General features: G+C 62.1%; 49 protein-coding genes, 2 tRNA genes and 3 rRNA genes. 14 read left to right on the forward strand and 40 right to left on the reverse strand.

The genetic code is table 11. The annotated features are described in order from the left end of the window. Positions 1–211: 211 nt before the first annotated feature. The 5 genes from rrf to AC097O_RS18335 form a co-directional block, all read right to left on the reverse strand. Positions 212–324 (reverse strand): 5S ribosomal RNA (gene rrf / locus AC097O_RS18315). A gap of 143 nt (positions 325–467) precedes the next feature. Continuing rightward, positions 468–3,349 (reverse strand): 23S ribosomal RNA (locus tag AC097O_RS18320). A 400-nt stretch (positions 3,350–3,749) separates the two neighbouring features. Next, positions 3,750–3,825 (reverse strand) — tRNA-Ala (locus AC097O_RS18325). Between the two features lie 27 nt (positions 3,826–3,852). Beyond that, positions 3,853–3,929 (reverse strand) — tRNA-Ile (locus AC097O_RS18330). 123 nt (positions 3,930–4,052) lie between these two features. Beyond that, a 16S ribosomal RNA gene (locus AC097O_RS18335) occupies positions 4,053–5,589 on the reverse strand. Together the 16S, 23S and 5S rRNA genes with 2 tRNA genes alongside form the textbook arrangement of a ribosomal RNA operon. A gap of 649 nt (positions 5,590–6,238) precedes the next feature. Between AC097O_RS18335 and AC097O_RS18340 the strand changes: the two genes are divergently transcribed. After that, positions 6,239–8,146: an ATP-binding cassette domain-containing protein gene (locus AC097O_RS18340; protein ID WP_479594325.1), complete on the forward strand. Its 1,908-nt coding sequence runs from the start codon at positions 6,239–6,241 to the stop codon at positions 8,144–8,146. 61 nt (positions 8,147–8,207) lie between these two features. Here AC097O_RS18340 and AC097O_RS18345 read toward each other — a convergent pair whose 3' ends face one another. The 7 genes from AC097O_RS18345 to AC097O_RS18375 form a co-directional block, all read right to left on the reverse strand. Then, on the reverse strand, positions 8,208–9,308 hold the full coding sequence (locus tag AC097O_RS18345) for a protein-glutamate methylesterase/protein-glutamine glutaminase (protein WP_479594326.1): 1,101 nt from the start codon (positions 9,306–9,308) through the stop codon (positions 8,208–8,210). Positions 9,309–9,320: 12 nt separating this feature from the next. Then, positions 9,321–10,031, reverse strand: a complete 711-nt coding sequence (cheD, locus tag AC097O_RS18350; protein WP_479594423.1) for a chemoreceptor glutamine deamidase CheD — start codon at positions 10,029–10,031, stop codon at positions 9,321–9,323. A 90-nt stretch (positions 10,032–10,121) separates the two neighbouring features. Continuing rightward, positions 10,122–10,976: a CheR family methyltransferase gene (locus AC097O_RS18355; RefSeq protein ID WP_479594327.1), complete on the reverse strand. Its 855-nt coding sequence runs from the start codon at positions 10,974–10,976 to the stop codon at positions 10,122–10,124. A gap of 13 nt (positions 10,977–10,989) precedes the next feature. Next, positions 10,990–11,472 carry a chemotaxis protein CheW gene (locus AC097O_RS18360; RefSeq protein WP_315190777.1) on the reverse strand — a complete coding sequence of 161 codons (483 nt, stop codon included), beginning with the start codon at positions 11,470–11,472 and terminating at the stop codon, positions 10,990–10,992. Between the two features lie 38 nt (positions 11,473–11,510). Further along, a complete protein-coding gene (locus tag AC097O_RS18365) occupies positions 11,511–13,640 on the reverse strand; it encodes a chemotaxis protein CheA (protein ID WP_479594328.1) in 2,130 nt (709 codons plus the stop codon). 27 nt (positions 13,641–13,667) lie between these two features. Next, positions 13,668–14,030, reverse strand: a complete 363-nt coding sequence (locus tag AC097O_RS18370; protein WP_315190784.1) for a response regulator — start codon at positions 14,028–14,030, stop codon at positions 13,668–13,670. Between the two features lie 53 nt (positions 14,031–14,083). Next, positions 14,084–14,530 carry a hypothetical protein gene (locus AC097O_RS18375; protein ID WP_315190786.1) on the reverse strand — a complete coding sequence of 149 codons (447 nt, stop codon included), beginning with the start codon at positions 14,528–14,530 and terminating at the stop codon, positions 14,084–14,086. Between the two features lie 182 nt (positions 14,531–14,712). Between AC097O_RS18375 and AC097O_RS18380 the strand changes: the two genes are divergently transcribed. Together AC097O_RS18380 and AC097O_RS18385 are read left to right on the forward strand one after the other, a co-directional pair. Continuing rightward, positions 14,713–15,819 carry a sensor histidine kinase gene (locus AC097O_RS18380; RefSeq protein ID WP_479594329.1) on the forward strand — a complete coding sequence of 369 codons (1,107 nt, stop codon included), beginning with the start codon at positions 14,713–14,715 and terminating at the stop codon, positions 15,817–15,819. Further along, positions 15,816–16,445, forward strand: a complete 630-nt coding sequence (locus AC097O_RS18385; RefSeq protein ID WP_315190791.1) for a response regulator — start codon at positions 15,816–15,818, stop codon at positions 16,443–16,445. Before AC097O_RS18380 ends, AC097O_RS18385 begins: the two co-directional genes overlap by 4 nt. Positions 16,446–16,518: 73 nt before the next feature. Here the strand turns inward: AC097O_RS18385 and fliR are convergent, their stop codons facing one another. The 13 genes from fliR to fliF form a co-directional block, all read right to left on the reverse strand. After that, positions 16,519–17,289, reverse strand: coding sequence for a flagellar biosynthetic protein FliR (fliR, locus tag AC097O_RS18390; RefSeq protein ID WP_479594330.1), 771 nt, complete (start codon positions 17,287–17,289; stop codon positions 16,519–16,521). 16 nt (positions 17,290–17,305) lie between these two features. Then, the gene (fliQ, locus tag AC097O_RS18395) at positions 17,306–17,575 is read right to left on the reverse strand and encodes a flagellar biosynthesis protein FliQ (protein ID WP_315190797.1); all 270 of its coding nucleotides are present in this window, start codon (positions 17,573–17,575) and stop codon (positions 17,306–17,308) included. Between the two features lie 12 nt (positions 17,576–17,587). Further along, positions 17,588–18,334, reverse strand: a complete 747-nt coding sequence (gene fliP, locus AC097O_RS18400; protein ID WP_315190799.1) for a flagellar type III secretion system pore protein FliP — start codon at positions 18,332–18,334, stop codon at positions 17,588–17,590. Next, positions 18,327–18,644 (reverse strand): FliO/MopB family protein, encoded by a 318-nt coding sequence (locus tag AC097O_RS18405; RefSeq protein WP_479594331.1) that lies wholly within the window; start codon positions 18,642–18,644, stop codon positions 18,327–18,329. The genes fliP and AC097O_RS18405 overlap by 8 nt, the downstream gene beginning before the upstream one ends. Positions 18,645–18,656: 12 nt before the next feature. Continuing rightward, on the reverse strand, positions 18,657–19,082 hold the full coding sequence (gene fliN / locus AC097O_RS18410) for a flagellar motor switch protein FliN (RefSeq protein WP_479594332.1): 426 nt from the start codon (positions 19,080–19,082) through the stop codon (positions 18,657–18,659). Continuing rightward, positions 19,069–20,076: a flagellar motor switch protein FliM gene (fliM, locus tag AC097O_RS18415; protein WP_315190808.1), complete on the reverse strand. Its 1,008-nt coding sequence runs from the start codon at positions 20,074–20,076 to the stop codon at positions 19,069–19,071. Before fliM ends, fliN begins: the two co-directional genes overlap by 14 nt. Positions 20,077–20,098: 22 nt before the next feature. Continuing rightward, positions 20,099–20,668 carry a flagellar basal body-associated FliL family protein gene (locus AC097O_RS18420; protein WP_479594333.1) on the reverse strand — a complete coding sequence of 190 codons (570 nt, stop codon included), beginning with the start codon at positions 20,666–20,668 and terminating at the stop codon, positions 20,099–20,101. Positions 20,669–20,808: 140 nt separating this feature from the next. Further along, positions 20,809–22,107: a flagellar hook-length control protein FliK gene (locus tag AC097O_RS18425; protein ID WP_479594334.1), complete on the reverse strand. Its 1,299-nt coding sequence runs from the start codon at positions 22,105–22,107 to the stop codon at positions 20,809–20,811. Then, positions 22,097–22,570 (reverse strand): flagellar export protein FliJ, encoded by a 474-nt coding sequence (gene fliJ, locus AC097O_RS18430; protein ID WP_479594335.1) that lies wholly within the window; start codon positions 22,568–22,570, stop codon positions 22,097–22,099. The genes AC097O_RS18425 and fliJ overlap by 11 nt, the downstream gene beginning before the upstream one ends. A 16-nt stretch (positions 22,571–22,586) precedes the next feature. Beyond that, positions 22,587–24,011: a flagellar protein export ATPase FliI gene (gene fliI, locus AC097O_RS18435; protein ID WP_479594336.1), complete on the reverse strand. Its 1,425-nt coding sequence runs from the start codon at positions 24,009–24,011 to the stop codon at positions 22,587–22,589. Continuing rightward, complete coding sequence (locus AC097O_RS18440) at positions 24,001–24,738, reverse strand: FliH/SctL family protein (protein ID WP_479594337.1); 738 nt, start codon at positions 24,736–24,738, stop codon at positions 24,001–24,003. The genes fliI and AC097O_RS18440 overlap by 11 nt, the downstream gene beginning before the upstream one ends. Continuing rightward, complete coding sequence (gene fliG, locus AC097O_RS18445) at positions 24,725–25,720, reverse strand: flagellar motor switch protein FliG (RefSeq protein ID WP_315190827.1); 996 nt, start codon at positions 25,718–25,720, stop codon at positions 24,725–24,727. Before fliG ends, AC097O_RS18440 begins: the two co-directional genes overlap by 14 nt. 9 nt (positions 25,721–25,729) lie before the next feature. Beyond that, positions 25,730–27,547, reverse strand: coding sequence for a flagellar basal-body MS-ring/collar protein FliF (fliF, locus tag AC097O_RS18450; RefSeq protein WP_479594338.1), 1,818 nt, complete (start codon positions 27,545–27,547; stop codon positions 25,730–25,732). Positions 27,548–27,776: 229 nt separating this feature from the next. On the opposite strand from fliF, the gene fliE reads away from it, so the two are divergent. Beyond that, positions 27,777–28,094, forward strand: a complete 318-nt coding sequence (gene fliE / locus AC097O_RS18455) for a flagellar hook-basal body complex protein FliE (RefSeq protein WP_315190833.1) — start codon at positions 27,777–27,779, stop codon at positions 28,092–28,094. Positions 28,095–28,390: 296 nt separating this feature from the next. Here fliE and AC097O_RS18460 read toward each other — a convergent pair whose 3' ends face one another. The 4 genes from AC097O_RS18460 to AC097O_RS18475 all read right to left on the reverse strand — a co-directional run bounded on the left by AC097O_RS18460 (position 28,391) and on the right by AC097O_RS18475 (position 32,091). Further along, positions 28,391–28,690, reverse strand: coding sequence for a flagellar protein FliT (locus tag AC097O_RS18460; protein ID WP_315190836.1), 300 nt, complete (start codon positions 28,688–28,690; stop codon positions 28,391–28,393). Between the two features lie 28 nt (positions 28,691–28,718). Then, positions 28,719–29,129 carry a flagellar export chaperone FliS gene (gene fliS / locus AC097O_RS18465; RefSeq protein ID WP_315190839.1) on the reverse strand — a complete coding sequence of 137 codons (411 nt, stop codon included), beginning with the start codon at positions 29,127–29,129 and terminating at the stop codon, positions 28,719–28,721. An 81-nt stretch (positions 29,130–29,210) separates the two neighbouring features. Continuing rightward, a complete protein-coding gene (fliD, locus tag AC097O_RS18470; RefSeq protein WP_479594339.1) occupies positions 29,211–30,689 on the reverse strand; it encodes a flagellar filament capping protein FliD in 1,479 nt (492 codons plus the stop codon). 181 nt (positions 30,690–30,870) lie between these two features. Beyond that, positions 30,871–32,091 carry a flagellin N-terminal helical domain-containing protein gene (locus AC097O_RS18475; protein WP_479594340.1) on the reverse strand — a complete coding sequence of 407 codons (1,221 nt, stop codon included), beginning with the start codon at positions 32,089–32,091 and terminating at the stop codon, positions 30,871–30,873. Between the two features lie 240 nt (positions 32,092–32,331). On the opposite strand from AC097O_RS18475, the gene AC097O_RS18480 reads away from it, so the two are divergent. After that, positions 32,332–33,555: a flagellin gene (locus AC097O_RS18480; RefSeq protein ID WP_479594341.1), complete on the forward strand. Its 1,224-nt coding sequence runs from the start codon at positions 32,332–32,334 to the stop codon at positions 33,553–33,555. A 101-nt stretch (positions 33,556–33,656) separates the two neighbouring features. Here the strand turns inward: AC097O_RS18480 and AC097O_RS18485 are convergent, their stop codons facing one another. The 8 genes from AC097O_RS18485 to AC097O_RS18520 all read right to left on the reverse strand — a co-directional run bounded on the left by AC097O_RS18485 (position 33,657) and on the right by AC097O_RS18520 (position 45,844). After that, positions 33,657–34,436 carry a cephalosporin hydroxylase family protein gene (locus AC097O_RS18485; RefSeq protein WP_479594342.1) on the reverse strand — a complete coding sequence of 260 codons (780 nt, stop codon included), beginning with the start codon at positions 34,434–34,436 and terminating at the stop codon, positions 33,657–33,659. A 50-nt stretch (positions 34,437–34,486) separates the two neighbouring features. Beyond that, positions 34,487–35,233, reverse strand: a complete 747-nt coding sequence (locus AC097O_RS18490; RefSeq protein ID WP_479594343.1) for a class I SAM-dependent methyltransferase — start codon at positions 35,231–35,233, stop codon at positions 34,487–34,489. Then, on the reverse strand, positions 35,230–36,120 hold the full coding sequence (locus tag AC097O_RS18495) for an NAD-dependent epimerase/dehydratase family protein (RefSeq protein WP_479594344.1): 891 nt from the start codon (positions 36,118–36,120) through the stop codon (positions 35,230–35,232). The genes AC097O_RS18490 and AC097O_RS18495 overlap by 4 nt, the downstream gene beginning before the upstream one ends. Further along, a complete protein-coding gene (locus AC097O_RS18500) occupies positions 36,117–37,346 on the reverse strand; it encodes a methyltransferase domain-containing protein (protein ID WP_479594345.1) in 1,230 nt (409 codons plus the stop codon). The genes AC097O_RS18495 and AC097O_RS18500 overlap by 4 nt, the downstream gene beginning before the upstream one ends. Further along, a complete protein-coding gene (locus AC097O_RS18505; RefSeq protein WP_479594346.1) occupies positions 37,343–37,891 on the reverse strand; it encodes a dTDP-4-dehydrorhamnose 3,5-epimerase family protein in 549 nt (182 codons plus the stop codon). Before AC097O_RS18505 ends, AC097O_RS18500 begins: the two co-directional genes overlap by 4 nt. 71 nt (positions 37,892–37,962) lie before the next feature. Further along, positions 37,963–39,027 carry a CDP-glucose 4,6-dehydratase gene (rfbG, locus tag AC097O_RS18510; RefSeq protein WP_479594347.1) on the reverse strand — a complete coding sequence of 355 codons (1,065 nt, stop codon included), beginning with the start codon at positions 39,025–39,027 and terminating at the stop codon, positions 37,963–37,965. Then, positions 39,012–39,791, reverse strand: a complete 780-nt coding sequence (rfbF, locus tag AC097O_RS18515) for a glucose-1-phosphate cytidylyltransferase (RefSeq protein WP_479594348.1) — start codon at positions 39,789–39,791, stop codon at positions 39,012–39,014. Before rfbF ends, rfbG begins: the two co-directional genes overlap by 16 nt. Further along, positions 39,788–45,844 carry a tetratricopeptide repeat protein gene (locus AC097O_RS18520; RefSeq protein WP_479594349.1) on the reverse strand — a complete coding sequence of 2,019 codons (6,057 nt, stop codon included), beginning with the start codon at positions 45,842–45,844 and terminating at the stop codon, positions 39,788–39,790. Before AC097O_RS18520 ends, rfbF begins: the two co-directional genes overlap by 4 nt. Before the next feature lie 203 nt (positions 45,845–46,047). Here AC097O_RS18520 and motA point away from each other — a divergent pair, with 203 nt between their 5' ends. The 9 genes from motA to AC097O_RS18565 all read left to right on the forward strand — a co-directional run bounded on the left by motA (position 46,048) and on the right by AC097O_RS18565 (position 55,259). Beyond that, positions 46,048–46,908 carry a flagellar motor stator protein MotA gene (motA, locus tag AC097O_RS18525; protein ID WP_315245474.1) on the forward strand — a complete coding sequence of 287 codons (861 nt, stop codon included), beginning with the start codon at positions 46,048–46,050 and terminating at the stop codon, positions 46,906–46,908. An 86-nt stretch (positions 46,909–46,994) separates the two neighbouring features. Next, a complete protein-coding gene (motB, locus tag AC097O_RS18530; protein WP_479594350.1) occupies positions 46,995–47,957 on the forward strand; it encodes a flagellar motor protein MotB in 963 nt (320 codons plus the stop codon). A gap of 60 nt (positions 47,958–48,017) precedes the next feature. Next, on the forward strand, positions 48,018–48,416 hold the full coding sequence (locus AC097O_RS18535; protein ID WP_348027440.1) for a response regulator: 399 nt from the start codon (positions 48,018–48,020) through the stop codon (positions 48,414–48,416). Further along, positions 48,413–49,033: a protein phosphatase CheZ gene (locus AC097O_RS18540; RefSeq protein WP_479594351.1), complete on the forward strand. Its 621-nt coding sequence runs from the start codon at positions 48,413–48,415 to the stop codon at positions 49,031–49,033. Before AC097O_RS18535 ends, AC097O_RS18540 begins: the two co-directional genes overlap by 4 nt. A gap of 81 nt (positions 49,034–49,114) precedes the next feature. Further along, positions 49,115–50,272 (forward strand): EscU/YscU/HrcU family type III secretion system export apparatus switch protein, encoded by a 1,158-nt coding sequence (locus AC097O_RS18545; RefSeq protein WP_479594352.1) that lies wholly within the window; start codon positions 49,115–49,117, stop codon positions 50,270–50,272. Continuing rightward, complete coding sequence (gene flhA, locus AC097O_RS18550; protein ID WP_479594353.1) at positions 50,269–52,350, forward strand: flagellar biosynthesis protein FlhA; 2,082 nt, start codon at positions 50,269–50,271, stop codon at positions 52,348–52,350. Before AC097O_RS18545 ends, flhA begins: the two co-directional genes overlap by 4 nt. Further along, complete coding sequence (flhF, locus tag AC097O_RS18555; protein ID WP_479594354.1) at positions 52,347–53,777, forward strand: flagellar biosynthesis protein FlhF; 1,431 nt, start codon at positions 52,347–52,349, stop codon at positions 53,775–53,777. The genes flhA and flhF overlap by 4 nt, the downstream gene beginning before the upstream one ends. After that, on the forward strand, positions 53,770–54,543 hold the full coding sequence (locus AC097O_RS18560; RefSeq protein WP_479594355.1) for a hypothetical protein: 774 nt from the start codon (positions 53,770–53,772) through the stop codon (positions 54,541–54,543). The genes flhF and AC097O_RS18560 overlap by 8 nt, the downstream gene beginning before the upstream one ends. After that, the gene (locus tag AC097O_RS18565) at positions 54,543–55,259 is read left to right on the forward strand and encodes an RNA polymerase sigma factor FliA (protein WP_479594356.1); all 717 of its coding nucleotides are present in this window, start codon (positions 54,543–54,545) and stop codon (positions 55,257–55,259) included. The genes AC097O_RS18560 and AC097O_RS18565 overlap by 1 nt, the downstream gene beginning before the upstream one ends. Positions 55,260–55,364: 105 nt before the next feature. On the opposite strand, the gene AC097O_RS18570 is transcribed toward AC097O_RS18565, so the two are convergent. From AC097O_RS18570 to flgA, 3 genes are all read right to left on the reverse strand, one after another. Continuing rightward, on the reverse strand, positions 55,365–55,757 hold the full coding sequence (locus AC097O_RS18570) for a hypothetical protein (protein ID WP_479594357.1): 393 nt from the start codon (positions 55,755–55,757) through the stop codon (positions 55,365–55,367). A gap of 40 nt (positions 55,758–55,797) precedes the next feature. Next, entirely contained in the window at positions 55,798–56,121 is a 324-nt protein-coding gene (flgM, locus tag AC097O_RS18575) for a flagellar biosynthesis anti-sigma factor FlgM (protein ID WP_479594358.1), read from the reverse strand. 95 nt (positions 56,122–56,216) lie between these two features. Further along, positions 56,217–56,903 (reverse strand): flagellar basal body P-ring formation chaperone FlgA, encoded by a 687-nt coding sequence (gene flgA, locus AC097O_RS18580; RefSeq protein ID WP_479594359.1) that lies wholly within the window; start codon positions 56,901–56,903, stop codon positions 56,217–56,219. Positions 56,904–56,961: the final 58 nt, after the last annotated feature.

Genomic DNA, 56,961 nt, shown 5'->3' on the forward strand with positions numbered 1-56,961 from the left:
ATTCAAACGCCCACGCTTATCGGCTGTATATTTTTAAGGATCAACATCGCAGCTTTTACACCACTTTGTCCAACTCGCTGTGATCAGCGAAGCCTTGTATTCTAGCATGCTTTTTGGCACACCTTAAAACGTTTTGCGTTTTCTTTAGCGCTTGATGCAAGTACTAAAGAAAACGCCCAGTCCGCTGGACTGGGCGTTTCTTGCTGTAATAGCCTGACGATGACCTACTTTCACACGGGAACCCGCACTATCATCGGCGCAGAGGCGTTTCACTGTCCTGTTCGGGATGGGAAGGAGTGGTACCACCTCGCTATGGTCATCAGGCATAACTTGTTGCCACCCTGACATGCGTCAGGGCAACGAATTCATAGAGATTTAATCAGCTCCGGCATCGCACCGGATATGTTTTTGAATGCGTCACTTGGCATAACTAGTCCTTGAATCCAATTGCTTGGAATCAAAGTTATAGGGTCAAGCCGCACGAGCAATTAGTATCGGTTAGCTTAACGCATTACTGCGCTTCCACACCCGACCTATCAACGTCCTGGTCTTGAACGACTCTTTAGGGGGCTCAAGGCCCCGGCAGATCTCATCTTGAAACGAGTTTCCCGCTTAGATGCTTTCAGCGGTTATCTCTTCCACACTTAGCTACTCGGCAATGCCACTGGCGTGACAACCGATACACCAGAGGTGTGTCCACTCCGGTCCTCTCGTACTAGGAGCAGGCTTCCTCAAATCTGCAGCGCCCACGGAAGATAGGGACCAAACTGTCTCACGACGTTTTAAACCCAGCTCACGTACCTCTTTAAATGGCGAACAGCCATACCCTTGGGACCGGCTACAGCCCCAGGATGAGATGAGCCGACATCGAGGTGCCAAACACCGCCGTCGATATGAACTCTTGGGCGGTATCAGCCTGTTATCCCCAGAGTACCTTTTATCCGTTGAGCGATGGCCCTTCCATACAGAACCACCGGATCACTATGTCCTGCTTTCGCATCTGCTCGACTTGTCAGTCTCGCAGTTAAGCACGCTTATGCCATTGCACTATCATCACGATGTCCGACCGTAACTAGCGTACCTTCGAACTCCTCCGTTACGCTTTGGGAGGAGACCGCCCCAGTCAAACTGCCTACCATGCACTGTCCCCGATCCAGATAATGGACCTAGGTTAGAACCTCAAACACACCAGGGTGGTATTTCAACGTTGGCTCCACAAGATCTAGCGACCCTGCTTCAAAGCCTCCCACCTATCCTACACAGATCTGTTCAAAGTCCAATACAAAGCTACAGTAAAGGTTCATGGGGTCTTTCCGTCTTTCCGCGGGGAGATTGCATCATCACAAACATTTCAACTTCGCTGAGTCTCAGGAGGAGACAGTGTGGCCATCGTTACGCCATTCGTGCAGGTCGGAACTTACCCGACAAGGAATTTCGCTACCTTAGGACCGTTATAGTTACGGCCGCCGTTTACTGGGACTTCAATCAAGAGCTTGCACCCCATCATTTAATCTTCCAGCACCGGGCAGGCGTCACACCCTATACGTCCACTTTCGTGTTTGCAGAGTGCTGTGTTTTTAATAAACAGTCGCAGCCACCGATTTTTTGCAACCCCGTTGGGCTCCATCCGCAAGGGACTTCACCTACTAGAGGCACACCTTCTTCCGAAGTTACGGTGTCAATTTGCCGAGTTCCTTCTCCTGAGTTCTCTCAAGCGCCTTAGAATACTCATCTCGCGCACCAGTGTCGGTTTGCGGTACGGTCGTGTGTAGCTGAAGCTTAGTGGCTTTTCCTGGAAGCAGGGTATCACTCACTTCGGCTGCAAGCAGCCTCGTTATCACCCCTCATCTAAGCCCGGCGGATTTACCTACCAGGCACGACTACAGGCTTGAACCAACATATCCAACAGTTGGCTGAGCTAACCTTCTCCGTCCCCACATCGCACTACACATCGGTACAGGAATATTGACCTGTTTCCCATCAACTACGCATCTCTGCCTCGCCTTAGGGGCCGACTCACTCTACGCCGATGAACGTTGCGTAGAAAACCTTGCGCTTACGGCGAGGGGGCTTTTCACCCCCTTTAACGCTACTCATGTCAGCATTCGCACTTCTGATACCTCCAGCAGGGTTTACACCGCCACCTTCACAGGCCTACAGAACGCTCTCCTACCACTTGCAATAAATTGCAAATCCGCAGCTTCGGTAACTGGCTTAGCCCCGTTACATCTTCCGCGCAGGACGACTCGATCAGTGAGCTATTACGCTTTCTTTAAATGATGGCTGCTTCTAAGCCAACATCCTGACTGTTTTAGCCTTCCCACTTCGTTTCCCACTTAGCCAATTTTAGGGACCTTAGCTGGCGGTCTGGGTTGTTTCCCTCTTGAGTCCGGACGTTAGCACCCGGTGCTCTGTCTCCCAAGCTGTACTCGTCGGTATTCGGAGTTTGCATTGGTTTGGTAAGTCGCCATGACCCCCTAGCCAAAACAGTGCTCTACCCCCGACGGTAATACTTGAGGCACTACCTAAATAGTTTTCGGAGAGAACCAGCTATTTCCAAGTTTGTTTAGCCTTTCACCCCTATCCACAGCTCATCCGCTAGTTTTGCAACACTAGTCGGTTCGGACCTCCAGTGCGTGTTACCGCACCTTCATCCTGGCCATGGATAGATCACTTGGTTTCGGGTCTACACCCAGCGACTGAATCGCCCTATTCGGACTCGGTTTCCCTACGCCTTCCCTATTCGGTTAAGCTTGCCACTGAATGTAAGTCGCTGACCCATTATACAAAAGGTACGCAGTCACCCCTTTCAAGGCTCCTACTTTTTGTAAGCATGCGGTTTCAGGATCTATTTCACTCCCCTCCCGGGGTTCTTTTCGCCTTTCCCTCACGGTACTAGTTCACTATCGGTCAATGATGAGTATTTAGCCTTGGAGGATGGTCCCCCCATATTCAGACAGGATTTCTCGTGTCCCGCCCTACTTGTCGTTAACTTAGTACCACGCGTCTGTTTTCACGTACGGGGCTATCACCCGCTATGGCTAGCTTTTCCAAGCTATTCCGTTAACAGTCGCGCTATCACTAACAGGCTTTTCCGATTTCGCTCGCCACTACTTTCGGAATCTCGGTTGATGTCTTTTCCTCGAGCTACTGAGATGTTTCAGTTCACCCGGTTCGCCTCGCATGACTATGTATTCATCATGCGATACCCCTAAGGGTGGGTTTCCCCATTCAGAAATCTCCGGATCAAAGCTAATTTGCCAGCTCCCCGAAGCTTATCGCAGGCTATCACGTCTTTCGTCGCCTATCATTGCCAAGGCATCCACCACATGCTCTTATTCACTTGACCCTATAACTTTGACGTCTCCTTACAGAAACATCTCTATTGTCTTCAAGGAATGTCTGATTGGTCTTTCACCAATCGCGTTATGCCGTAAACAACTACAGCTCTTTCGAGCCTTCATCGTTAATTTTGAATTTCAAACTAAAGTCTGAACATTCGTTTTGACGCAATCAAAAATTTGTCACTAACCACCACCACCGGGCACGGTCTGCACTAAACCTTTACGAATGTGCAGTTTCCCAGAGGTAGCTATTTGGCTAGCAACGCTGATTAAACTCTATGAATTTTTAATGAACAGCCGATTAACCTTTTCAAGTTAATTTATATCGATCAATAGATATTGATCAACAACAAAGTAGCCTCTTTTAAAGCCACTTTGGTGTTGAATATATAAGCACCAAATGATTGGTGGAGGTGACAGGACTCGAACCCGCTACCTACTGCTTGCAAAGCAGCCGCTCTCCCAGCTGAGCTACACCCCCACAAAAACGGCAGTGTTGTTGAATGGATGGTGGGTCTGGTTGGTTTCGAACCAACGACCCCCGCCTTATCAAGACGGTGCTCTAACCAACTGAGCTACAGACCCAAGCCGGTCGCTCTGCGATCAACTCTAAGAATTAGATCAACGATCTTTTCCTCAAAATTGCCTTAGCGACAACCTTCCAACAACCGATAAGTGTGGGCATTCAAATTTGATTGCAGTTTCCAGAAAGGAGGTGATCCAGCCGCACCTTCCGATACGGCTACCTTGTTACGACTTCACCCCAGTCACGAACCCTGCCGTGGTAATCGCCCTCCTTACGGTTAGGCTAACTACTTCTGGCAGAACCCGCTCCCATGGTGTGACGGGCGGTGTGTACAAGACCCGGGAACGTATTCACCGTGACATTCTGATCCACGATTACTAGCGATTCCGACTTCACGCAGTCGAGTTGCAGACTGCGATCCGGACTACGACTGGTTTTATGGGATTAGCTCCCCCTCGCGGGTTGGCAACCCTTTGTACCAGCCATTGTATGACGTGTGTAGCCCCACCTATAAGGGCCATGAGGACTTGACGTCATCCCCACCTTCCTCCGGTTTGTCACCGGCAGTCTCATTAGAGTGCCCAACTAAATGTAGCAACTAATGACAAGGGTTGCGCTCGTTGCGGGACTTAACCCAACATCTCACGACACGAGCTGACGACAGCCATGCAGCACCTGTGTTACGGCTCTCTTTCGAGCACCAAGCCATCTCTGGCGAGTTCCGTACATGTCAAAGGTGGGTAAGGTTTTTCGCGTTGCATCGAATTAAACCACATCATCCACCGCTTGTGCGGGTCCCCGTCAATTCCTTTGAGTTTCAACCTTGCGGCCGTACTCCCCAGGCGGTCAACTTCACGCGTTAGCTTCGTTACTGAGTCAGTGAAGACCCAACAACCAGTTGACATCGTTTAGGGCGTGGACTACCAGGGTATCTAATCCTGTTTGCTCCCCACGCTTTCGTGCATGAGCGTCAGTACAGGTCCAGGGGATTGCCTTCGCCATCGGTGTTCCTCCGCATATCTACGCATTTCACTGCTACACGCGGAATTCCATCCCCCTCTACCGTACTCTAGCTATACAGTCACAAATGCAGGTCCCAGGTTGAGCCCGGGGATTTCACATCTGTCTTATATAACCGCCTGCGCACGCTTTACGCCCAGTAATTCCGATTAACGCTCGCACCCTACGTATTACCGCGGCTGCTGGCACGTAGTTAGCCGGTGCTTATTCTTACGGTACCGTCATTAGCCCACCGTATTAGGGCAGACCGTTTCGTTCCGTACAAAAGCAGTTTACAACCCGAAGGCCTTCATCCTGCACGCGGCATTGCTGGATCAGGCTTGCGCCCATTGTCCAAAATTCCCCACTGCTGCCTCCCGTAGGAGTCTGGACCGTGTCTCAGTTCCAGTGTGGCTGGTCGTCCTCTCAGACCAGCTACAGATCGTCGCCTTGGTGGGCTTTTACCCCACCAACTAGCTAATCTGATATCGGCCGCTCCAATCGCGCGAGGCCCTTGCAGGTCCCCCGCTTTCATCCAGAGATCGTATGCGGTATTAGCACAGCTTTCGCTGCGTTATCCCCCACGACTGGGCACGTTCCGATATATTACTCACCCGTTCGCCACTCGCCACCAGGATTTCTCCCGTGCTGCCGTTCGACTTGCATGTGTAAGGCATGCCGCCAGCGTTCAATCTGAGCCAGGATCAAACTCTATAGTTCGATCTTGAATTTTTTGCCCCTGACTTTTACCACCAGGGGCCACTCATAAATTGGAATTGACATGAACTTCATTTCTGATATTCACATCTTCTTTTACTTCATGAGCGTTTGTAGTGCTAAGCACTAGTTCCGAAGAACTTGGCAATCGCATTCAAACGCCCACGCTTATCGGCTGTATATTTTTAAGGATCAACATCGCAGCTTTTACACCACTTTGTCCAACTCGCTGTGATCAGCGAAGCCTTGTATTCTAGCATGCTTTTTGGAGCTTGCCGCAAAAATCTTTAAACTTCTTGCTTATCTGCCGCGGCGCGTTTTGGAGTAAACCTTAACGTTACCGTATTCAGCAGAGCCTCGAATTATATACTGGTTTTTACCTGTATCCGAAACATCTGCTACTTGCTGACTTTGCTTTCGCATCCTGCACATTGCTGTGCGTTATCAGTGCAGCCCTCGACTTTAGCACGGTTTGCATCGACACCTGACCGGTCGGCACTTTAAAGTTGAACACACCAACAAAAGCCATGGTGGCGCGGCCTATGGCCCCCTGGGAACAGGCCGCAGCCATGCACCTCCTATATAGAGAGTGCAACTCCTCCTGACCTATCTACCAAGGGGTGAAACCCGTAGGCCGGATAATCCCCCCAACATGGCACTCATTACCCTACTCGACGCCCAACTGGCTTTTGGACACGTCGCACTTCTCGATAAAGCCGCTTTTTCCCTTGAAACCACGGAGCGTGTGGGTCTCATTGGCCGCAACGGAGCGGGCAAATCGTCAATGCTCAAGATCCTGGGCGGGCTGGAAAAGCCTGACGACGGCGCGATGCATGTGCAGCAAGGTCTGCGCATTGCCTACGTGGCCCAGGAACCGGTACTGGACCCGGAGGACTCGGTGTTCAAATCCGCCAGCGTGGGCCTGGCCAGCGTGATTGCGGCGCGGGACCTGTATTTGTCCGGGGCCGATGGCGTTGATCTGGATGCCTTGCAGTCGCAGATCGAGGCGTTTGATGCCTGGAACTGGGAGCAGCGCGTCGAAGAAACCCTGCACCGCCTGCATTTGAACCCCGAAGCGATTGTCGGCACCCTGTCGGGCGGCACCAAAAAACGCGTGGCCCTGGCCCAGGCGCTAGTGGCCAAGCCCGATGTGTTGCTGCTCGACGAACCCACCAACCACCTGGACCTGGATTCCATCGAGTGGCTGGAAGACCTGCTGATCGACTTCAAAGGCAGCCTGATCACCATCACCCATGACCGCAGCTTCCTGAACCGCGTCGCGACCCGTATTGTGGAACTCGACCGCGGCAAGCTCAACTCCTACCCCGGCAACTTCGAGCAGTACGTACTGCAAAAAGAAGAGCAGCTGGCACAAGAAGCCGTAATCTCCGCCAAGGCCGACAAGCTGCTGGCGCAGGAAGAAATCTGGGTCCGCCAGGGTGTGGCCGCGCGCCGTACCCGCAGCCAGAGCCGCGTAGTGCGCCTGGAAGCGCTGCGCTCCAGCCGCGCCGCCCGCCGCGATGCCCAGGGCAGCGTCAACCTGGATGTGGCCTCGGGCCAATCCAGCGGCAAGATCGTGGCCGAGCTGACCAATGTGAGCAAGGCTTTTGGCGACAAGGTCATCGTGCAGGGCTTTAGCGACGTGATTCTGCGTGGCGACAAGGTCGGCTTTCTGGGGGCCAACGGCGCAGGCAAGAGCACTTTGCTGAAGCTGATCCTGGGCGAAATCCAGCCCGACAGCGGCAAGATCCGCCAAGGTGCCAACCTGCAGGTAGCCTACTTTGACCAGATGCGCAACGCGCTCGATCTGGATGCCACGCTGGAAGACTTCATCAGCCCCGGCAGCGAATGGATCGAGATTGGCAACCAGCGCAAACACGTCAAAAGCTACCTGAGCGACTTTTTGTTCTCTCCGGCGCGCGCCAATTCCCCCGTGCGCTCGCTGTCGGGTGGCGAGCGCAACCGTTTGCTGCTGGCGCGCCTGTTTGCCCGCCCGGCCAACGTGCTGGTGCTGGACGAGCCGACCAACGATCTGGACATCGACACCCTGGAACTGCTGGAAGACCTGCTGCAGAACTACGATGGCACGGTGTTCCTGGTCAGCCACGACCGGGCCTTTCTGGACAACGTGGTCACCAGCATCATTGCCCACGAGCCCGAGGAACGGCCCGGCTTCTGGCGCGAGTACGAGGGTAGCGTGCAGGACTGGCTGATCCAGAGCAAGCGCGCCAAGCTGATTGCCGAAACCAATAGGAAAAACACGCCCCAGCGCCCATCAGAAGGGCAGGAGAAGCTATCAAATACAGAGCAAAAGCCAGTGACGGCCGCAGTGGCCACCAAGGCCCGCAAGCTCAGCTTCAAGGAGCAACGCGAGCTCGACGGCCTGCCGGAGCAGATTGCGGCGCTGGAAAAAGAGCAAGCCGACATCACTGCCACCCTGGCCGATGGCAGCCTCTACACCACGGATGCTGCACGCGCCGCCACCCTGGGCCAGCGCAATGCGCATATCGACGAGCAACTGCTGGCGGCGCTGGAGCGCTGGGAAATGCTGAGCGCCTGATCGCTATATTTTAAATAGCTGCTCACGCTTATTCCATAAGCGCGAGTGGCCTATTTGATACTTAAATTCGATTGTGCAAACGGTCGCCACTGGCACCCAGCTTGGCCAGCAAGGCCGGGGCGATTTTGTCCAGCGGCAGCACCTCGTCGGCTGCTCCGTGGGCAATGGCTTCGCGCGGCATGCCGAAGACCACGCAACTGGCTTCGTCCTGCACGTAGTTGTAGCTGCCCTTGTCGTGCATTTCGCGCATGGCGCGGGCCCCGTCGTTGCCCATGCCGGTGAGCATGATGCCGTAGGCGTTGCGGCCGACCATCTCGGCGCAAGACAGAAACAGCACTTCCACTGAAGGCCGGTGGCGGTTCACCGGTTCCCCCTCCTCCACCACGGCCACATAGTTGGCCCCGCTGCGGTTGATGCGGAACTGCTTGCCGCCCGGCGCGATGTAGGCGTGGCCGGGCAGGATGCGCTCGCCATGCGAGGCCTCTTTGACCGTAATCTGGCACAGGCTGTTCAGGCGCGCGGCAAAGCTGGTGGTAAAGCCCGGCGGCATGTGCTGGGTGATGACGATGGCGGGCGAGTCGGCCGGCATGCAGACCAGAATGTCCTTGATGGCCTCGGTGCCGCCGGTGGATGCGCCGATACAAATCATCTTTTCGGTCGAAACACGGCCGATCAAGGCATTGGTGGAGCGCACCGCCGCAGCCGGTGGCACCACCGCCGTGCCAGGCGCGGACACCGTGGGCAGCAAGGGGCGGCGGAACTTGGCCACCGCCGCCACACGCACTTTGTCCACGATTTCAGATGCCAAGTCGCGCAAGCCATTGGCCAGGCCGATGCGGGGCTTGGCCACAAAGTCCACCGCACCCAGCTCCAGGGCGCGCAGGGTGACCTCGGCCCCCTGGGCGGTCATGGTGGAAATCATCACCACCGGCATGGGCCGCAGGCGCATCAGGCGGCCCAGAAAATCGATGCCGTCCATGCGCGGCATCTCCACGTCCAGGGTGATCACGTCGGGGTCGAGGTCGCGGATCATTTCGCGGGCGATCAGCGGGTCGTTGGCCGCGCCTATGCACTGCATATCGGGTTGGCGGTTGATGATTTCGGTCAACAGGCTGCGCACCAGCGCCGAGTCGTCTACCACCAGTACACGGATTTTCTTCATCGCAGCACGCACTTAAAACAGATCGACCGAACCGCCGGACGTAGATTGCACCACCGTGGCCACATTGCCGCGCCGCTCGTTGGAGGCCTGGTCGGGGTGGGCGTGTGCCAGCCGTTTGACCATGGCTTTGCCGGTAGTGGGGAAAAAGCAGACCTTGCGGGGATAAATATCCAGCACGTCTTGCGACAAGAGCGGAATGCGCTCGGTTTGCAGGTAGTCGATGACAAACTTGGTGTTGCGCTCACCCACGTTCATGGTGGTGAAGTTGGACATGACCTGGCCACCACCAAAAATCTTGGCCTGCATGGTTTCGCGGCGTGCCCCAATCTTGAGCATCTCGTTGATCAACAACTCCATGGCATACGACCCGTAGCGGCCCGCGCCAATGCCGTCTTCGCCATCGGGCAGCATGAAATGGTTCATACCACCCACCTGGGCCCGCGTGTCCCACAGGCAAGCGGCGATGCAGGAGCCCAGCACCGTCATGATGACCAGGTCCTCGTCCGACACAAAGTACTCGCCCGGTAACACCTTGACGGCGTTGTACTGGAAATGGTGGTCGGGATAGAAGAACGAGGCCTCCCCCGGTTTGCGCGGACGGGCCTTGAGTTCGTCAATCGTGCTATGGCGCTCGCTGGCGGGCCGCCCGGTCGGAAGCCCCCCGACCCGGGAGGCCCGGCGGCGATCACCATCGGCTCCGGCAGGGAGCGTGCCCGCCGCCATGCGCTGGTACAGCGTGGGGCCCGTGGTTCTGGGGATATCCATAGTGTTTAAGTGCGCACGCCAAAGCCGAACGGCTCGCGAAGGAATGGGTTAGCAACGTTCATAGCTGGTCTTCCCCCGCAAGATGAAGAGATCGCGCGATTCGCTGAAATTTTCGGCATGGCCGACAAACAATGTGGCCCCAGGCTTCATCACCCGGTGGATACGCTCCAGCACCGCGCGCTGGGTGGCCGCGTCAAAGTAAATCATCACATTGCGGCAAAACACCACGTCGAAGGGCTCGCGAAACGGCCAGTCGTCGCGGATCAGGTTGACGCTGATGAAATCGATCATGCGGCGCAACTCGGGCCGGATGCGCACCAGCCCGGCGTTGTCGCCCTTGCCGCGCAGCAAAAATTTCTGCATCCGCCCCTGGTCCAGGCCCTTGAGGTTTTCCAGCCGGTAGATGCCCTGGGCCGCCGAAGCCAGTACCTTGGAATCGATGTCGCTGGCGGTGAGCTTGAAGGAAGGGCTAGGGCCCAGGTTCTCCAGCGCCGTCATCACGATGGAATACGGCTCTTCGCCGGTAGACGATGCGCTGCACCACACGTTCCAGGGCGTGCTGGCGGGCTTGGACTTGAACAGCGTGGCCAAAATCTCGAAGTGGTGCTGTTCGCGGAAGAAGGCCGTGAGGTTGGTGGTGAGCGCGTTGACGAACTCCTGCCACTCCGGCCCGTCGGTAGAGTGCTCCAGCCAGCCCAGGTAGTCACGAAAACTGTTGTGTCCGGTGTCGCGCAGCCGCCGCGACAGGCGGCTGTAGACCATGGCGTGCTTGCCGTCGTGCAGCTTGATACCGGCGTGCTTGTAGATCAGGGACTGCACGCGCTCGAAGTCGGCATCGGTCCAGACGAATTCGCGGCCCTCCAGCGCAGGACCGGTGTGGGCGACAGCAGGGGATGGGCGCATGGAGCGGTGGTACTCAGTCGGCCGACAGGCCCATGTCGGCCCCGGACATCAGGCGCTCGATGTCCAGCAGGATCAGCATGCGGTCGCTGACCGAGCCCAGGCCCAGAATGCAGCTGTTGTCCACGATGCTGTCGATGTCGGGCGCGGCTTTCACGCTCTCGGGTTGCAGCTCCAGCACATCACTGACCGAATCCACCACGATGCCGACGATGCGGCTGCGCAAATTCAGGATGATGACTACGGTAAAGCTGTTGTACTCGGCCTCGGAGCAGTTGAACTTGAGCCGCATGTCCACGATGGGCACGATCGTGCCGCGCAGGTTCACCACCCCTTTGATGAAGGACGGGGCGTTGGCGATACGGGTGGGTGGCTCGTAGCCGCGAATTTCCTGCACTTTCAGGATATCGATGCCGTACTCTTCCTGGCTCAGGCGGAATGTCAAATACTCTCTGGCTGCGGTGGTGGCCAAAGCCCCCGAACGTTCCATTGCTCCCATAACCATCTCCTTCAACGTCAACTTGTATGAACCGCGGCTTAGTGCCGCGAGCGGCGCACCAGCGCACCAATGTCCAGAATCAGCGCCACCTTGCCGTCGCCCATGATGGTGGCACCCGACACGTTGGACACTTTGCGGTAATTCGACTCCAGGTTTTTCACCACCACCTGGTGTTGGCCCAGCAACTCGTTGACCAGCAGGGCCACGCGGCTGCCTTCGGACTCGACCACCACCATGATGTTGTTGGCCTTTTCGGCATCGGCAATCGGCACCTGGAAGATCTTCTCCAGCGCAATCACCGGCATGTATTCCTCGCGCACCTTCACCAGCTGCGAGCCCTGGGCCACGGTGCTCACCGACTCGTCATTCACCTGGAAGGACTCGACCACCGACGACAGCGGCAGGATGTAGACCTCGTCACCCACGCTGACCGACATACCGTCCATGATGGCCAGGGTCAGCGGCAAGCGCACCGACACCTTCATGCCCAGACCCTCGACCGATTCGATATCGACCGTGCCATTGAGCGAGGCGATATTGCGCTTCACCACGTCCATGCCCACGCCCCGGCCCGACACATCGGTCACCACGTCGGCGGTGGAGAAGCCGGGCGCAAAAATCAGCTGCCAGACCTCGGCATCGCTCATGGCGTCGCTCACGTCCAAGCCGCGTTCGCGGGCTTTGCGCAGGATTTTCTCGCGCGACATGCCCTTGCCGTCGTCGCGCACCTCGATCACGATGGAGCCGCCCTGGTGCGCAGCCGACAGGGTGATGGTGCCGTTTTCGGGCTTGCCCGCAGCGCGCCGCTCCTCGGGCATTTCGATACCGTGGTCGCAGCTGTTGCGTACCAGGTGGGTCAATGGGTCGGTGATCTTCTCAACCAGACCCTTATCCAGCTCGGTGGATTCGCCCTGGGTCACAAAGTCCACCTTTTTGTTCAGGCGGTTGGCCAGGTCGCGCAGCATGCGCGGGAAGCGGCTGAACACAATGGACATGGGGATCATGCGGATCGACATCACCGACTCTTGCAGGTCGCGGGTATTGCGGTCCAGGTCGGCCAGTCCGGCAAACAGCTGCTGGTGCATGGCGGGCTCCAGGCCCTGGCTGTTTTGCGCCAGCATGGCCTGGGTGATCACCAGCTCGCCGACCAGGTTGATCAGTTGGTCGACCTTTTTGATGTCGACCCGGATGGTGGTGGCCTCCAGCGGGGTCTGGCCGGCGGCTTTTTCGGCCTTGGCGGCCACGGCAGCGGGAGCAGCCACGGGGTGCTCGCCAGGGTGGCCGGGCGAACCAGCGAAGAAACCGTACTCTTCTTCCACCGACACGGTGGGCGCGGCCACAGCGGGCTCCGGAGCGGCCACTTCGGCGACAGCAGCCGCGGGGGCTTCGGCATCCAGATCGCGGATGCGCACCACGTCCTTGGACACGTGGAACACAAACAGGTCGAGCAAATCATCGTCGGTAGACGTGGTCTCCACCGCGAACACGCGGGTGTCGGCGCTTTCGCTGGGCAGGGTGGTCACTGTGCCCAGGCCCGGAATGTCGCGGAACAGCTCTTTCACTGCATCGGCCTGGTCCGGCTTGTCCAGCGGGCCAATCTGAATCACCAGCGAGCGCGTGCCCGGGGCCCGGGGTTCGGCAGGGGCCACCGGCGCGACAGGGGCCGCAACCGGGGCAGCCACCACCACCGGGGCGGGCGCAGGCACGGGTGCGGGTGCGGGGGCCGGAGCGGCCGCAGGAGCGGCACCCGAGGCCAGCACGCTGATGCGCTTGACCAAGGCCGAGGTATTGATGGCCTCGCCCTCGCCACCCGCCTGGTGGCGCGCCAGCAGGCTGCGCGAGGAGTCGGCCGATTCCAGCAGGGCATCCACCATGGGAGGGATCAGCTTGAGCTCATGGCGGCGCAGCTTGTCCAGCAGCGACTCCATCTGATGGGTCAGCTCGGCCACATCGGAAAAGCCGAAGGTGGCGGCCCCGCCCTTGATGGAGTGGGCGCAACGGAAGATGCCGTTGAGCTCTTCGTCGTCGGTATTGGCCAGGTCCAGATCCAGCAGCATCTGCTCCATCTGGTCCAGGTTTTCGCCTGCTTCTTCAAAGAAGATCTGGTAGAACTGGGTCAGGTCAAAGTCTGCGCCTGAACCCGAACTGTCGGTATGTGTCTCAGCCATATGTTGTGCTCCTTGGGGTGCCGGGGTTCAGCGGATGACTTTCTGGATCACCTCAATCAACCGGGTGGGGTCGAAGGGTTTCACCAGCCAGCCCGTAGCACCGGCGCTGCGCCCTGCCTGCTTCATCTGGTCACTGGATTCGGTGGTCAAAATCAAGATCGGAATGGTCTTGTACTTGGGGTGCTCGCGCAGCAGACGGGTCAGGCCGATGCCGTCCAGCCGGGGCATGTTCTGGTCTACCAGCACCAGGTCGATGGAATGCGACTGGGCCTTCTCGAAAGCATCCTGCCCGTCCACCGCTTCGATGACCTGGTAGCCCGCCCCGGTCAAGGTGAAGGAGACCATCTTTCGCATCGAGGGTGAGTCGTCAACGGCAAGAATCGAATGCATGAAAAGCTCCAGCTAAAGATGAGAACGCGCGTAAATTGTGGGGGGCCGGCATGTCAGAAAAGCTCGATGGAACCCGCGTCCATTTCGCTCTGGGTCACCGGGTTGGGGCGGTCAGGCACCATGGCCGCATACGGTGCAGGCTCTTCGCCTTCGTCCTGCCCCATGGTCTCCGATGCCAGGCGGAATGCGCAACCCTGCAGCATCAAGGTGGTATGCACGATCAATTGCGAAGCCATGTCCTGGAATTGCAGCTCGGTCACGGCGGCGCGCAGGTCGCTGCGCACATTGTCCATGGCCACCGTATCCGGCAAAGCCGCCCCCTGCAGCCCCAGGTTCACACTGTTGAAACGGGACATCAAATTGTCCATAGTGTGGCTGAGCAGGCTTTCCAAACGGCTCAAATCGTGCATCACCACCATCAGGGAATCCTGCAACTCAGCGACCAGCATGACCGGCAGTTGCACTACAGGTCCTGTCGGTGGGGTTGGCTCTGTTTGCATGTATTCTCCGTCGCTGCAGGAAAGCCTAAGACAAATTGCCTCGTTTGCACGAATGTTAATTCTATTTCACATCCTGTTACGAACAATCTGATAAATCGACTGCTATCCCCCTGCATCTCCACGCCTACCATGCTGACAACCGCCTTTTATGTAGCTCACGCCAGCCGCGCTCAGGAGCGCACATGAGCCCGTGGCAGAAGCACAAAGCCATCCAGATCCTGCACCTGGAAGACTCGGCCATCGACCACCAGATCGTGGTGCGGGCACTGCAAAAGCAAGGCCTGGCCTGCACCCTGCAGCGGGTGGAAACGCTGGCGGCCTTCACGGAGTTGACCGGCGGCAGCACGCCGTTTGATTTGATTCTGGCCGACTACCGGCTGCCGGGCTTTACCGCCATCGATGCCTGGCACGCGCTGCAGCAGCAGGCCCAGCAACCGCCCTTTGTACTGCTGTCGGGTGCCATTGGCGAATCGGCGGCGGTAGATGCCATCCGCCTGGGCTTCAGCGACTACCTGCTCAAGGACGACATCAACAAGCTGGCGCACGTGATTGCCCGTGCCATCGAGGTGCGCGAGGTACGCCAGGCCAAGGAGCGCGCGGATGCCGAACTGGCCGCCTCCGAACGCCGCCTGGCCGAGCTGGCCGAGCACCTGCAAAGCTCGATCGAACAAGAGCGCGCCGCGATTGCCCGCGAGGTGCACGACGATATCGGCGGCTCGCTGGCCGCCGTCAAGCTGGACCTGGCCTGGCTGGCACGCCACCACAAGGACGCGCCGTCCGCCGCGCACCTGGGCTCGGCGCTGGAGATGCTGCAGCATGCCCTGGGGGCCAGCCAGCGCATCATGCTGAACCTGCGCCCGCCCATCCTGGACCAGGGGCTCACCGCCGCCGTGCAGTGGCTGGCGCAAAGCTTCCAGAAGCGTACCGGCATTGCCACCAGCTTCCACGCCACGATTGAGCAGTTCAGCGCCAGCAAAGCCATCCAGCTGGTGGCCTACCGGACTGCCCAGGAGGCTTTGACCAACATCTCCAAGCATGCCGAATGCAGCGCGGTCAGCATCGAGCTCACCGATGGCGAAGGCGTGCTAACGCTGGAAGTCACCGACAACGGCCGCGGCCTGACCAAGGAGCTGCTCGACAAACCCAAGGCCTTCGGGCTGCGCGGCCTGCACGAGCGGGCCAAGACCGTGGGCGGCTGGCTGGACATCAGCAACCGCGGCGGCGTGGGCACTTCCATCATCCTGTCGGTGCCGCTTGTGCCGGACACCTCCCCCGAAAGCACCCCATGATCCACGTAGTGTTATGCGACGACCACGCCATGGTCCGGCGTGGCATCCGCGACATGCTGTCGGAGGCGGTGGACATCCAGGTCACCGGTGAAGCCTCGGGCTATGCCGAGGTGCGCGAACTGCTGCGCACCGCCGCCTGCGACGTGCTGGTGCTGGACCTGAGCATGCCCGGCCGCGGCGGCATGGAGGTGCTGGCCAGCCTGCAAGAAACGCATTCGCCCATCAAGGTGCTGATCGTGTCCATGTTCCCCGAAGACCAGTACGCCATCCGTTGCCTGCGCGCCGGAGCCCAGGGCTATCTGAACAAGGCGGGCGACCCCGAAGAGCTGGTACTGGCCGTGCGCACCGTGATGCAGGGGCGCAAATACGTCACCCCCGAGGTGGCGCAGATGCTGGTGGAAAGCCTGTCCAAGCCGGTGCTGGAGGTGCCGCACGCCGCCCTGTCCGAGCGCGAAATGCAGACCCTGCTGAAAATTGCCTCGGGAAAACGCCTGTCCGACATTGCCGAAGAGCTGCTGCTCAGCCCCAAGACCGTCAGCGTGTACCGCACGCGGGTGCTGGAAAAGCTCAAGCTGGCCAACAACGCCGAACTTACCGTATACGCAATTCGCAATAATTTGGTCTAAAAATCATAGCTTCTCACGCTCATTCCATAAGCACAAAAAGCTGATTTCATGCCTGAAAAAATGCGTAAAAATGCTAGCGCTTGGATGCGAACAGGTCGATGGCGCGCTCCATCAGCGCCATCACCGGCTGGTCCATCATCGGCAAGGTCACGGTCACCCCGACCAGGCCCATGGTCAGCGTGACCGGGAAGCCAATCGCGTAGATATTCATCTGCGGGGCCACGCGGGAAATCACGCCCATGGTCAGGTTGACGAACAGCAGCATGGCCACCATGGGCAAGGCCATCCACAGCGCGCTGGCAAACAGCTGGGTGCCCAGCGTGTAGAGCTTGACCTGGGCCAGCACCTCCAGGAAGTTGCCGTCCACCGGAAAGCTGTCGAAACTTTTGACCACGGCCATCAGCACGATCAGGTGCCCGTTCATCACCACAAACAACAGAATCGACATGTGGCCCATAAAGCGGGCCACCGCGCTGATCTGGGTGTTGCTGCCGGGGTCGAAAAATGAGGCAAAGTTCAGCCCCATCTGCAAACCCACCAGTTCGCCCGCCAGTTCCACCGCCGCAAACACCAGCCGCACCGCAAAGCCGATGGACATGCCCACCCCCACCTGCTGCACCACCGCGCCAAATGCCTCCGGGCTGTTGATGCTGATCTGCGGCTGGTTGGCCAGGCTGGCCTGGGCGGCCAGGGCCACAAAAAAAGCCAGGCCGATCTTGGCCCGCTGCGGAATGGATTTGAGCGAGAACACCGGGGCCACGCTGAACATGGCCAGCACCCGCAAGAATGGCCAGAGGATGGGCGACAGCCACTCCGCGAGCTGGGCTTCGGAAAAGGTAAACACCGCCAGCCGCCCGCTGCTACAAGACCAGCGTCGGAATGGATTCGATGGTGCGGCGGATGTAGTCCACCAGCGTGGCCAGCATCCACGGCCCGGCCAGTGCAAACACCAGCATGCAGGCAATCAGCTTGGGCACAAAGGACAACGTGGCCTCGTGGATCTGGGTGATGGCCTGGAACACGCTGACCAGCAGGCCCACCACCAGCACCGTCACCAGGATCGGGGCCGACACCATCAGCAGTAGCCACAAGGCCTCTTGCCCCACGGTCAATACCATTTGCGAGTTCATGGCGTGCTCCGGCTATTGCACAAAACTGGCGGCCAGCGAGCCGATGAGCAGGTTCCAGCCGTCGGCCAGCACAAACAGCATCAGCTTGAACGGCAATGCCACCAGCACCGGCGACAGCATCATCATGCCCAGCGACATCAGCACGCTGGCCACCACGATGTCGATCACCAGAAAGGGGATGAAGATCATGAAGCCAATCTGGAACGCCGACTTCAGCTCGCTGGTCACAAACGCAGGCACCAGCACCCGCAGCGGGGCCGTCTCTGCCGTCACGCTGGGCTCCAGCCGGGCCAGCTTGGCAAACAACGCAAAGTCGGACTGCCGGGTTTGCTTGAGCATGAACTGGCGCACCGGGGCTTCGCCCTTCTCCAGCGCCTGCTCGAAACTGATGGCATTGGCGGTATAGGGGGCGTAGGCCTCTTTGTAGACCCGGTCAAAGGTCGGGCCCATGACAAAAAAGGTCAGGAACAGCGACAGGCCAATCACGATCTGGTTGGGCGGTGCCGACTGCGTGCCCAGCGCCTGGCGCAGCAAAGACAGCACGATGACGATGCGGGTAAAGCCCGTCATCATCAGCAAAATCGCCGGTAAAAACGACAGCGAGGTAAAAAACAGCAGCGTCTGGATCGGCACCGAGTAGTTAACGCCCTGCCCGCCAGAGCCAATCAGCAGCGGCAAGGTGCCCGCTGCCTGGGCAAACACCGGGGCGTGGCCCAGGCTGGCCAGTGCCAGCAGCCCCCAGCGCAGGCGCTTAAACATGCGAACTCCCGTCTTCCAGTTTGGCGGCCACGGCGGCATAAGAAGGGCTTGCCGGAACCGGCGCGGTATGCAGGCAGGTAATGGCCTGCGCGGTCACGCCCAGCACCAGCCAGGTCCGCGCGCCTTCGGGGCCTACTTCCACCGTCACCACCCGCTGGTGCGGACCCACGCCTACGGCAGACACCACGCGGGCATTGCCCGGCGCAGCCACCCCGCCCCCCTGGGCGCGGCGCTGTATCCATTTGATGGCCAGCGGCAACATGGCCATGGCGGCCACAAACAACACCACCAGCAGCAAAGTCTGCCCCATGACCATGGCGGATCAGCCTTTGCTGAGGCGTTTGAGCCGTTCGGACGGCGTGACCACGTCGGTCAGGCGGATACCGAACTTGTCATTCACCACCACCACCTCGCCCTGGGCGATCAGGTAGCCATTGATCAGCACGTCCATGGGCTCGCCCGCCAGCGCATCCAGCTCCACCACCGAGCCCTGCGCGAGTTGCAGGATGTATTTGATCGGCACCTTGGTGCGGCCCAGCTCCACCGACAGGGTGACCGGGATGTCCAGCACCATGTTGATGTCATTGGAGCCCAGGTCTTTGTCCTTAGATGTCGGGCTGCTGCCAAACAGGGGGCCGCCCTGGCTGGTGTCTTCGGGCTTGGCCTCGGCCACCTTCTGCTCTTCCAGGGCCTCGGCCCAGGCGGCCATCGGGTCTTCTTCGTCTTCTGTTTTCTTATCCGTTGCCATTCATTTCTCCCTGGTGATTGCCATCTTCCTTGCGCAGGCATTCTTCAATGCGGATCGCATACTTGGAATTGTGGGTTCCGTACTGGCAGTCAAATATCGGTACGCCCCCGATCGAGGCCCGGATGCGCGGCTCGCGCTCCAGCTCGATGAAGTCGCCGGGTTTCATGCTCAAAAGCTGCTCTACCGTGGCATCGGCCCGGGCCAGTTCGGCCACCAGCGTGACCTCGGCAGACTGGATTTCACGGCTCAGCAGCGTGATCCAGCGGCGGTCCACCTCGACCGAGTCGCCCTGTGTGCTGGAGTACAGCACATCCCGGATCGGCTCCAGGGTGGCGTAGGGCATGCAGATGTGGATGGCGCCGGTGATGTCGCCAATCTCCAGCTGGAACACCGTGGACACCACGATTTCGCTGGGCGTGGCGATGTTGGCAAACTGCGGCTGCATTTCCGAGCGCTGGTAGTCCAGCTCCAGCGGGTAGATGCCGTGCCAGGCCTTTTTGTACTCGGTGCAAATCACATCGACCATGCGGTTGATCACCCGCTGCTCGGTCATGGAGAACTCGCGGCCTTCAATGCGGGTCTGGAACTTGCCCACACCGCCGTACAAGGTGTCGATCACGCCAAACACCAGCGAGGGCTCGCAGACGATCAGGCCACTGCCACGCAGCGGGCGGATGGCCATGATGTTGAAATTGGTGGGCACCGCCAGCTCGCGCAAGAACGCGCTGTAGCGCTGCACCTGCACCGTGCCCACCGAAATTTCGGGGCTGCGGCGGATGAAGTTGAACAAGCCGATGCGGAAGTTGCGGGCAAAACGCTCGTTGACGATCTCCATGGTCGGCATGCGACCCCGGACGATCTTCTCCTGGCTGGAGATGTCGTAGTTGCGGATTTCTCCGGTCTCGAAAACGGTTTCTACCGTTTTCTGGCTCTCGCCGGTGACCCCTTCGAGCAGGGCATCGACTTCTTCTTGGGAGAGAAATGATTCACTCATGAAGTTACTCCATGGTGGCGTGTCATTGGATGATGAAACTGGAGAACAACACGTTCAGGATCGGGCTGGCGGCGACCGCCTTCTTTTTGGCCTTCTTTTTGGGTGCGGGGTCTTCCTCGACCTCTTCGTCTTCCACCTCGTAGCCCAAGGGCGTGGACACCTCGCGCAGGATTTCGCGGGCCAGCTTCTCCTTGCCCTCCTTGGTCAGCAGCTCATCGGAGGTACGCTGCGAAATCAACAGCAGCACCCCGCTGCGGATGGTGGGCAAATTGGCCTTGACGGCATCGGAAGTTTTCAGGTCTTGCACCGCAATGGTGATGCCCACCTGGACAAATTTCTCGCCACCGGCATCCGCCAGATTCACCACCATGTTGTCCATGGGCAAAAACACGGGAGGTGTAGTGGGCTTGGCAGACGCATGGGCCGCAGGCGCGCCCTCTTCGCCCTCTTCACCGGCCGGATGGCGCAGGAAAAAGAACCAGCCCCCACCGCCCAGAACCAGCAGCAGCACGACCGCCACAATAATGACGAGCATTTTCTTGCCCTTGGCCTTGGGGGGCGCAGACGCATCAGCGGCAGCAGGTGCAGACACAATAATTCCTTCCGGGTGGGGCAGATTGCAGCCCACGTTCGCCATCAATTCGAAGCCTATGCCCGGATTATTCACCCGGACGGATCTGATAATAGCCAGATAAGCGGTGCAAAACCGCCGCATTCGCCTGTCTCAGCAGGCTAGACGAACAGATCGACCGACCGCCCCGAAGACCCTTTGGGCGCGCTGGGCCGCACGGCCGCCACTTCGGGCGCAGGCCGGGCGGTGTTTTGCGGCACCTCCGAGGGCGCACGGCGCTCGCGTGCGTTGGTTCCACCGGCACCCGACGACCCCACCGACAGGCCCGACAGCACCATGCCCTCGCTTTGCAGCAAGTCTTTCAAATGCGCAGCCGAGCCGGTGAGCAGGTCGCGGGTTTCCATCTGGTCGGTACGGAACTCCACATGTGCCTCGTTGCCCGACAGGCTGATGCTGACCTGCACCGGCTGGGCATCGGCCCCTTCGAAGGTCAGCTCGGCGTTCTGGATGCCTTGCGATATCCAGTAGCTGACCTGGTCGGCCACAGCCGCCTCGGGCGCGGGCTGGCTGGCATCCACGCTGGCGGTGGCGCTCTCGAAATGGACGGTGGGAGTGAAATGGTTTTGACCCACGCTGCCCTCGGGCAATTTGTCGGCTACCAGACTCTCGCGAGGGTCGACGGTGTCGCGCAGGGCCAGTTGCATGGCCTCGGTGGCACCCGTGCTGGCCCGCAAGGCGGCGGCCTCGGTCACCGGCAGGGTCCACACGCTGCCACGGGCCACGCTGGCTACCTGGTCGGCACGCGCATCGGCAGCCGCCGTACCCAACACCGGCTTGGCCAGGCCTTTGGAGCCCGATCCGGCACCTTCTTGCGCAGCCGTGCCGCTGGCCGCCAGCCGACTCTGGATTTGCTCAAACACCGACGCATAGTTGGCCAGGCTGATCGACTGGGCCCGCGCATCCGGCACTGCGGCGGGCGGCGGGGTGTTGGTTGCCGTAGTGGCGGTAAGGCTGGTCGGCGCGGCTTTGGTATCTGGTACCCCGGCAACATCGGGTTTCACGGCGAGCACCGGCGCGTCGGGGCCTTGCACTGCGTTCGTAGCCGCGGATGTAGCGGTGGCCACGGGAGTCGCCAGCGGAACCGGAACAGGCACCGGGGGCAAATACGCGGCCATCCAGGTCGCGGCATCGGCACTGGTGGTGCCCGCCACGGGAGGCTGGGCACCATCCAGCGGTTTCTCCAGGCCAGCGGATGTATCGCCCGCCATGGGAGCATCGGGCACTGCGGCATCGGCAGGCGTATCCACTGCCGCCTCCAGACCTTCCAGCAGATTGCGAAAGTCTTTGGCGGCCTTGTCGGCAGCCTGGTTTTTGGCGGTGGGCTTGCCGGTGCCAGGCCCTGCCACGGATGCAACGGCCTTGGTGGGGACCAGGGCCACGGGAACGGATTCAATGGCCATGGGAGTCCTCGCCAAATTGTTGGTCTATGGATTTGCCAAACCGCTGCGCCGCAAATTCATCGATCTGCTTTTGCTCACGGCGGTTTTGCAGCCGGTCGGCTTCCAGTTGTTTGTTGCGGCACACCTGCTGCAGGGTGGCCACGCGGATCTCTGTGTCGGCGAGCTGCTTTTTGGCGGCCTCGACCCAGCGGGCGTTGTCCGCCAGGATACCCAGCTGCATCTGAATGGCCTGCGCCAGACGGTCCATGAACTGGTAGTGGTGCTGCATCAGCTCGGGCAGGGCGCAGGTCTGGGCTTGCGTCATCCAGCGTGTTTCGGTCTCCGACGCATAGGTTTCCAGCTGGGTCAGCTGGTCGTGCGCGGCGATGTATTTTTGCTGCGCCTGGCCCAGCGCGCGGTGGGCCGCGTCGCGCTTGCGCATGGCCACCTCCACCGCCAAGGCCAGGGTTCTTAAAAGCGACATACGCATTTCCGGCTAGTCATCGCGCACCTGCAGCTTTGGAAATACTCTGCTCCATCTCGGCCAGGCTGCGCGGCAAGGGCGATGCTTCATACATGCCCTGCTGCAAAAACGCCGCCATGCCGCCGCTGAGGCGGATGGCTTCGTCCAGCCCGGGGTCGGAGCCTGCGGCATAGGCGCCAATCTGCACCAGGTCGCGGCCCTTCTGGTAGCGCGAGTTGACCATGCGAAAGCGCCGCGCCGCCTCGAAGTGCGCCGGGCTGACCACGTTGTGCATCACCCGCGAGGCGGATTGCTCGATGTCGATAGCCGGGAAATGCCCGGCCTCGGCCAGGGAGCGCGACAGCACGATGTGGCCGTCCAGAATAGCCCGGGCGGCATCGGCAATCGGGTCCTGCTGGTCGTCGCCCTCGGTCAGCACGGTGTAGAAGGCGGTGATCGAGCCCACGCCGTTGAGGCCATTGCCGCTGCGCTCCACCAGCTGCGGCAGCTTGGCAAAGCACGAGGGCGGGTAGCCCTTGGTGGCCGGGGGCTCGCCAATGGCCAGGGCAATCTCGCGCTGGGCCATGGCAAAACGGGTGAGCGAGTCCATCAGCAGCAGCACGTGCTGGCCTTTGCCGCGGAAATACTCAGCCACCGCAGTGGCGTAGGCGGCCCCTTGCAGGCGCAGCAGCGGCGGCGCGTCGGCCGGGGCGGCCACCACCACCGAGCGGGCACGGCCATCCGCGCCCAGAATGTCTTCCACAAATTCCTTGACTTCACGGCCTCGCTCGCCGATCAGGCCGACCACGATCACGTCGGCCTGGGTGTAGCGGGCCATCATGCCCAGCAGCACGCTTTTGCCCACGCCCGAGCCCGCAAACAGGCCGATGCGCTGGCCACGCCCCACGGTCAGCATGCCGTTGATGGCGCGCACGCCGGTATCCAGCGGCTCGCGCACCGGGTCGCGGTCCATGGCATTGATGGGGCTGCGGTCCAGCGGCTGCGAGCGCACGTTGCGGATGGGGCCACCATGGTCCAGCGGTGCGCCCTGGGCATCCACCACCCGGCCCAGCAGGCCGTCGCCAATCGGCAAACGCAACACGCCTGCCACCCCGGCGGCCTTGTCGCGCCGGGCATCGCCCAGGCGCGGTACCGACACAAACGGCGGCGCAGGCACCACGCTGGCCCCACTGCGCAGGCCGTGCACGTCACCGGCAGGCATCAAAAAGGCTTTGTCGTTGGAGAAACCCACCACTTCCACCAGCACCGAAGGCCGGCCCGGCATGGACACCAGGCATTGCGAACCCACGGCGCTGCGCACGCCTGCGGCCTCCAGCACCAAACCCGCCAGGCGGGTCAGGGTACCGCGCACTTCCAGGGTGCTGCCGGTGTCCACGCGCTGCTGCGCATCGGCCAGAAACTGGGGCCAGACCTGGGTATCCGGGGAGTGGTCAGCTGGCATCTTCGGCATCCACATCGCCATCTGTCCAGGCCGAGGCCAGGCCCAGATTGGCCACGGCCCGCTCCCAGCGCTTGGACAGCGTGCCATCGATCACGGTGCCGCCCGATTCGACCAGGCAGCCGCCGCGCTCTACCGCCATATCGGCCAGCCAGGTAAGTGTAGGCAGGGGGAAGGCGGCTTTCAGCGGGGCTTGCAGCACCTCCCAATCCTGGGGGTTCAGCTTGATGACGGCGGCTTTGCCGTCCATCACCAGCATGCCCAGTGCTTCGCGGATGACCGGCTCCAGGGCAACGGACTCCACGCTCAGCTCCCGGCGCACCACCTGGCGCGCCAGCCCGCAGGCCAGGGCCAGCACCTGCTGGGCCATGTCTTGCTCCAACTGGGCCAGGCGGGTCTGCATGGCGGTGAGCATGTCGGCCAGGTGCTGTGCGGTCTCCACACCCTGGTTTTGCACAAAATCATCCAGCTTCTGGTTGCCTTCCAGAGTGGCTTCGGCCTGGCCCTGGGCCAGACCGGCGGCGTGGCCATCGGCCCAGGCGCGGTCCAGGCGGACCTCCTCGGGCTCTACGGGTTCCGGCTCGGGTTCGGGTTCGGGCAGCAGGTCCAGCGGGGTGGGCACCAGGGGGCCGACCGCGCCAAAGCGCCACTCGGACACCTCGCCCAGCTCTTCGCTGCGAATGAAGCGCGAGTGGGCGCGGGAGGAACTGCGGTTGTTAGACAAAACCATCGTCGCCTCCTCCGCCCAGCACCACCTGGCCTTCGTCTACCAGGCGGCGCACAATTTTGAGCACTTCTTTTTGCTGCGCTTCGACTTCGGACAGGCGCATGGGCCCGCGCGATTCCAGGTCTTCGCGCATGGATTCGGCGGCACGGCTGGACATATTGGCCAGGATTTTCTCCTTGAGCTCGGGCGAAGCGCCTTTGAGGGCCACGACCAGGGTTTCGGAAGCCACTTCCTTGAGCACCATCTGGATCGATTTGTTGTCCAGCTTGGCCACATCGTCGAAAACAAACATCTTGTCCACGATCTTCTGCGCCAGGTCGGAGTCGAAGCCCTTGATGGATTCGATGACGGTGCCCTCGATATTGGCACCCAGCAAGTTGATGATCTCGGCCGCCGCCTTGACCCCGCCCAGCGAGGATTTGCGGATCTTGTCGCCACCGGCCAGCACCTTGAACAGCACTTCGTTCAAGTCTTTCAAGGCCGTGGGCTGGATACCTTCCAGCGTGGCCACGCGCAGCAGCACTTCGTTGCGCTGGCGCTCAGTGAGCTGCTTGAGCACGGCGGCGGATTGTTCGTAGTCCAGGTGCACCAGGATGGCGGCCACGATCTGCGGATGCTCGTTGCGCAGCAGCTCGGCTACCGATAGCGGGTCCATCCACTTCAGGCTTTCAATGCCCGATACGTCGCCGCCCAGCAAAATGCGGTCGATCAGCAGCGAGGCCTTGTCGTCGCCCAGCGCCCGGCGCAGCACGGCCTTGACGTAGTCGGCCGTGTCGTTGACCAGCAGGCTCTGGGCTGCGGCCGCGGCGGTAAACCGCACCAGCACCTCGTCCACCTTCTCGCGGGTGACCACCTTGGTTTTGGCGATGGTTTCGCCCAGCTTTTGCACTTCTTTGGGCGACAGGTGTTTGAAGACCTCGGCGGCCTCCTCCTCGCCCAGAGACATCAGAAAAATAGCCGCGTCGGTAAGACCTTGTTCGTCCATGGGGTTGCCTCAGTCTTCGCCGTTGATCCAGTTTTTCACGATATTGGCCACGGCGGTGGAATTGGTGCGGGCCAGCTGGCGCGCATCCTCCAGCCGCAACTGGTGGTCGGTGGGCGCCAGGGTCTGGATGCCGTCGGGGCCGATGATGGTGCCGCGCGGCGTATCGCCTGCCACCAGCGCATCCAGCGGGCCACCCAGCGGCCCCATACCCAGCGCCAGGGGCTGTCCGTCCGCACCCACCACGATGGGCTTCCCATCCGGGCCCACCATCAGCGGCCGGCCATCCGAACCGAGCAGCGGTTTGCCGTCCGGACCCAGCGCCACGGAACCCGGTGTGGCCGATTTCGGCGTGACCATGGCCTTCAAGGCAGGACGCACCAGGCCAAAAATAACCAATAAAGCCAACAGCACGCTACCCACGGGCCAGGCCAGGTTGCGGGCCATCTCCAGGGTTTCGGGCTGCTTCCACAGCGGCGTGTTGTCCACCACCGGTACATCCACCAAGAACGGTGCGTTCATCAGGTTGACCGAGTCACCCCGGTCTTTGTTGAAGCCGATGGACTCGCGCACCAGGGCCGTCATTTGCTCGATTTGCTGCTCGGTCAGGGCTTTGGTGGTGGCTGCGCCCTTGTCGTCGGTGGCGGCAGCGTGGTTCACCACCACGGCGGCGCTTAAGCGTTTGATCGAGCCGGAGCCGCCGCGCACCACGCGCACCGTCTTGTCCACTTCGTAGTTGGTCACCGATTCGCGCTTGGCACCGGCGGCTGCGCCCGCGCCCCCCGCCGCGTTGGCCGCGCCCCCTGCCGCCTGCAGCGGCACGGCCTGGCCGTTGATGGGCGCGGTGGCCGAAGCCGGTGGCTGGTTGGTGGTGGCACCGGGGATGCCACTGGGCTGCGGTGCGCCCTGGGCACCCGCACCGGTTTCCACCACCTGCTGGCTGCGCACGGCGCTGGCGTCACTGGACAAATTGGGTCGGTGCGATTCGGCGGTGGACTCCACCTGCGAAAAATCGACCTCGGCCGTGACCTGGGCCTTGACGTTCTGGCGGCCCACGATGGGCTCCAGCATCTCCAGGATGCGACGGCTGTACTGCTGCTCGATGCGCTGCACATACTGGAGCTGCTCGGCATCGGCACCGCTGGCACCGTCGGGTGACTGCGACAGCAGCTTGCCGGTGTCGTCCAGCACGCTGACGGCAGCGGGCAGCATTTCGGGCACGCTGGACGCGACCAGGTGCACGATGCCGGCCAATTGCGTGCGGTCCAAGGTCTGGCCGGGCTGCAGGCTGACCAGAATCGAGGCCGAGGGTTTTTGCTGCTCTCTGAAAAATCCGTTCTGGCTGGGCAGGGCCAGGTGCACCCGGGCGCTGGACACCGACGACAAGGCCTGGATGGAGCGGGTCAGCTCACCCTCCAGCCCGCGCTGGAAGGCCAGCCGCTCCTGGAACTGCGTCATGCCGAAGCGATTCGCCTCCATCAGCTCGAAGCCAACCACCGAGCCCTTGGGCAGCCCCAGCGAGGCCAGGCGCAGGCGGGTGTCGTGCACTCTCTCGGCGGGCACCATGATGGCACCGCCGCCTTCGGTGTACTTGTAGGGCACATTCATCTGCGACAACTGGGCGACGATGGCACCACCGTCCTTGTCGGCCAGGTTGGTGTAGAGCACCTTGTACTCGGGCTGCCGCCCCATCAGCACCGCCACCAACACCCCCACCACCAGCAAAGCAATGCCCGCGCCCAAGCGCATCCGCTGCGTACGGTCCAGGTTGGACAGCCGTTGCGTCAGTGGCGAGAGGGTCGGTGCGGGTATTTCGGCGACTGCAGACATCATGCTTTCCGGGTGGTATGGCGCGAGCTTGCTCCATCAACTTGCATGGACTCGGGTGCAGAGCACCCCGAGCCAGACAAGTTGTATCAATTAACAGCTTGATTATTCTGGCAAGCCGCTGCGGCAGCGCCCTGATAAGCCAGGGTTTTGGCTGCCTTTTCAGCACCATACACCCGCCGCGGCCATCTACTATCAGGGCATTCGTATCCATCCCCTGGAGGGAACTGCCATGGATCTCCGCCTGTCTCCTGTTTCAACCACCCTTCCCACCCGCACGGGCGCGGTGCAGCGCCCATCCACACCCGCCATCGCGGATGCCAAAGGGCCCGGCTTTTCCACCGCTCTGCGGGGTGCGCTGGCCGAGGTGAGCGCGGCGCAGAACGAATCCACCCGGCTGCAAAAAGAAGTGCAGATGGAAAACCCGAACGTCAGCCTGGAAGAAACCATGGTGGCGATCCAGAAGGCGCAGATCGGCTTTCAGGCCACCTTGCACGTGCGCAACCGCATGGTGCAGGCCTACAGCGACATCATGAACATGCAGGTCTGAAATAGGCACGCCCCCAGGCTGCAGCGCTTCGCGTCTTTCGCCAACCCCCTTGCAGGGGGCAACTGCAGCAGTCTGGCAAAGCCAGTCCTGCGCAGTTCACGAAGGGGTATCTGCCTAGTGGATTCAATGCTTTTTAGACTGCCAGCGCCCATTCCATCGGCATGAGAAGCTCTATTATTCATAGCACCTGCTGTTGTCCATCGCACCAACAGAAAAAGCCCCATTTCTGGGGCTTTTTTATGCATCAAATCAGCTGCTAGCGCTTATTCCATAAGCGCAAGCAGCTATCAATTTCATCAATGCAGCAACTGTGGCTTGCGCTCCAGGATCTGCTCGAACTGCTGGATCCAGGGCTCGGTGAGGCAGCGGATCTGGGCATCGTTGCGCAGGATGCGCTGCATGATGCGGGCTTTTTCGGTGCGGTTCTCGGGGGTCAGCTGGTCGGCCTGCGACTGGTGGCGCAGCTGCTCGATCAGCACGGCGCAGGCACCCTCGTAGCGCACCACCTCGTCCCAGTCTTCGATCTGGGCGGCCTTCAGCATCTTGTGGCTGCTGTCTTCGATGGCTTTGTAGTAGTCAATCAGAATTTGTGACATGGTCTGGGTCCGGCAAAGTGGGTGGGGCTTAGGCGTTGCCGACAGGGGGCACGGAGATGCTTTTCCAGGCATCGAATACAGGCACGATCAACTGGGTTACCTCTTCAATCAAAGCAATGTCGTTCTTCAAATTGGCGGTGGTCAGGCGCAGGATGCTGTAGTTGTAGACCCCGCGCAGGTTGACTGCCAGGTCGCCGCCCGACTCCACGTCCAAAGCGGCTTTCAGGCCTTCTTCCAAAATACGCACGGCCTTGCTGATCGACTGGCCCTTGAGCTCCATATCGCCGCGCGCCAAGGCGCCACGGGCGGAGTTCAGGGACTGGACCAGCGCTTCGAACAGCAGGCAGATCACCTGGTGGGGGCTGGCGCCTTCGATGCTGGTTTGGGCACCCACGCGTTTGTAAGCGGAGGCTGCACGGGCACTTACGGGTGTAAACATGGTGGGGGCATCCATTTGAACTTGATGTATTAGTTATCGGCAGCGCATTCAAAAACTCAAGCCCCATTGCGTAAATTGCCATTACTTCGTGCTGTTCCAGGCTTCCACCTGCTGCGTGATGTAAGTGCTCAGTGCCGTGAGCCCGGCCATCTTGGTGTCCAGCGCGGTGTAGGTGGTGCGCAGGCGCTTTTCCACCGCAACAGCCCGGGCGTTCACCTTGTCCTGGTCGGTGGTGTTGCGCTTGGTTTCGTTGGCCAAGGCATCGGACTTGTTGTTCAAGCCGCCGCTGAAGGCCAGCATGCCGTCGGCAAAGGTTTTGATCTTGCGGGCAATGCCGTTGGTAGAGCTGTCGGTGTTCTTCTGGGCAAACAGCGTCTTGACGTTGGCCGGGGTGTCCAGCGCGGTGCTGAGTTTGGTGGCATCCACGGTCAGGCTGCCATCGCGGGAGATGCTCAGGCCGATCTGCGAAAGGCGGGTGCTGCTGCCGCCCACCACGCCCGTGCCCAACAGGCTGCGCAGGGAGTTGCGCAGGCCGATGGCGGTGGAGTCACCCTGCAGGTTGCCCGCTTTCTTGGTGGCTTCATCAAAAGCCGTGGCATCTGCCAGGTATTTGTTGATGGCGTTGTAGGCATCCACAAAGGCCTGAATATTCTTGGTCAGCGTGGCTTTGTCGTTGGTGGTGGTCAGCTCCACATCGCTGGTGGTCACCGTGCTGGCGGTGATGGTCAGGCCCGCCACCACGTCCTTGAAACTGTTGTTGGCCGAGGTCACCGCGATGCCGTTGATGGTGGCCTTGGCGTTTTGCCCGGCCTGGTAGGTGTTGGCCCCCATGCCGTAGGCGGCCACAGAGGGCGTGCCGGTGTTGCCGGGGTCCAGGTCCAGGTCAAAGGCCAGGGCCGACAAGCCGGTATCGTTGGTGTTGTTGCCGTCGCCAGTGTCGCTGGCCTGCACGCGAAAGCCGGTGGCCTCGCCGGTGCTGGCCGGACGCAGCATGAGGCGGTCGCCCGAAGCATCGGTGAGCACGGTGGCCACTACGCCTGAACCCGTATCGTTGATCTTGGCCGCTATCTGGGCCAGGGTGTCGGTGGCGGCCACGGTGACATTCACGCTGGCCGCAGTGCCCGGGGTGAACAGGCTGCCCGTGGCGTTGGCCCGGGCCGGGCCCCAGGTGCCGAGTTGCAGGGTCAGCGTGCCGGCCGAGCCCACCGCCGTGCTGGCGGTGACGGCATCCGACACCGTGGACTGGGCCTTGGCCAGTTGCTGCACGCCCACGCTGAAGCTGGTGGCGCTGGCAATACCGGTGACCGACGCGCTGACGGCCGCGCTGTTGCTGGAGCCCACGGACACGGTATTCCAGCCGCTGTCCAGGGTGAGCTTGGTGGCGGCATCGGTCACGGTGGACATCAGCGACTTGATCTGCGAGTAATCGGAGATCTTGGTCTGGATAAAGGTGGCCTTGGTCTGGAGGGTGGTCAGGGGCTGCTTTTCCAGCGCGACCAGCTTGGTGATGATGCCTTCGACATCCAGACCACTGCCGATACCTGTAGATGAAATACCCATGATTTTCTCCAGACCAATGACGTGCTGCCGGAACGATGGCTGCGAATAGGCGTATTTGTATCCGCATTCCAAAAGGCAAAACGGCGGATAAAGGGGGTTCCTTTATCCGCCTTTCAGTTTTAGCACCTATTGACTCCCTTGCAAACCTTTAGCGGTATGCAAGAGGCGGTGCCTTTGCGTCTTATTGCAGCAGGGACAACACGCTTTGTGGCAGCTTGTTGGCCTGGGCCACCATGGCGGTACCGGCCTGTTGCAGGATCTGGGTACGCGACAAGTTGGCGGTCTCCGAGGCGAAGTCGGCATCCACAATCCGACCACGCGATGCGGACAGATTTTCCACGCTGATGGCGATGTTGCCGGTAGCACTTTCAAACCGGCTTTGCAGAGCACCCAGTTGCGCACGGGCCGAGTTGACCTGGTTGATGGCCGCGTCCAGCTTCTTGATAGCCACCCAGGAGTTGCGTTGCGTGTCGACCGTCAGGCTATCGATGCCCAGTGCATCGGTAGTGGTGTTGGTGGCGTTGATGACAGAGGCGATAACACCCGTTGCCTTGCCGGTAGTGGCCACAGTAAAGCCAGCAGACAGGGTCACGACGGCGGCATCACCTGCCGAGTCCAGCTTTTCGGACATCAGGTCGATACGGTAGGTGCCGGTGTCGTTCACCGACAGGAAGGCCGTCACGCCGGTGTCGGACGATTTACGGTTGATGGCCTCCACGACCTGACCCATACGCTCCGAACCCGAAGTAGCGGCAGCAATGGCACCCAGATCAACCGTGGCACCGCCGGTAATGGAAATGGTCAATACACCGGTGGCAATCGTCGCCAAAGTGCTGACGGAACTGGCATCCACCGCGCTGGCCGACTGGTCAAACGAATAGGCCACATCGGCCAAGCCTTTGGCGGTGGAGTTGGTCAGTGCGCCCACGGTAATGTTGTCACCGGCGTTGGCACCCACCTGGAAGGCGGCACCGGCAAACGTGCCGTCCAGCACCTTGCGGCCGTTGAACGAGGTTTGCTTGGCGATACGGTCCACTTCGTCGGTGAGTTGGGCCACTTCGGCCTGCAGCGCGGCGCGGTCGGCCTTGCTGTTGGTGGCGTTGCTGGACTGCACGGCCAGTTCACGCATACGTTGCAGCATGTCGCCGACCTTGCCCAACGCGCCTTCAGCGGTTTGCGCCAGCGAGATACCGTCGTTGGCGTTACGTGCGCCGACGCTCAAACCCTTGATCTGGCCTTGAAAGCGCTCTGCAATAGCCAAGCCAGCCGCATCGTCCTTGGCGCTGTTGACACGCAGGCCGGAAGACAGGCGCTGCATGGAGGTGGCGAGCGAACCGCCCGAAGCCATCAGGTTGCGCTGTGCATTCAGCGAATTGACGTTGGTATTGATAGTGGTGGTCATTTCAAAGCTCCTAAGGTGTGGGTCCAATGACGAACCAGTGAAAAGGCCCGTTGGATAGGTTTTCGGGTGTCCGCGCGAAAACTTTAGGGCTAACGCGTAAATAACCGGGGTTTTCTTGCCGCTTATCCGCGCTACAGCGCGGGCCTGAATGACCACAATTTACTTACCGCTCATGGTCGTTGGCCAGCTGAGCTGACCTCAACCGGCTTTGGCCCACATTTTCCTTAAAGGAGCTCCGCAATGGCTGCCACGATCAACACCAATGTCAACTCGCTGAATGCACAGCGCAACCTGACCACCTCGGGCGCGTCGTTGGCGACCTCCATGCAGCGTTTGTCATCTGGTTTGCGTGTGAACAGCGCCAAGGACGATGCTGCGGGCCTGGCCATTTCGGAACGCATGACCACCCAGTTGCGTGGCCTCACGGTAGGTGCCCGTAACGCCAACGACGGCATTTCACTGGCGCAAACCGCGGAAGGCGCGTTGGGCAAGGTCGGCGACATGCTGCAGCGTATGCGCGAACTGGCGGTACAGGCGGGCAACGCCACCAACAGCAAGGCCGACCGCGCCGCGCTGCAGGCCGAAGTGGGCCAGTTGACCGATGAAATCGACCGCATTGCCAAGCAAACCTCGTTCAACGGCAAAAAGATTCTGGACGGCTCCTTTGCCGGTGCGGTGTTCCAGGTGGGTGCCAACTCGGGCGATGTGGCTTCCCTGGGGGCTTTGACCAATTCCACCGCCAAGGGCCTGGCCGATGTGGCCTACGCTTATGACCAGTCGGCCAGCGCCGTGGCCGCCAGCAGCGTCACCGTGCTGACCTCTATTGCCTCCAATGTGTTGACCATTTCGGTGGCCGGTTCTGCCGCAGCCATCGATCTGGGCTCCGTCAAGGCCGCCAGCTCTGGCGAAGAACGCATGGGCCAGGTGGTGGAAGCCATCAACCGCAAATCGTCCGACACCGGTGTCACTGCCTATCTGTCGCAAAACGACGACCAGAGCTACCGCTTTGATCTGGTGTCGCAAAGGCTGGATGCCAATGGCGACCCGGCCGCGGTCACCCTGGCGGGCTTCTCGGCCACCGGCACCGGTTTTGCTGCCGCCAGTTTGGCCTCGCAGATCAGTGCCACCAATACCTCTACCGATGCCTTGGGTATCGACACGCTGAGCATCGATACCCAGCGCAATGCCTGGGTGGCGATCAAGAAGATCGATGCCGCCATCGACCAGGTGAACTCGGCCCGCGCCAACCTGGGTGCGCTGCAAAGCCGGTTTGAGAGCGCGGTGAGCAACATCAGCATCCAGGTGGAAAACCTGGCCGCCGCCAAGGGCCGCATCGTGGATGCCGACTTCGCGATGGAAACCGCCAACCTGTCACGCACCCAGATCCTGCAACAGGCTGGTACCGCCATGGTGGCCCAGGCCAACAAGCTGCCGCAGGGTGTGCTGTCGCTGCTGCAGCAGTAAACAGCCCCCCACCGCAAAAAGGCCCCTCGGGGCCTTTTTTACGTCAAAACGGCTGCCCGTGCTTATAAGACAAGCACGGGAAGCTATCGAAATAAGAGCAATTATCCGGCCCGGCGCAAAAACCCTTCGGGGGCCACCGTCACCATCAGGCGCGACTCCATCGTGGTATCGACCGCGAAGTCGGGGTGCTGGGCCAGCCACTGGCGGGTGGCCGTTTTGGGGTTGTTGCCCACGTCCCATGGGCGGTCGGCAAAGAAATGGGGCGGCATGTCTTCCACAAAGGTGTCGAACACCACGCAGTAGCTGCCGGGGCTGACCAGCGGCGCGTAGGCATCCAGCTCGCCCAGCACATGGTCGTGGGTGTGCATGGAATCCAAAAACACCATCACCTTCTTGTAACCCTGCGCCGCCTCGCGCACCTGGGCCACCACCTCGGGGGCGATGGACGAGCCCTGCACCATCTGGATACGGCTGGCCATGGGGTGGGCCAGGATGGCAGCGCGGTTGTGCTCGCGGATGTCGATGTCGATGCCGATCACCTTGCGGGCCGACTTGCGCGGGTCGATGGTGCTGCCGCTGTCGATGGCATCGCACATGTCCAGCATGGCCAGCAAGGATGCGCTGAGGATGAGCGAGCCGCCGTGGGCGATGCCGGTCTCGATGATCAGGTCGGGCCGCACCGTCCACACCAGTTCCTGGATCGCCACCATGTCCTGCGGGTACTGGATGATGGGGCGGCCCAGCCAGTCGTAGTTGTAGACGTATTTTTTGTCCATCGAGGTCTGCAGCCACTGGCGCGACAGGTCTTTGAACGCGGTGTCCTGGGCGTAGCCAGCCAGGCGTTCGGCACGCTCGGCGGCAAATTGTTGTTCGGGGGTCATGGCAGCTCCTAATGGGTGTGGATAAATGGATGATTTCAGACAGGCCCCAACTAGCGCTTGATCACCAGTCCCTGTCCTGTGGGAAGTTCGGCGACATGGTAGCCACGGGCAGCCAGCCAAGGGTCTTCGGCCAGCTTCTGGGCGCGGTAGTAGACCCAACCGTAGTCGTCCAGCACCAGGGCGGCCCCTGGCACCATGCGGTCAAACAAAACCTCCAAGGCCCCGATTTCCGCCTCGGCACTGTTGAGATCGAGGTGCAGGAAGGCGATTTTTTCGGGCGCATGGTCCACCAGCACCTCTGGCACTTTGCCCCGGATTACGCGCACGTTGGGGGTATCGGCAAAGCGCTGGACCACGGAGTCGTACAGCTCCGAGCCGTGCGCGGGCATGGCGTGGTGCGGCATGGCCGCGTTGTGTTCAAACAAGTCGTACAGGAAATATTGCTTCTCACGCTTGCCAAAGTCCAGCGCATCGACCAAGACTTTGGCGCTGGTCCCTTTGTAGCAACCGCATTCCACAAAGTCGCCTTCCAGGTGCAGGCCATTACGGGCCGCCCACAGAAGCATGGAAGTGCGCCACAGAATGCCCCGCTCGACATCCGTCGCGTTCTTCTGTGCGGATGCCATCAAGGCCTCGTCCTCCAGAAAACCCAGGTTGCGGTGGTAGGCAAACAGGTTATCGCCTGCGTAAATCCCCCCCGGGTCGCTGATCTGGTCGATGGCATGCTGCACGCCTTTGATGAATGCAGGGCGGTCTGCCAACCCGTAGAACAGGTTGTTCATATGGTTGGGAGTCATCTGGATCTTTCGTGGTTCAGCATGGCCGCCAGGCCTTGCTCCAGCGTGGATTGCTGCCGCCAGCCGGTAGCCCGCAGCCGGGTGGTGTCGCCCACCAGCACCGGCGGGTCACCGGCACGGGCGGAGGCCAGCGCCAGCACCGGGCCGGGGTCGGCACCGCACAGGCGGGCCAGGGTTTTGACGACATCGCCGATCAGCGCGGGCTGGCCGGAGCAGATATTGAAGTTGCCCTGGCAGCCCTGCACCAGCAGCATGGCCAGGGCGCTGGCGGCATCGGCCACGGGCAGCATGCCGCGGTAGGCGGCAATGTTCACGCCAAATGGTGCCGCCTGGCCCTGGAACACCCGCACCAGCGAGGGCAGCATGCGCTGCGGCGCTTCGCCCGGACCAAACGGAAAGAAGATATGGCCCCAGGCCAGCGACACGCCGCGCTGTGCACACAAAGCAGTCGCCATGCGGCGGGTGGCATCCTTGACCACGCCGTACAGGGTGGCGGGAGCGTAGGGGCTGACATCTTCCACCAAAGTCCCTTGCGCCCAGTCGTATTCGGCACAAGTGCCCGCGATGGCTACGTGCTGGCCGCCCGCGTCGGCAAAGGCCTGCAGCAGACGCAGCGTGGCATCGGCCCAGCGGAAGTTGAGCGGGGATGTCCAGTAGACACCGTACTCGGTGGTCCAGGCCAGGTGCAGCAGATGGGTCGCCCCGGCTTGCTGCACCGCCTGCGCCAGGTTCACGCCATCCAACAGATCGCAGTGCACCAGGGGCACATCGTCAAAGCCCGCAGGCAGGCTACGGCCCAGCACCACCACGTCTATCCCCTGCTGGCGCAGGTGGGTGAGCACGTGGCGGCCCAGGTAGCCGCTGGCACCGGTGAGCAAAATCTTCATACGTGGATGGCCAGGCCCGGCACGGCGGTGACGAAGCGGCCACCCCAGTCGCGGATGTAGGCCAGCTGCGCCATGACTTCCTCTTGCAGGTTCCACGGCAGGATGAGCACGTAGCGCGGCTGCTGGGCGCGCAGAAAGGACTCATCCAGGATGGGGATGCGGCTGCCCGGCAGAAACTTGCCCTGCTTGGCCGGGTTTTTGTCCACCACATAGGGCAGCAGGTGCGGTCGCACCCCGGCAAAATTCAGCAGGGTGTTGCCTTTGGCGGCGGCTCCGTAGGCAGCCACCGGGTGGCCTGCGTGGGCGGCGCTGACCAAAAACGAGAGCAGCTCACGCGCTATGCGCATGGCTTGGAGGCCAAATTGGCTGTAAAAGTCTGAGGTTTGCATGCCCGCAGCCGTCTCGGCCACCAGCACCTGCTGCACGGCGGGGGCGACCGGTTGCTGCCCGGTGTCGGCGCGCTGGGCAAACACCCGCAGGCTGCCGCCGTGGGTGGGCAACTCCTGCACGTCGAACACCTGCAGGCCGTTGGCCGCAAAGATGCGCTGCACGGCGGTGAGCGACAGGTAAGAGTAGTGCTCGTGGTAGGCGGTGTCGAACTGGCACTGCTGCACCATTTGCTGTAGGTGCGGAAATTCAAACGTGGCCACGCCCTGGGGCTTGAGCAGCACGGCAAACCCGGCCACGAAGTCGTTGATGTCGGGCACGTGGGCCAGCACGTTGTTGGCGGCAGTCAGGTCGGCTTGCAAGCCCTGGGCGGCCAGTTCCTGCGCCAGCGCCACGCCAAAAAAGCGTTCGACGACATGAATGCCTTTGGCCTTGGCCGCTGCGGCGGTGCTGGCGGTGGGTTCGATGCCATAGCAGGGTACGCCTGCAGCCTGCACGTATTGCAGCAGGTAACCGTCGTTGGAGGCAATCTCGACCACCTGGCTGTGCGCGCCCAGGGCAAAGCGGGCCTGCATGGCCTCTACATAGCTTTTCGCATGGGCCAGCCAGGAGGTACTGAAGCTACTGAAGTAGGCGTAGTCGTCAGTGAACAGGGCCTCGCGCCCGGCGTGGTCTTCGGTTTGCACCAGCCAGCAGTGTTGGCACACCAGCAGGCGCAGGGGGTACCAGACCTCGGGGGCGTTGATGCTGGCCTCGGTGAGGTAGGCGTTGCTGGGCGGGGCGCTGCCCAGGTCGAGGAACGGCAGGGTCAGTTCCGTAGCGCAATGGCGGCATTTCACGAATGCTCTCCTTCAATGAATGGGTGGCTGGCATCGCGGGGCGACAGGCCGTGTACCGGCAGCGGCCACTGGATGCCCAGGCGCGGGTCTTGGGGGTGCAGGCCGCCTTCGCTGTGCGGGGCGTAGGCCTGGGAATGGCAGTACAGCATCTGCACGTCGGCGCTCAGCGTCTGGAAGCCGTGGGCGCAGCCGGGGGGGATGAGCAGCGTACGGTGGTTGGTGGCAGACAGCTCTTCGGCGTGCCAGTGCAGATAGGTGGGCGATCCGGGCCGCAGATCCACCGCCACGTCCCACACCGCGCCCGCCAGGCAGCTGACCAGCTTGGCCTCGGCGTGCGGGGCGCGCTGGAAGTGCACGCCGCGCACCGTGCCTTGCTCGGCGGTGAAGGTGTGGTTGATCTGGGCAATGGGGCCGGTCCAGCCTGCGGGGGCCAGGTCGTCGGCGCAGAACAGCCGCTCCAGAAAGCCGCGCGCGTCGCCCAGCGGCAGGCGCTCGATGGCGACCAGGCCTGCGATAGTGGTGGGGTGCAGCACAAAGCGGCTCATACAAGTTTAGGCATCAAATAGGGCCCTAGCGCTTATTCCATAAGCGTGACAAGCTACTTTAAACATAGCAATTACTCCAACCGTCCATACGCAGCTATCTGCGTCCGGCTGGCGGCAGCCATGTCGTCGCCGACCAACCAGGCGCGGTGCCAGGCGACGGTTTGGGCCAGGGCTACATCGAGGCTCCAGCGCGGCTGCCAGCCTAGTTCGGCGCGGGCGCGGGTGATGTCCAGGCGCAGCTGGCCGGCTTCATGCGGATGTTGGCCGCCTTCTGGCATGTCAACGCGTGCGCCCTGCCCCCACTGCGCGGCCAGTCTCTGGGCGAGCTGGCCCACGGTGGCATCGCCGCGCGCGTCGGGGCCGAAGTTCCAGGCGCTGGCAGCAGCGGGGCCATTCAGCAAAGCCTCGGCCAGGCGCAGATAGCCCGACAGCGGCTCCAGCACATGCTGCCAGGGCCGCACCGCGCCCGGAAAACGCAATTGCACCGGCTGCTGGTCGGCAAAGGCTTTCAGGCAGTCTGGCACCAGGCGGTCGGCCGCCCAGTCGCCACCGCCAATCACATTGCCCGCGCGGGCGGTGGCGATCTGCGCCGAACCGGGCGTGTGGAAGAAGCTGGCGCGGTAGCTGGCCGTGACGATTTCTGCCGCGCCCTTGCTGGCGCTGTAGGGGTCGTGCCCGCCCAGGGCATCACTTTCGCGGTAGGGGTAGACCCATTCGCGGTTGTCGTAGACCTTGTCTGTCGTCACCACCACCACGGCGCGCACGCTACTTACCGTGCGCACGGCCTCCAGCAGGTGGGCCGTGCCCATGACGTTGGTGGCGAAAGTGCCCAGCGGGTCGGCATAGCTGGCCCGCACCAAGGGCTGGGCGGCCAGGTGGAATACAACGGTGGGCTGGGCGGCAGTTAACGCCGCTTGCAACGCATTCAAATCAGATAAATCGGCCCGGGTATCACTGGCCAGTACCTCGGCCACCCGGGCCACCTCAAACAAACTGGGCGTGGTGTTCGGGTCCAGCGCGTAGCCGTGCACCTTGGCCCCCAGCGCGTGGAGCCACAGGGCCAGCCAGCCGCCTTTGAAACCGGTGTGGCCGGTGAGGAAAACGGGGGTGTCCTGCCACATCACCATGTTTTCCATGGGGCCTTGCCGGACAGCCAGAGTTCTTCGAGCAGGTTCTTTTCGCGCAGGGTGTCCATGGGTTGCCAGAAGCCGGTGTGTTCAAAAGCCATGAGCTGGCCTTCGGCGGCTAAGCGGGTTAACGGCTCGCCCTCCCAGCTGGTGCTATCACCCGCGATGCCCCCCAACACCTGGGGCGAGAGCACGAAAAAACCGCCGTTGATCAAGCCCCCACCCGCATCACCACCGCGCGGCTTCTCGGTAAAGCCCTGCACCACCTCGCCCTGCATACGCAAGGCACCGTAACGGCCCGGGGGCTGTACAGCGGTGACGGTGGCCAGCTTGCCGTGCCGGTGGTGGAAGGCGATGCTGGCCGTGATGTCCACGTCGGACACGCCATCGCCATAGGTGAAGCAGAAGGCCTCTTCGTCCTGCACGTAGTCGGCCACGCGCTTCAAGCGGCCACCGGTCATGGAGTCGTCTCCCGTGTCCACCAGGGTCACCTTCCAGGGCTCGGCGTGCTTGTGGTGCACTTCCATGCGGTTGTTGGCCATGTCGAAGGTCACGTCGGACATGTGCAGGAAGTAGTTGGCGAAGTACTCCTTGATGATGTAGCCCTTGTAGCCGCAGCAGATCACGAAGTCGTTCACGCCGTGGGCGGAGTACATCTTCAGGATGTGCCACAGGATGGGCTTGCCACCGATCTCGATCATCGGCTTGGGGCGCAGGTGGGTTTCTTCGGAAATCCGGGTGCCCAGGCCACCGGCCAGTATTACGGCTTTCATGTGTGTGTCTCCTGCCAACGGGTAAACATGTCCTGGTAAGCGGCCTCTACGGTGCGGGCGAAGCCTGCTTCGTCCATCAGGCGACTGGCCTGCATTTGGGCCCTGAGGTTAGCGCGCAAATGGGCCAGGGCGGGCAGGTCGGCGGCCAAAGCCAGCACTTTTTCGACATAGTCGTCTTCGCTATCGGCGATCCACTCCGGGTGGCCCACACCGTGCAGGATGGCGCTGCCGATGCGGCCCACGCTAGGGCGGCCCGCCAGGCTCACAAACGGCAAGCCCATGTACAGCGTTTCGAACAGGGTGGTGCCCGAGTTGTGTGGAAAGCAGTCCAGCCCAATGTCGATGCCGCGCAGAACGTCCCAGGGCGGGCTGTTGTAGCCGATGTGCAGCCGCTCGGGGGCTATACCCTGGGCAACAAAGCGGTCTACGGCAGCCTGTTGCACCGCAGCATCCTTGAAGCTGCTGCTGTCAATGACGATGTGGGCCGTGGGCAGGCGCAGCAATATCGCCGCCCACACGCGGATGGTGCGGTGGTTGATGCGCACGCCGCGCGTCAGCGTGCCCAGCGTCACGTAGCCTCGCTCCAGGGCGGGCAAGGGGCTGACTTCGCCCATGGCAGCAGCGGGCGCACGGTAGGCGGTGTAGCTGCCGGGCAGTCGCCAGGGTTGTTCTGAAAAAACGCTCTCGCAGCCCACCGGGGCGCTGGCCGCGTCGGTGAGGTAGTAGTCGATGGCCTGCAGACCGGTGGTATAGCCGTAGCCCATCCAGCTCATCGACACCGGGGCCGGTTTGCGGGCAAACATGGACAGGCGGTTGCCCGCCGTGTGGCCCGCCAGATCGACCAGGATGTCGATGCCGTCCGCCCGGATGCGCTGGGCCAAGGATGCGTCGGTCATGCCCCGGATAGGTACCCAGTGCTCCACATAGCGCTTGTAGCGAAGGGTGGCGTGGTCCTCGTGGGTGAGTTCGGCGTAGGCATAGACCTCCACCACCGCCGCATCGTGGTGGGCCAGCAGTGGCTCCATGAAGAAGCTGCAGGCGTGGTTTTTGAAGTCGGGCGAGACGTAGCCCACTTTCAGGCGGCGGCCTGCGCGGGGCGGGTTGGTGTGCGGCGCCCAGGCGGCGCGGTGCGGTTGGCCGTACCGGCGGTCAAAGTCGCGGTAGTGGGTGAAGATCTCTTCGCCGGTTTTGTCCGGGTCGTAGTTCAGGGCGAAAAGCAGGCTGGAGTAGATGGGAGCGGCGTAATCGCACAGCTCCAGGGAGCGGACAAAGCTGGTCTGGCAGGCGGCCAAACGGCCCTGCATGAGCAAGGCGATGGCATGGTTGGCCCAGGCGGCGGCGAACGTCGGATCCAGCGCCACAGCCTCACTGAGCACGGCCTCCGACTCGGTCAGGCGGCCCTGCTCTTTCAGGTTAGCTCCCAAGTTGCTCATCACCGGCACGGATCCAGGTTGGATCTCGAGCGCACGGCGGAAGTCGGCTTCGGCCTCGACCAGCAGTCCGAGTTCACCGAGGAAGTTGCCCCGGTGGAAGTAGCTCTCGTAGTCGTCCTCTTTCACCACGACCGCGCTGCGGATGCAGGCCTCGGCCTCGGCCCGGCGACCTTGGCGTTGCAGACAGCGGCTAAGGAAGAGCGATGCCTGCATGTCGTCGGGCTTGAGCCGCAACAGGCTGCGCCAGATGGATTCGGCCTCCACCACCTTGCCGGCCTCTTGCAGCAGCCCGCCCAGGCCGATGTGGGCCTGCACAAAATCGGGATCCAGGCGCAGGGCTTCGCGGTAGCACGGCAGGGCCTCATCGCGGCGGCCCTGGCCAAACAGGGCGAGGCCCAGGTTGTGGTGGGCTTCTGCATCGCTAGGCTGCAAGGCAATGACGCGTCGGTAGCAATGCTCGGCCTGCGACATCAGCCCCTGGTTTGCGTACGCCAGGGCCAGGTTAAACAGGGCTTCGGTGTCCTCGGGCAGCAAGGCCACGGCGCGCTGCTTGGCCTGCAGGGCCTCCTCCATCTGTTTTTGCCGGTGCAAAAAGGAGCCCAGCAGTTTCCAGCTGTAGCCGTGGCGGGGGTAGCGCTGCACTAGCGCGCGGGCCGCGTCCACCCCTTGGTCAAAAGCTTCTTCCTGGAACAAGCGCACCAGGGCGTTCATGGCTTCGGGGCTGGGCGTGGCCTCTACGTCGCCAGGGGCCACGTCGGCCACCCAGCGGGTAAACATCTGGCGGTAGGCTTGCTCCACCTGGCGGGTGAAGCCCACCTCATCCATCAACGGGCTGGCCTGCATCTGGCCGCGCAGCGTGGCGCGCAACTGCGCCAGCGCGGGCAGGTCGCGGGCCAGGGACACCACCTTTTCTACATATTCGGCTTCGGTCTGGGCGATCCACTCCGGGCGGCCCAGACCCTGCAGGATGGCGCTGCCGATACGGCCCACGCTAGGCCGGTCGGCCAGGGTCACATAGGGCAGGCCCATGTAGAGCGTCTCGAACAGGGTGGTACCGCTATTGTGCGGAAAGCAGTCCAGCCCGATGTCGATGCCGCGCAGCACGTCCCAGGGTGGGCTGTTAAAACCCACGTCTACGCGCACCGGATCTATCCCCTGCGCTATGAATTCTGCAATGGTGGCCTGCTGTACACCGGTATCTTTGAACGATCGGCTGTCGATCACCAGGCGCGCGGTGGGCAGCTGCCGCAGGATCTGCGCCCAAACCCGGATGGTGCGGTGGTTGATGCGCACGCCCCGGGTCAGGGTGCCCAGAGTGACATAGCCGCGCTCCAAGGCAGGCAAGGCGTTGATCTCGCCCATGGCGGTGCCGGGGCGGTAGGCGGTGTAGCAGCCGGGCAAGCGCCAGGGCTCTTCGGAAAACAGGTGCTCACTGCCCGGTGGCGCGCTGGCGGCATCGGTCAGGTAGTAGTCAATGGCGCGCAGGCCGGTGGTGTAGCCGTAGCCCATCCAGCTCAAGGACACCGGGGCCGGTTTGCGGGCAAACACGCCCAGGCGGTTGCCCACGGTGTGGCCCGCCAGATCGACCAGGATGTCGATGCCATCGGCGCGGATGCGCTCGGCCAGGGCCGCGTCTGTCATGCCACGCGTGGGCACCCAGTGGTCGACATAGCCCTGGTAGCGCTGGCTGACCGCATCGCCACGGGCCAGGTCGGCATAGGCGGTGACCTCGACCACCGCGGCATCGTGGTGGGCCAGCAGGGGCTCCATGAAGAAGGTGCAGGAGTGGCTGCGAAAGTCGGGCGACACATAGCCGACCCGCAGACGGCGTGCCGGGTTGCGGTCATTGCGGTGCGGCTGCCAGTGGGCGCGGTGCGGTGCGCCAAAGCGCTGCTCATAGGCCTGGTAGCTGGCAAAAATCTCTTCGGCGCTGTGGCCGGGGTGGTAGTTCAGGGTGAACAGCAGGTTGTCGAACATGCCCTGGTGTCCCGGGCTGAGGGCCAGGGCGGCACGGAAGTGGGCCTCGGACTCCACCAGGCGGCCCATTTTTTGGCAGGTGATGGCCAGGTTGTTCAGGGCCTCGGGGTAGGCGGGTTTGAGCGCCAGGGCGCGCAGCAGGGATGCCTCAGCCTCGGTGGTGCGGTCCAGGTCTTGCAATGAATGGCCCAGGTTGCAGGCGGCTTCGGCATCCTGCGGCATCAGTTCTGCTGCCCGCTGCTTGGCCGCCAGCGCTTCCTCGGCCTGGCCACTGGCTTGCAGCAGGGCCCCCAGGGCCTTCCAGCCAAAGCCGTGCCGGGGGTACTGCTGGGCCATGGCGCGGGCGGCCACCACCCCGGCGGCAAAGTCGCGCGACTCAAAAAACGAAGTCAGCAGCTTCATGTCGTCCAGGCTGGGCTCGGTGCTTTTGCCTTTGAACCGCAGGGCCGGGGCCTGAATCTTGGGCGCAGCCTCCCAATGGGCAAACATCTGGCTGTACGCCGCTTCCACCTGGCGGGCAAAACCCGCCTCATCCATCAGGCGGCTGGACTGCATCTGCGAGCGCAGGGTGGCGCGCTGGTGGGCCAGGGCGGGCAGGTCGCTGGCCAGCGCCACCACTTTGTCCACGTAGTCGTCTTCGCTGTCGGCAATCCACTCGGGATGGCCCACCCCGTGCAGGATGGCGCTGCCAATACGGCCCACGCTGGGGCGGCCCGCCAGGCTCACAAACGGCAGACCCATGTAGAGCGACTCGAACAGGGTGGTGCCCGAGTTGTGCGGAAAGCAGTCCAGTCCGATGTCGATGCCGCGCAGCACATCCCAGGGCGGGCTATTAAAACCAACATCCACGCGCTCCGGATCTATGCCGTGCGCTATGAATTTTGCAATTGCGGCCTGCTGGACGCTGGCATCTTTGAACGAGCTGCTGTCGATCACCAGCCGCGCCGTGGGCAGGCGCAGCAGAATGGCGGCCCAGACGCGGATGGTGCGGTGGTTGATGCGCACGCCGCGTGTCAGCGTGCCCAGGGTCAGGTAGCCGCGCTCCAGGGCGGGCAAGGCATTGACCTCGCCCATGGACGGGCTGGGACGGTAAGCGGTGTAGCTACCGGGCAGCCGCCACGGCTTTTCGGAAAACAGGTGCTCGCAGCCCGCGGGTGCGCTGGCCGCGTCGGTCAGGTAGTAGTCGATGGCCTGCAGGCCGGTGGTGTAGCCGTAGCCCATCCAGCTCAACGCGACCGGGGCCGGTTTCAATGCGAATACGCCCAGCCGGTTGCCCGCCGTGTGGCCCGCCAGATCGACCAGGATGTCGATGCCGTCGGCGCGGATGCGCTGGGCCAGGGCTGCGTCGGTCATGCCCCGGGTGGGCACCCAGTGCTCGGCATACCGCTGGTAGCGCTGGGTGGCCGCGTCTTCCTGGGTGAGCTCGGCATAGGCGTACACGTCCACCACGCTGGCATCGTGGTGCGCCAACAGCGGCTCCATAAAGAAGGTGCAGGCATGGTGCCGGAAGTCGGGCGACACGTAACCCACCTTCAGGCGGCGGCCTACGGCGGGAGGGTTGGCGTGCGGGGCCCAGGCGGCGCGGTGCGGCTGGCCAAAGCGGCGGTCGAAGTCACGGTAACGGGCAAACAGGGCCTCGGCGCTGGCATCGGGGTGGTAGTTGGCGACGAACAGCAGGTTGTCAAAGGCCACACGGTGGTCGGGCTTGGCGGCAATCGCATGCTCCAGGGCATCTATGGCCTCGTCGATCTGGCCGTGCGCATTGAAGATGCCGCTGAGGTTGTTGTAGGCCTCGGCAAAGTCGGGCTGCAGCGCAATGGCGCGCTCGAAGCAGCGGTGCGCCTCGTGGATCTGGCCATCGGCATTGAAGGCCAGGCCCAGGTTGTTGAAGGCCTCGGCATAGTCGGGCTGCACCGCCACGGTAGTGCGGAAAACGGCAATCGACTCGGCGATCCGGCCCAGCTCGAAATACGCCCGGCCCAGATTGCACAGGCCTTCGGCATCACCGGGCAGCAGGTCTACCGCGCGCTGCTTGGCTTGCAACGCCTCTTCCTTCTTGCCCTGCGGCTGCAGCATGGTGCCCAGGGCTTTCCAGGCAAAGCCGCTGGTGGGGTAGCGCTGCACCATGGCACGGGCGTGCGCCTCGCCTTGCTCGTAATTCTTGTGTCGGAAATGGTCCACCAAGGCCTGCTTTTCAGCCTGGGTAGGCTCCTGGATGGCCGCAGCCACCGGCGGGGGCTCTGCCGCCACGGCGGGCATGCGTTCAGTCAGCGCATTGACCATGGCCACGGACAGTCCCTGAGCCAATGGCAGCACCTGGCGGGCCAGGTCGAAATGCTGGCTGCGCACCAGGCCATCGATATAGCTGAACCAGAACTGGGGCCGCTCTGCATCGGCATTCAGCGCGGCTTCAAAATAAGGCAGGGCTTCCAGGGGCCGCAGCAGTTGCACTGCCAGCAGCACCCCCAGGTTGTGACTCGCATCGGCATGTTCAGGCTCATGCTCCAACACAGCACGGTATGCAGCCTCCGCACCCGCAAAGTCCAGGGCCCGGTGGGCCTCAATGGCCTGCGCCAGCCAACCGTCCACGGCGGAGATACCGGTGTGCTGTGGGCTGGATGCCTCGGTGCTTGCGTCGATCATGGTCTTGCCGCCTGGAGCGCGGGGAGTGTCTGGTGAACAAGGATAACGACGACTTGGCCAGTGCAAAGCCCGATTAGCTGCCGTTTTGGGCCTCTTCTCCTGGTGCACACAGCCATAAATCCGATACATTTACACACAGGGTACCAGCGCCACGCCGCGCCACCCACCAACACTTCCCCGTAAACGATTGCCACCATCCCAACATGATTGTTCTCATCGGCTATGCCGTCTCCATGGGTTGCATCTTTGGTGTTTACATCTTCCACGGTGGCAACATCGCCGTCATCTTGACCGCGCTGCCGTTTGAGCTGATCACGATCTTCGGCGGGGCGCTGGGCGCATTTGCGGTGAACAACCAGCCCAAGGTGCTCAAAGCCACCATGGCCCTGCTGCCGCAGGCGCTGAAGGGCTCCAAATACACCAAGACGCGCTACATGGAGCTGCTGTCCTTGATGTACGACATTTTGCAAAAGGCCCGCAAGGAAGGGCTGATGGCCATCGAAGGCGATGTGGAGTCGCCCGAAAATTCCGAAATCTTCAAAAAATACCCCACGGTGGGCAGCGACCACCACGTGGTCGAGTTCATGACCGACTACCTGCGCATGATGGTGTCGGGCAATCTGAATGCCCACGAGATCGAGTCGCTGATGGACAGCGAAATCGACACCCACCACGCCGAAGCCCACGCCCCGATTGCCGCGATTGCCCGCCTGGCCGGTGCCCTGCCCGCTTTCGGGATTGTGGCGGCGGTGCTGGGGGTGGTGAACACCATGGGCTCGGTGGGCCAGCCCCCGGCGGTGCTGGGCGGCATGATTGCATCTGCGCTGGTGGGTACCTTTCTGGGGATTTTGCTGGCGTACGGCGTGGTGGAGCCGCTGGGCGGCCTGCTGGAGCAGAAAACCGAAGACAGCGCCAAGGAACTGCAGTGCATGAAGACCACGCTGCTGGCCAGCATGCAGGGCTACAACCCGGCCACCGCCATCGAATTTGGCCGCAAGGTGCTGTTCTCGGGCGACCGACCCAGCTTTGCGGAACTGGAAGGCCATGTGCGTGGCAAAAAGTAACCCAGGACTTCCGCAAGTTCTCCCTGTAAGCCCGAAGGGCGACACAGGGGCGCGGCGTAAGTCCTATAACTCTTTAACCGACTGATATGGCGACGGAAGGCAAAAAGCTCCAACCGATCATCGTCAAGAAGATCAAAAAAGGCGGCCACGCCGTGCATGGCGGTGCCTGGAAGATTGCCTACGCCGACTTTGTGACGGCCATGATGGCCTTCTTTTTGCTGATGTGGCTGCTGGGCTCGACCTCCGAAGGCGACAAAAAAGGCCTGTCCGATTTCTTCAACACACCGCTCAAGGTGGCCATGCAAGGCGGCAGCGGTGCCGGGGCCAGCAACAGCATCTTGTCGGGCGGCGGTTCGGACCTGACCAAGTCGGCGGGCCAAGGCACGCGCGGCACCGGCGACGACCCGGTCAAGAAGAAGATGGAAGAGGCGGCCGCCAAGGCCGAAATTGCCAAGCAGGATGCTTCGCGCATCAAGAATCTGCGTGACAAGATCGATGCCTTGATCACCAACAACCCCAAGCTGGCCGAGTTCCGCTCGCAGATCCGCATGGAAACCACGCCCGACGGCTTGCAGATCCAGATCGTGGACGAGCAGAATCGGCCCATGTTCGACAGCGGCAGCGCCCTGGTCAAACCCTATATGCGCGACATCCTGCGGGCGATCGGCGAGGCCCTGAACGGGGTTGAAAACCGCATCAGCCTGGCCGGGCACACCGACAGCACACCCTACGGCAATGGCGAGCGGGGCTACAGCAACTGGGAATTGTCCGCCGACCGGGCCAATGCCTCGCGCCGCGAGCTGGTGGCCGCCGGGATGCCCGACGACAAAATGGCCCGCGTGGTGGGATTGGCCGCCAGCAGCCTGCTGGACCCCAAAACACCGCTGGCACCGGTGAATCGGCGCATCAGCATTACGATCATGACCAGAGAAGCCGAGGCGCGGCTCATGGGCAATGCCACAATAGCAGCTTCTGTAACAAATGAAACAGCGCCGGATCCCGAGCAGAATGCCGTTCCAACGCCCGCACGGGGTGTACAAAAACCATGAGATCGCCGAGAACCTCCAAAATGCGCTTAATTCCAGCAACCTTCATCGAAAGGGTCACCCGTGGCAAATGACCTGCGTTTTCTAATCGTGGACGACTTCTCCACCATGCGCCGCATTGTGCGTAACCTGCTCAAAGAGATTGGTTACCCCGATGCGGATGAAGCCGAAGACGGCCTCGCGGCGCTGCAAAAGCTCCGTAGCGGCCTGCATTTTGATTTCGTGGTGAGCGACATCAACATGCCCAACATGAATGGATTCCAGCTGCTGGCGGAAGTCAAGGGCGACGAGAAGCTCAAGCACCTGCCGGTGCTGATGGTGACCGCCGAAGCCCGCAAGGAAGACATTGTGGCCGCCGCCCAGGGGGGCGCTGCGGGCTACATCGTCAAACCGTTCACCAAGGCCACGCTGGAAGACAAGCTGATACACATTCTCAAGAAGAACGGGCTGATCCCAGCATGACCGCCGCTGCCCTACACGCCGATGGAGATATCCAGCCAGCGGTGCACCAAAAACTGGGCATGCTGACCCGTCAGCTACACGATTCACTCAACGAGCTGGGCTACACCGACAAGCTCAAAGGCAGCGCCGAAGAGCTACCCGACGCGCAAAGCCGCCTCACCTACATCGCCCGCCTGACCGGCGAGGCCGCTGAAAAGGTACTCAGCCGGGTCGATCTGGCCAAAATCCAGCACGACTTCATTGCTGCCGAAACCAGCAAACTGGCGGCGTTCATCGTCAAGGATCCGGTGGCCGCCGTCGCCACCGGTGCGGTGTACAACTTTGTGGCCGATGTGGAGCGCGCCAGCAAAGAAATCGACATGCATCTAACCGAAATCATGATGGCGCAGGATTTCCACGACCTCACCGGCCAGGTGATTGCGCGGGTGGTCAACCTCACCTCGACCATCGAAAAACAACTGGTCGAGCTGCTGATCCAGACCGCGCCCAGCACGGCACCCGCCCAGCCCAAAGCCCCGGAAGGCCTGGCCGGTCCGGTGGTGGATCCCACCTCGCGCACCGACATCGTCACCGACCAGTCCCAAGTGGACGATTTGCTGGCCAGCTTAGGGTTCTAATAAGCCACGCTAAAGCCTCTTTATCAGGCTTTAGCCCGACAGCGCGCTGCCGACAATGGGGATTCCTAAAACCCCATTGCCATGGAATCATCCAGCCAAGACAAAGACCTACCCGCCACCCAGCGCAAGCTTGACCAAGCGCGCAAGGATGGGCAGGCCTCGCGCTCCAAGGACTTGTCCCATCTGGCGGTGTTGGGCACGGGCTCTGTGGCCGTGCTGGTGCTGGCCCCCACTTTTTTAGACCACTTCAAACGGGTGCTGGGCCAACAGCTCTCGTTCGACGCGGCCACCCTGGCGCAAAACGGCAACATGCTGGACCGCCTGCAGGATGTGGTGCTGGTCGGCATGGTGGCCAGCAGCGTGTTTGCGGCGATTGTGCTGGCAGCCGCCATCGGCAGCGCCGTGGCATCGGGCGGCTGGGTGGCCAGCCTCAAACCCATCATGCCGGACTTCAGCCGCATCAGCCCCATCGCCGGGTTTGGCCGCCTGTTTTCCAAAGAACAGGCCACCGACATCGCCAAACTACTGGTCATCACCACGGTGTTGGTATCGGTAGCCTGGGTTTACTTGTCCAATAGCCTGCAATCGGTCGCGCAGCTGGTGCTGCAGCCGTCCTCGGCCTCCATCCAGCATGTGGCGAACTGGATCACCTCGGGCATGAGCCTGCTGCTGCTGGTGGTGTTTGCGGTGGCGGTGATCGACGTGCCGTTGCAAACCTTTTTGATGAAGTCGCGCCTGAAGATGTCGCACCAGGAGGTGAAGCAGGAGCACAAGGAATCGGACGGCAACCCGCAAATGAAGGGCCAGATGCGCGCCCGGGCCCGCGAGATCGCCCAGCGCACCAGCGTCAATGCCGTGCCCAAAGCCGACTTTGTGCTGATGAACCCCACCCACTTCGCCGTGGCCCTCAAGTACGACGAGAAAACCATGCACGCCCCGCAGGTCATCGCCAAGGGGGCCGACCTGGTGGCCATGAAAATCCGCGACATGGCCAAGAGCCATGCCATTCCCGTGTTCCAGTCGCCCATGCTGGCCCGGGCCTTGTACGCGCATGCCGAAATCAATGGCGAAATCCCGTCAGCCCTGTACACCGCCGTGGCCCAGGTGCTGGCCTACGTGTACCGCGTGAAGGCCGCCATGCGCGGCGAGGGCCCGATGCCCGACAGCTTCCCGCAACCCGACGTACCGCCCGAGCTGGACCCGCTGGGCAACACCATTCTGGCGGAGGCGACCCCATGAACCCCCAGCTCCAATCGATACAGCAGTGGTTCAACAACAACCGCAAAATGCTGCAGGGCGTATCGGCCCCGATGATGGTGATGGTGATTTTGGCCATGATGGTGCTGCCCATGCCCGCGTGGCTGCTGGACACGTTTTTCACCATCAATATCGCGGTGGCGCTGATGGTGATGATGGTGGCGGCCTACATGGTGCGGCCTTTGGACTTTGCCGCCTTCCCCTCGGTGCTGCTACTCACCACGCTGATGCGCCTGTCGCTCAACGTGGCCTCCACCCGCGTGGTGCTGCTGGAGGGCCACACCGGCCCGGGTGCTGCCGGTGCGGTGATCGAAGCCTTTGGCCACTTTCTGATCGGTGGCAACTTTGCGGTGGGTTTGATCGTGTTCGCGATTCTGGTGGTCATCAACTTCATCGTAGTGACCAAGGGCTCCGAGCGGATCGCCGAAGTGTCGGCCCGCTTCACCCTGGATGCCATGCCCGGCAAGCAAATGGCGGTGGATGCCGACCTGAACGCCGGCTTGATCAACGAAAAAGAAGCCAAACGCCGCCGCGCCGAAGTGGGCGAAGAAGCCGACTTCTTCGGCTCCATGGACGGTGCCTCCAAGTTCGTGCGCGGCGACGCGATTGCCGGCATCCTGATCCTGATCATCAACATCGTGGGCGGCTTCACCATCGGTGTGCTGCAACACGACCTGACCGCCGCCAAGGCCGCCGACACCTACATCCTGTTGGCCGTGGGCGATGCACTGGTGGCACAAATCCCCGGCCTGCTGATCTCGATTGCCGCCGCCATGGTGGTGTCGCGCGTAGGCAAGGACGACGACATCGGCAAGCAGATCATCGGCCAGTTGTTTGACTCGCCCAAGGTGCTGGGCATCACGGCGGGCATCATGGCGGTGATGGGCATCATCCCCAACATGCCGCATGTGGTGTTTCTGTCGATGGCCGCGGTGCTGGGCTACATGGCCTGGGCCATTGCCCACCGGCCCGTGCCCCAGGAATCTACTTTGCTGGTCGGCCCGCCGCCCACCGACGGCGAAGCCACCTGGGACGACCTGCAACCCGTCGACCTGCTGGGGCTGGAGCTGGGCTACCGCCTCATCACCCTGGTGGACAAAACCCGCCCCGGCGACCTGCTGACCCGCATCAAGGGCGTGCGCCGCAAGTTCGCCCAGGAAGTGGGCTTTTTGCCGCCGCCAGTGCATGTGCGCGACAACCTGGAACTCAAGCCCAGCGGCTACCGCATCACCCTGCGCGGCGTGGTGGTGGGCGAAGGCGAAGCCTTCCCCGGCATGTACCTGGCCATCAACCCCGGCGGCATCACTACCCCGCTGATCGGCACCGCTACCACCGACCCGGCCTTTGGCCTGCCCGCCCACTGGATCGACGAGCGCCAGAAGGAAGCGGCACAAATGGCAGGCTTTACCGTGGTTGATTCGGAAACCGTGATGGCCACACATTTGTCACACTTGATGCAAGTGCAGGCGGCCCGTTTACTGAGCCGCACCGAGACACAGCAACTGGTGGAGCATGTCAGCAAACTGGCCCCCAAACTGATCGAAGAAGTGGTTCCCAAAATGGTGTCTATCGCCACGTTCCAGAAAGTCTTGCAGCTCTTGCTGGAAGAGTCTGTGCACATCCGCGACATCCGCACCATCGTCGAATGCCTGGCCGAGCACGCCGTGGCCACCACCGACCCCGCCGACCTGGCCCGCCGCGTGCGTATCGCCCTGGCTCCGGCCATCGTGCAGCAGATCTACGGCCCCACCCGAGAACTCAACGTCATTGCCATCGAACCCAGCCTGGAACGCATGCTGGTACAGGCCCTGGGCAATGCCGCAGGCCCGGCACTCGACCCCGGCGTGGCCGACCTGCTGACCCGCAACGTGGCCGATGTGGCCCTGCAGCAGGAAGAGCTGGGCGTGCCCGCCTGCCTGCTGGTACCCGACCAGATCCGCAACGCCATTTCCCGGCTGGTGCGCCGCGTAGCCCCCCGCTTGCAGGTGCTGGCGCATAGCGAAATACCAGAAACCCACACCATCCGCATTGGCCCCATCCTCAAAGGTGCACTGACATGAACATCCAACGCTTTCACGCTGCCACGTCCCGCGAAGCTTTGGCCAAGGCCCGTGCGGTCTTTGGTGAAGGGACGCTGATTCTGTCCAACCGCCCCACGCCCAACGGCGTGGAAGTGGTGGCCACCGCAGAAGACTCCCTGTCGGCACTCGACCGGCCCGGCGTGGCACCCGCCCCGGCATCAGCGGCCTCGGCAGCCACCCTGGCCATGGCACAGACCCCGGTGGAAGAAGACACCGAGCAACTGGCCATGAGCACGCTGTCGTTCCAGGACTATGTGCGCGAACGCATGCTGCGCCGCCGCCACGAGAACAGCCCCGACCTGCGCGAAGAAATCTTCCCCCCCAAGACCTCGGTACAGGCCGCACCTGCGCCCATGGCCCCGCCTGTGCAGCGCGCCAAACCTGCCGTGCACGCCGTGCCGTTTGCGCAGCCCGTGGCCCGCCAGAAAGCCGCCCCGGCAGCCGCCGCCACCATCAATTCCAAGGGCATCGTGGACGAGCTGCAGGCCATGAAGGACATGATTGAAGAGCGCTTCAACACCATGGCCTGGCTGGGCAAGACCAAGCAGGACCCGATCCAGTCCAACCTGATGCTCAAGCTGATCCGCGCCGGGTACTCGCCCGACCTGGCCCGCGCCGTGATGGAGCGCCTGCCCGAAGATGCCACGCCCGCCGAAGCCATCCGCTGGTTGATGGGCGTGCTGGAGCAAAACCTGCGCACCGATGCCGGTAGCAAGCCGATCTTCGAGCAAGGCGGCGTGTTCGCGCTGGTGGGTGCCACGGGCGTGGGCAAAACCACTACCGCCGCCAAGCTGGCCGCGCACTGCGCCCGGGTCCACGGGCCCAACAGCGTGGGCCTGATCACGCTGGACACCTACCGCGTGGCCGCCCACGAGCAACTGCGCGCCTTTGGTCGCATGCTGGGCGTGGTGGCCCACCTGGCCCACGACCGCGCCGCCCTGCAAGACCTGCTGGGCCTGCTGGGCAACAAACGCATGGTGCTGATCGACACCACCGGCATCGCCCCCAAAGACCCGCGCAAGCGCGACATGATGGACGTGCTGGACCTGCCCGGCGTCAACCGCCTGCTGGTACTCAACGCGGGCAGCCACGGCGACACCATGGACGAAGTGCTCACCTCGTTCAAGACCCGGGGCCTGCAGCAGGCAATCCTGTCCAAAATCGACGAAGCCGCCAAGCTCGGCCCGGCGCTGGATGCCATCATCCGCCACCAACTGGTGCTGCGCGGTGTGTGCAACGGCCAGCGCGTGCCCGAAGACTGGGAACCCGCCGATGCCAAGAAGCTGGTGCGCGCCTCGATGCGCTCCACCACCAAGTCGGCGTTCGACCCCAAGGCCGCCGACCTGAACTTCTTCTTCACCCCGGCACCGATGGAATCCAGCCGCCTGGAACGGGCGCATGCTTGACACCAGTGCCGACCAGGGCGCCAGCCTGCGCCGCATTGCGCCGCAAGCCGCCTGGAGCGTGATTGCCATGGTGACCCGGGGCGACACCGCCACCGAGTTGCCGCTGCTCTGGCAGATCTGCGCGGCCCTGCAAAGTTTTAGCCTGCGCATCACCGTATTGGATGCAAGCTCGGCAGAAACGGAAGACAATCCAGGCTTGCAGAATCTGTTGGACCACGCACACTGGCAAGAAGATGCCGCTCCCGATGCCGACCATGACGCGCCCCCCTGGCATATCGTGCCCGCCCGTCTGGGGCTGAGCCGCCTGGCCCTGCAGACCCGCCAGGATTCCCCCATGTCCCCCCCACCCCTCCAAGCCCTCAGCCACCTGTTCCGTAGCTGCGACCTGGTCGTGGTGTATGCCGATGCCCAACTGCTGGCCACCTTGATGCCGGGCAGCCAGGTGCGCCCGCTGCTGGCCGTCACGCCGCTACGCGCGTCCATCCTGGGGGGCTACCAAAATTTCAAGAAGCTGCTGCTGCAGGCGCGGCTGGTGCCGCTGATTGCCTCGGTGGTCACCACGCCCTTCAAAAACGCCGAGCTGCTGGCCAAATCCACCGGGCGGGCGCTGCAAAACTGCGCCCACCGGCACCTGGACTGCCAGACCGACTTCATGACGGTGCGCTCGTTCCCGCAAAAAACCGCCCGCTGGGACGATGCCCACCCGATCGCCCTGCGCCTGATGGCCAGCGCCATCCCCATGGCCCACGGGGTGGGAAGCCGCTGATGTACACCGCCAAAGGCCATATGGACCGCGAGCACATGCTGCGCCAGTATGTGCCGCTGGTGCGTCGGCTGGCGCACCACATGATTGCCAAGCTGCCGCCCAACATCGAGCTGGACGACCTGATCCAGGTCGGCATGATTGGCTTGTCTGAGGCGCTCACCCGCTACGAGGTGGCCCAGGGCGTGCAGTTCGAGACCTTTGCCACCCAGCGCATCCGCGGGGCCATGATCGACGAGCTGCGCGAGGGCGACTGGATGTCACGCGGCTCGCGCAAGAGCCAGAAAGAGATCGAACGCGCCGTGCAGCGCCTGGAGCAAAAGCTGGGCCGCAGCCCGCTGGAGTCCGAAATCGCCATCGAGCTGGAGATGACCCTGGCCGACTACCAGGAGCTGCTGGGCAAGGTGCGCGGCACGCAACTGGTGTACCTGGAAGACATGAACGGCAACTCCGAAGAAGGCGCGGGCTTTCTGGACCGGCACGTGGCGGATGAGGCCGCCGACCCGGTCAGCCTGCTGCGCGACCAACGTCTGCGCGCGTCGCTGGTCGATGCCATCAAGACCCTGCCCGACCGCGAGCAGTACATCATGAGCATGTACTACGAAAACGACATGAACCTGAAAGAGATTGCGGCGGTGCTGGAAATCACCGAGTCACGGGTCTGCCAGCTGCACAGCCAGTCGATTGCCCGGTTGCGGGCCAAGATGCGCAGCCACTAGCGGGCTGCTATCTTATTTAAATCATATTTTGATAGCTGCTTGCGCTTGTTTAGTAAGCGCAAGCAGGTGATTTGATGCCTTAAAAAAGGCCAAAAAACTGAATTTTCAGCTGGCGACCGAGGCGTAGATGCGCGCCGCACCGCCCCGGTAGGTGGCGGCTTTGCCACCCGAATAGGTGCCCGGCTGCTGGGCCTGGGGCAGCACGGTGGCCAGGGCCCGGTCGACCACCACGACACGGCGGGCCAGGTTGGAGCGTTGTTGGGACAGGGTGAGGGAGACTTTTTCCAGCCGACGGCGCATGTCGGCGTTCAGCGAGTGCATGCCGCCGGGGGTGCGGCCCCATACGGCCATGTCGGCCATGGCCTGGCGCAGCGCAGTGCTGGCGGCCTCCAAAACCAGGGGTTCGCCCGCAATCAGGGCGGCGGATACTTCTTCGAGCAATTGCTCTACGCGCAACAGGCTGGCTTCCAGGCTGTGGGTGGCTGCGCGGGCCGTCATGCGGGTTGCTCCTGGATGAGGGTTGTGGAAGGAAAGCCGGTTAGCGGATGACGCTGAGCATCTCTTGCGCGTTGTCGAGCATCTTGTCGGCAATCGCTTCGGGGTTGATCTTGAAGGTGCCGTTCTTGATGGCGGCCTTGATGTCGGCCACTTTCTTGCTGTCGAAGTCGGAGCCCACGGCCCGGTCGTTCTGCTCCAGCGTGCGGGCCAGCGTAGACACCGACACCTGTGCACCGGCGGCGGGAATGGCGCGCGCACCCTTCTGGGCCACGCTCGCGGGCGCAGCTTCTTTGTCCTGATCGGCTTTTTTGAGCACGGCGGCATTCACTGCGGCCGTTACATCTATCCCTTGTCCAATTTTCATCACGCTCTCCAGCAGCCTTGACGTTAAGGCATCGTAGCAATGGTTTCGGCAGCTTTGGCATTTTCTTAAATGTTATATGGCTAAAAAACCAGCTGTTACATCTCGACCACGATGGTGCGGGCATCCTGCACTACGCCGGACATCACCCGGCCACTCTCCAGCCGCACCTTGGCGGCCTGGCCCACCACCCCGGCAGTGATGGCCTGGCCGTCGGACATGACCTGGAAACCCACGCCCTGGGCCAGCACCCGGATCTGGGTGCCCGCCTGGAACACCTGGGCCGGTTTGACCATCGCCTGGCGCACGGTTTGCCCGGCCACCCAGGAGCGGGCCGCCACCTGGCCTATCCATTGCTCGGAATTGGCCACCACGGGCGACGCGTCCTCGGCCCAATCGACCTCGGCCTCCATCGCATCATTGGCCGTGAGCACACTGCCCGCCGCCACATTGGTTTTGGCCACCCAGGCCTGGCCCATGGCCTTGACGGTGACCGGCATGAACACATTCCAGCGGGTGGCACCGGCCAGGCAGCGCAGGCCCAAACGGCTTTTGCCCCACAAACGGGTGCCTGGCGGCATATAAGGCTCCACCTTGGCGCAGGGGGCCAGTTGCAAACGCGGGTCCAGCGTGCCCAGCGCCACTTCCATGCGCAACGCTATGCCATTGACTGGCGGGGCCTGCACCATGGCCGACTCCAGCCAGCGTTGGCTGGTGCCCACCATGTCGGCCTCGGCCTGGGCACGCACGCCCGCCGCGCACAGCACAAGGGCGGCGCAAAGCATGTTTGGTAGCAGCAGTGGCATAGAACCTCCAATTTCCTGGCGACAAGACTAAGGCCAG

The organism is Rhodoferax sp. LS1P39 (assembly GCF_056521425.1).

Excerpts from the sequence above, each read along its gene's own strand:
- AC097O_RS18340 (WP_479594325.1), top strand. The coding sequence starts at position 6,239 with ATGGCACTCATTACCCTACTCGACGCCCAACTGGCTTTTGGACACGTC.
- AC097O_RS18345 (WP_479594326.1), bottom strand. The coding sequence starts at position 9,308 with ATGAAGAAAATCCGTGTACTGGTGGTAGACGACTCGGCGCTGGTGCGC.
- cheD (WP_479594423.1), bottom strand. The coding sequence starts at position 10,031 with ATGGCGGCGGGCACGCTCCCTGCCGGAGCCGATGGTGATCGCCGCCGG.
- AC097O_RS18355 (WP_479594327.1), bottom strand. The coding sequence starts at position 10,976 with ATGCGCCCATCCCCTGCTGTCGCCCACACCGGTCCTGCGCTGGAGGGC.
- AC097O_RS18360 (WP_315190777.1), bottom strand. The coding sequence starts at position 11,472 with ATGGGAGCAATGGAACGTTCGGGGGCTTTGGCCACCACCGCAGCCAGA.
- AC097O_RS18365 (WP_479594328.1), bottom strand. The coding sequence starts at position 13,640 with ATGGCTGAGACACATACCGACAGTTCGGGTTCAGGCGCAGACTTTGAC.
- AC097O_RS18370 (WP_315190784.1), bottom strand. The coding sequence starts at position 14,030 with ATGCATTCGATTCTTGCCGTTGACGACTCACCCTCGATGCGAAAGATG.
- AC097O_RS18375 (WP_315190786.1), bottom strand. The coding sequence starts at position 14,530 with ATGCAAACAGAGCCAACCCCACCGACAGGACCTGTAGTGCAACTGCCG.
- AC097O_RS18380 (WP_479594329.1), top strand. The coding sequence starts at position 14,713 with ATGAGCCCGTGGCAGAAGCACAAAGCCATCCAGATCCTGCACCTGGAA.
- AC097O_RS18385 (WP_315190791.1), top strand. The coding sequence starts at position 15,816 with ATGATCCACGTAGTGTTATGCGACGACCACGCCATGGTCCGGCGTGGC.
- fliQ (WP_315190797.1), bottom strand. The coding sequence starts at position 17,575 with ATGAACTCGCAAATGGTATTGACCGTGGGGCAAGAGGCCTTGTGGCTA.
- fliP (WP_315190799.1), bottom strand. The coding sequence starts at position 18,334 with ATGTTTAAGCGCCTGCGCTGGGGGCTGCTGGCACTGGCCAGCCTGGGC.
- AC097O_RS18405 (WP_479594331.1), bottom strand. The coding sequence starts at position 18,644 with ATGGGGCAGACTTTGCTGCTGGTGGTGTTGTTTGTGGCCGCCATGGCC.
- fliN (WP_479594332.1), bottom strand. The coding sequence starts at position 19,082 with ATGGCAACGGATAAGAAAACAGAAGACGAAGAAGACCCGATGGCCGCC.
- fliM (WP_315190808.1), bottom strand. The coding sequence starts at position 20,076 with ATGAGTGAATCATTTCTCTCCCAAGAAGAAGTCGATGCCCTGCTCGAA.
- AC097O_RS18425 (WP_479594334.1), bottom strand. The coding sequence starts at position 22,107 with ATGGCCATTGAATCCGTTCCCGTGGCCCTGGTCCCCACCAAGGCCGTT.
- fliJ (WP_479594335.1), bottom strand. The coding sequence starts at position 22,570 with ATGTCGCTTTTAAGAACCCTGGCCTTGGCGGTGGAGGTGGCCATGCGC.
- fliI (WP_479594336.1), bottom strand. The coding sequence starts at position 24,011 with ATGCCAGCTGACCACTCCCCGGATACCCAGGTCTGGCCCCAGTTTCTG.
- AC097O_RS18440 (WP_479594337.1), bottom strand. The coding sequence starts at position 24,738 with ATGGTTTTGTCTAACAACCGCAGTTCCTCCCGCGCCCACTCGCGCTTC.
- fliG (WP_315190827.1), bottom strand. The coding sequence starts at position 25,720 with ATGGACGAACAAGGTCTTACCGACGCGGCTATTTTTCTGATGTCTCTG.
- fliF (WP_479594338.1), bottom strand. The coding sequence starts at position 27,547 with ATGTCTGCAGTCGCCGAAATACCCGCACCGACCCTCTCGCCACTGACG.
- fliE (WP_315190833.1), top strand. The coding sequence starts at position 27,777 with ATGGATCTCCGCCTGTCTCCTGTTTCAACCACCCTTCCCACCCGCACG.
- AC097O_RS18460 (WP_315190836.1), bottom strand. The coding sequence starts at position 28,690 with ATGTCACAAATTCTGATTGACTACTACAAAGCCATCGAAGACAGCAGC.
- fliS (WP_315190839.1), bottom strand. The coding sequence starts at position 29,129 with ATGTTTACACCCGTAAGTGCCCGTGCAGCCTCCGCTTACAAACGCGTG.
- fliD (WP_479594339.1), bottom strand. The coding sequence starts at position 30,689 with ATGGGTATTTCATCTACAGGTATCGGCAGTGGTCTGGATGTCGAAGGC.
- AC097O_RS18475 (WP_479594340.1), bottom strand. The coding sequence starts at position 32,091 with ATGACCACCACTATCAATACCAACGTCAATTCGCTGAATGCACAGCGC.
- AC097O_RS18480 (WP_479594341.1), top strand. The coding sequence starts at position 32,332 with ATGGCTGCCACGATCAACACCAATGTCAACTCGCTGAATGCACAGCGC.
- AC097O_RS18485 (WP_479594342.1), bottom strand. The coding sequence starts at position 34,436 with ATGACCCCCGAACAACAATTTGCCGCCGAGCGTGCCGAACGCCTGGCT.
- AC097O_RS18490 (WP_479594343.1), bottom strand. The coding sequence starts at position 35,233 with ATGACTCCCAACCATATGAACAACCTGTTCTACGGGTTGGCAGACCGC.
- AC097O_RS18495 (WP_479594344.1), bottom strand. The coding sequence starts at position 36,120 with ATGAAGATTTTGCTCACCGGTGCCAGCGGCTACCTGGGCCGCCACGTG.
- AC097O_RS18505 (WP_479594346.1), bottom strand. The coding sequence starts at position 37,891 with ATGAGCCGCTTTGTGCTGCACCCCACCACTATCGCAGGCCTGGTCGCC.
- rfbG (WP_479594347.1), bottom strand. The coding sequence starts at position 39,027 with ATGGAAAACATGGTGATGTGGCAGGACACCCCCGTTTTCCTCACCGGC.
- rfbF (WP_479594348.1), bottom strand. The coding sequence starts at position 39,791 with ATGAAAGCCGTAATACTGGCCGGTGGCCTGGGCACCCGGATTTCCGAA.
- AC097O_RS18520 (WP_479594349.1), bottom strand. The coding sequence starts at position 45,844 with ATGATCGACGCAAGCACCGAGGCATCCAGCCCACAGCACACCGGTATC.
- motA (WP_315245474.1), top strand. The coding sequence starts at position 46,048 with ATGATTGTTCTCATCGGCTATGCCGTCTCCATGGGTTGCATCTTTGGT.
- motB (WP_479594350.1), top strand. The coding sequence starts at position 46,995 with ATGGCGACGGAAGGCAAAAAGCTCCAACCGATCATCGTCAAGAAGATC.
- AC097O_RS18540 (WP_479594351.1), top strand. The coding sequence starts at position 48,413 with ATGACCGCCGCTGCCCTACACGCCGATGGAGATATCCAGCCAGCGGTG.
- AC097O_RS18545 (WP_479594352.1), top strand. The coding sequence starts at position 49,115 with ATGGAATCATCCAGCCAAGACAAAGACCTACCCGCCACCCAGCGCAAG.
- flhA (WP_479594353.1), top strand. The coding sequence starts at position 50,269 with ATGAACCCCCAGCTCCAATCGATACAGCAGTGGTTCAACAACAACCGC.
- flhF (WP_479594354.1), top strand. The coding sequence starts at position 52,347 with ATGAACATCCAACGCTTTCACGCTGCCACGTCCCGCGAAGCTTTGGCC.
- AC097O_RS18560 (WP_479594355.1), top strand. The coding sequence starts at position 53,770 with ATGCTTGACACCAGTGCCGACCAGGGCGCCAGCCTGCGCCGCATTGCG.
- AC097O_RS18565 (WP_479594356.1), top strand. The coding sequence starts at position 54,543 with ATGTACACCGCCAAAGGCCATATGGACCGCGAGCACATGCTGCGCCAG.
- AC097O_RS18570 (WP_479594357.1), bottom strand. The coding sequence starts at position 55,757 with ATGACGGCCCGCGCAGCCACCCACAGCCTGGAAGCCAGCCTGTTGCGC.
- flgM (WP_479594358.1), bottom strand. The coding sequence starts at position 56,121 with ATGAAAATTGGACAAGGGATAGATGTAACGGCCGCAGTGAATGCCGCC.
- flgA (WP_479594359.1), bottom strand. The coding sequence starts at position 56,903 with ATGCTTTGCGCCGCCCTTGTGCTGTGCGCGGCGGGCGTGCGTGCCCAG.